This is a genomic window from Armatimonadia bacterium (genome assembly GCA_039679385.1).
In the GTDB taxonomy this organism is placed as follows: domain Bacteria; phylum Armatimonadota; class Zipacnadia; order Zipacnadales; family JABUFB01; genus JAJFTQ01.
Window position 1 is genome coordinate 57,672 of record JBDKVB010000073.1, and the last position, 57,671, is coordinate 115,342.

Below are 57,671 nucleotides of genomic sequence, written 5' to 3' on the forward strand. Positions count from 1 at the left end.
GAGCTGACCACCGACCTTGCCTGCTACGAGCCCGGAGAGACGCCCCGGGTGTCGGTGAAGCTCTCCAACTTCGGCAAGCGACCGGCGGAGCGCAAGCTCTGCATCGCAATCAGCGACGGGACCGTGCTCGAGAAGGAACTGACGATCCAGCCGGGCGAGACCCAGACCTTCACAGTCTCAGCATCGACGGCCGAACTGGCCCGTGATGGCGATCTGGTTCCGGTGAGTGCCTGGCTGGCCACAGGAGGTCGCCTCGCTGACCGACTGGAGACGGCGTACTGCGTGCGCAGCCCACAGGTTCTCGCCTCCGGACCTCGCGTCCGGTGGCAGGGCAACTACATGACCGTCGACGGTCGCGCAACCTTCCTCATCGGCAGCAACCAGACTGGGATGATGTACTACTCGCCCGATGAGAACCCGCGAACCTGGGACCGTGACTTCCGCAGCATGTCGGACAATGGCTACCACGTCCTCCGCATCCTGCACTTCTCCCCTTTCGCCAAGGGGAGCTATGAGAGCGGGTACCGTACCGAGCCACTTGACCTGCTGGAGCGGCCGCAGAAGCTCGTGCGTCAGATGGACGCCATCGTCCAACTCGCCCAGAAGCACCGCGTGGCCCTCTTCCTTGCCCTCCATGACTGGCAGCCTCTGGCGCTCAGCGACGAGGAACTCCGAGCACAGGCCGACTGGGACCACTTCTGGGCCGCCCGCTATCGCGACGTTCCGGGCCTCTTCTTCGACGTGCAGAACGAGCCGACGGTCGATGTGCCTGACCGGCCGGATATCAGGGCGCTGTGGAACAACTTCCTCAAGGACCGCTACGGGAGCGATGAGGCCTTACGGGCTGCCTGGAAGAAGCACCCGCCGGAGGCCGCGATGCCGGACGTCCCACTCAGTGCCATCACCGACGAATGGGACGATTGCCGCAGTGCCGACCGCAAGCGCTTTGAGGCCGAGATTCTCAACCGTTGGGTGAAGGCGAATGTGGATGGCCTGAAGTTGGGGAGCCCTGAAGCACCGACCACCGTCGGCTTCCTGCAGTCGATGCCCAACGCCGACAAGCTCCTGGGCACACGCCACACAGACTTCTCCAACATGCATTTCTACGGGTCGATCCAGAGCCTGGCGCCCCAACTCAAGTTCATCGACCGCCGCTTCGAGGGCAAGGGCTTCAGCCTCGGCGAGTTTGGCGCCCGGGATGCACACACGGCCCGCAATCAGGGCAGCACACGAGTTCCGGTCGCGGAGTGCACGGACTACTTCCGAAGTGTCGCGCACTACGTTACGGGCATGGGCGGGGCCTTCGCAGCAGTCTGGTCTTGGAAGGACTTCGACGAGATGGTCTTCCCGTGGGGACTGGTGCATCGCGAGTCCTGCGTCACCAAGCCCTGGCTCCATGCTTTGCTGCAGAGCTACCTGTTCGCCTCCTTCGCCCAGCCGGTCTATGAAGCGCCCGAGCTATATCTGCTGGTCCCAGACCAGAACCGCATCGGGCCGAGGTTCAACGAGATCCACCAGGCCCTGTTTCGCGCCGTCGACCTTCTCCTCGACCAGCGTGTCAACTTCGGCGTGCTCAACGAGGAAGACCTCAACAAGCTGCCGCCGCAGGCACGGGCGCTTCTGTGGCCTCTCCCCTACTGCCCGACCGATGCCACCTTCGCGCGCGTCAGAGACTGGGTCAAGGCCGGCGGCACCCTCTACCTGTCGGGAGATGTAGGCTTCGACCCGCAGCGGCAGCCTACCCGCGGTAGTCGCCGTGCTGAGCTCGGACTTGCAGATACCCCTGCTCTGTCTCCCTTCGACGTGCCCGCCGAAGCCTGGGGCCAGGCTCCTGTCGAGACGCAGGTGGGACAGGGCAAGGTCCTCGCCGTACCCTATCCACTGGAGCTGCGAGCCCACGAGGCGGACGCCAAGGTGTACACGCGCTTCCTGCGCATGGCCGGCATCGCCGCGATCGAGCTTGTCTGCGACGAGGCACAGGGGCCCTTCCGCGCCTTGAGCATCCCCACTGCCGGCGGCGGGCGACTGACGATGATAGCTCGCAACAGCAGCAAGCGTGATCTGGCCCAGGTCACCTTGCCGGCGGCAGGTGTGACTCTGGAGCTTGGCGCCGAGGGATGCGCCTTCGTCCTCCAGGGAGCACAGGGGCAAGTGATCGGTGCGGAGACCGACGGGCGCCTGGTCCTCGGCGACCAGAAGGAGGGCTTCGCCTCCGCCGCGGGGCATTTCGGTGTCTGTGCGCTGGACGGCAGAGACCTGCGTCAGTCGCAGCAGGTGATGGTGTTGCCGGGCGAGTGCGAGACTGTTCGTGTGCCCGGTCTTGCCGGCCTGAGAGGCGGGCAGGTTCGGCTTGGGGTGCCGGCACAACTGCAACCGGCGACGGTCTTCTCTGGGTCAGCCCTGTCCTTCGAGCCTGCGGGCACCGGACGCATCGCAGTGGTTGCTGCCGCTACTCAGATGCAGGCAGCCACCGACAAGGTCCTCGCGCATCTACACCTGCAGACCGCGAACTGGTAACAATCTGGCTCCTACCATCTCTGGCGGCATAGCCGTCGTGGCCCCGGGGTATGCTCAAGGATAGCTCAATAGGTCCGCCGCATGCCACGGACCACATATGCCAGGGATATGGGAGGTTCCAGTATGTCACACAAATTGGTCTTCGGAGCCGTGTGCCTGCTGCTCGCGGGGATCGCGCTGTTCATCGCGGGCTGCGGAGGTGGGAGCGGCGTCAGCACGGGTCAGCTACAGGTGGCGCTGACGGACGCTACAGGTACCTATGACAAGGTGGTGCTGTCGGTACAGGCGGTTCGCGTTGTGCCGGTCGGGCAGGGAGGTCAGAACACCGGCACCGGCCTGCCGCTGATCGTGCAGTACCCGACGCCACAGGTCCTGGATGTACTCACCCTCGCCTTCAGCCAGCAGGTGATGGGCTCGGCGGCCGTGCCTGCCGGTGAGTATGAGCAGGTACGTCTCGTGCTCGCACCGAACCCGACCACAGGAGACCCGGTCAACTACGTCACGCTCCCTGGCGACCCGAACACCAAGCTCGCCCTGGACACTCCCAGCGGCCAGCAGTCAGGTCTGAAGGTGCTCGGTCGGTTCGAGGTGAAACCTGGTGTCCTGAACGCCCTTGCCCTCGACTTTGACCCGGCGCGGGCGATTGTCGAGGCCGGCTCAAGCAACAAGCGGCTGCTCAAGCCCACCGGCATCCGCATTGTGCAGATGAACTCCGTGCTGCCCACCTATGGCAGCGTATCCGGCACGGTCCTGCCCGACACCACATGGTCCGACGCCGTTGTATCGGTCATCCCGCAGGGACAGGCCCTCCCGATCGCGATCGGATCGGTCGACCCGACAGACGGTCACTTCGTGGCCTTCCTGCCTGCAGGGACCTACTACCTGAGGATCACGGCGCCCGGCTTCCAGACCTACGATACCTCACAACTGCCGACGCCGGTGTTCTACACCGTGACACTTCAGCAGGATACGCCGGCCGGTGACCTCACACTGTCGCCCTAGCCGACGTTCACAAAGGGAGAGCCTTCGGCGATGATCGGGTGCTCGGAGTTCTGTGGCCACTACTGCTACACTTTCGAGTGGATCCGCGCCAGGGCCGGCGAGGAGGCGCTTCGGGAGTACTGGACGGAGGCCGTGGCGCGTGACTCACAACAACACGCTGCGGACCTCATCATCCCTCAGGGGATCGAGGGCATGGTGCAGTACTGGGGTCACACGCTGGCTGAGGAGGAGGCCGGGTATGTCTCAGCCTATGATGTGGGAGACGAGTCCGGTAAGCCCTACTACCGCATAGACATGTTCGCCTGCCCCTCCCTGGGCTACAACCTCGCTCACGGGTACTCCTACTATCATGACTACTGCAGCCATTGCATGGGCTGGATTCAGGACATCATGGACCGGGCGGGCTTCGTCATCCACCACGACCACGACCACCGAGGGCGCTGCTGGTGGGAGATGAGGCCCGCAGACAACGACCCCGGGCCCTCGGAGCCCGGCGAGCTGACGGGCCGAGACGACGTGCGACTTCTCCCAGACTACGCGGAGGGCACGCACCATTGCTGGCAGGCCGGACGTCCCGTTTGTTGGCCCGACAAATGACCCGATGCTCGCCGCATGACCTCTCAGAACCCCCGCAGGAGCCTGCGGGGGTTCTCGCCTTGTGGTCTCGGGGCACCGGAAGCTGAGGTCGACCAAGGGAAAGAGTACCTCGGACGCGAACACTGGTTCATCTGCCGGCAGGCTGCGTATCGCGATCCTGCCGTGTGACAGACCGCAGGGAGACCATGCACCAGCGCTACCGTCGCAAAAGGGCCGCCTTCATGCTCGCGCTCGTCGCCGGTGTAGTTGCCGCAGTCTGGAGCTACCTACCCGCGGGCGACGTATTGGAACGACTGGAGTTGCGGACGATCGATGCGCGGTTCCTTGCCCGAGGCCCCAAGGCGCCCTCCGGCCAAGTGGTGATCGTCGAAGTCGACGAGGCGAGCCTGGACAGGATCGGTGGCTGGCAATGGCCACGCCAGACCTTCGGCGAACTCGTCCGTCGTCTGGATGCGGCCGGCGCCAGGGCCATCGGGATGGACATCCTCTTTGCGGAGCCGGATGAGGAGCAGGGCGGCGAGGTCTCCGATGCAGTCTTCGCACACGACGTCCGCAAGTCGGGTAGGGTCTTCCAGGCGCTCGGCGGTCTCCATCAGGAGCCGGGGCTGACACAGGTCCCCGGAGATGCCGCGCGCTTCGCCTGGTCTTCGGTGCAGACCCGGCCGGGAACGGGCCTTAGCACCGGGGCGATCCTCCAGGAGGTTCTCGACGCCGCCAGCCCATATAAGGATCTTGCCGAGGCGAGCGCTGGTGCGGGGTTCGTTGACGTGGTGCCTTCGCTCGACGGCGTGTACCGGCAGGTGCTGCCTGTCGTGAAGATGCAGGGGCAGGTCTACCCCTCACTATCCCTGGCACTTGCGGATTTCGCCCTGGGCGTTAGCCCCAAGGACGTGGTAGTCACAGCCGGCGACAGCATCCGCCTGGGCAACACGCGACGCGTCCCCCTCCAGCGTGATGGGACCATGTTGATCGACTACGCAGGTCCCAGTCGCACCTTCGCCTACTACTCCGCTGCCGACGTGCTCGAGGCCCCGGAGAGGATCCCCGCAAACGCCTTCCGCGACAAGATCGTTCTTGTCGCCGTCACGGCACTGGGTCTCTACGACCTGCGCGCGTGTCCCTTCGGAGCGGTCTTCAACGGAGTAGAGGTGCAGGCTAACGCGCTGGACAATATCCTTACGGGGCACTTCGTCCAGCGGCTGGGTCCTGAGTGGTCAGCCGCCCTGGCCCTGCTCTGGGCCCTGATCGTCGGTCTGTGCCTGACGGTGGTATCGCCGCCGCTGTGGGTCCCGGCAACGGTGCTAGGCTTGGTCGTCCACAACCTGACGGCAACCTGGGTGTTCGCGCACAGTGGGCTCCTGGTTGATATGGTGGTGCCCAGTGTGGGGATTGCCCTTGCACTGGTGACGGTTCCCGCATACCAGTTGGTGGCCGAGGAGGAGCAGCGCCGGGGCTGGCAGGACACTCTGAGCCGGTTCGTTCCGCGCGAACTGGCCGACAACCTCATGGAGGATGTCGGAGCCCCGGCGGTTCAGGGCGAGATGCGGTCGATCACCGTTCTCTTCGCCGACCTGCGCGGGTTCACGGCGGCCAGTGCCAACATCGGTGCGGCGGAGACCGTCGAACTGCTGAACCGCTACTTCCGCCTCATGCACGAGGTGATCGAGCAGTTCGGGGGAACTCTGGACAAGTTCGTCGGGGACGGGCTCATGGCGCTCTTCAACGCCCCTCAGGCGCAGATCGACCATGCCGCTCTGGCGGTCGCGACAGCGCTGGAGATGCAGCGCCAGGTTGAGACGCGTAAGGACGAATGGGAGTTCTACCACATGCCCGAGTTGCGCGTCAGCATCGGGATCAGTACCGGCGATGCCGTCGTAGGCTATGTGGGGTCCGGCGAGAGGATGCAGTACACTGCCATCGGAGCCCATGTCAACCTCGCCAGCCGTCTCGAGGAACTTGCCAAGGACTTGGACGTCAAGATAGCCATTAGCCCGGCTACCCATGCCCTGGTTAAGGACGTCGTGGACTGTGCTGAACTGGGAGTATTCGAACTGCACAACGTGCCCGCTCCCGTGAAGGTCTATGAGGTCCGAGGATACGGCGCAGGATAGCCTTCGCCGGCTAGGGCTAACACGCCGGCGTTCCATCGACCTGTCACCTGTCGCGATCTCGCGGCAGAACAACTCAGTCAGAGGAGACGATCCGCGTCATGGTCGCACATCGTACCTGTTCCACCCTCCCACCGACAGCGATCTGCAGCCGCCCGCATCCAGCCCACTCCGCCGGGGCGAGCCATCTGATCGCCCTCAGCCTTCTCAGCCTGGCTGTGGTGGCGCTCTTGCCCTTGCTTCCGTCCCGCGCTTCCGCAGCGCCGGTGACCGCTCTCCTGGAGGATGCCGAGGGCAAGCTCAAGGGTTGGCCCGGCAACGCGGTTGTCGATCCCGACGCCTCCCAGGGCAAAGCCTCGGTGTGCTGGACGCCGGATGCGCACGCGAACGCCCAGTCCCTCAACTTCGACTTCGCCGGCCGCGGTGTCGAGTTGTCCGAGTGGGACCGCTTGGTCTTCGATTACAAGATGCCCAAGAGTGGCTGCATCTGGTGGGGTGTCAAGATCGTCGACTTCCCGCTCGGCGACGGCATGCAGGCAACCTGGCAGCTCACCGACCCCGACGCAACCAAGCCGGGGGTCTGGCACAAGGCCGTCATCGACCTGCAGCACCCGACCTGGCTGTGGGGCGACAAGCCCGACAAGACGTCTCAGCTCATCATGTTCCGCTGCCAGATGGCTGAGGGTAAGGTCACGCCCATCCTGCTGGACAACCTCCGTCTCGAGCGCGACCCCTTCCGGATCGAGAAGGTGGAACGACAGGAGCCGGTTCAGGAGGGCGACGTCCTCTACTCCAACTACGAGGTCCGGCTGCAGAACGCCACCGACGACCAGATCACGGTAGCTGTCGGTCTGCGACATACTGACGCGAACCTCACGGCCGAGGCCGGCCTTCAGGAAGTCGTGATACCCGCTCGGTCCGTGCGGTCCGTCAAGGCGCAGCTCATCGCTCAGCTCAAGGGGGAAAAGGCCGCTTCCCCACTCACTGCTCTCAGCACAGAGCTCTTCGCACAGGTGAAAGGCATGGCTGACACAGAAAAGACTGCCGCACTGACCCTTGCCGTCCCGCTGGGGAAACTGCAGCACCCCTTTGCTCTACTGACGAAGCAAGACGTACCTCGCATACTCGAAGCTGTGCAGAAGTCGCCTGAGGCCAAGGCAGTCTATGACGGCCTCAAGCAGCGTGCCGACTCCTGGCTGACCAAGGCGCCCCAGTATCCCGACCGCGGCGGCCAGTGGTGGCACTGGTACACCTGCAAGGCTTGCGGCGGCAAACTGGTCACGAAATCGCCGACGGAGCATGTCTGCGCTGACTGCGGTAAGGTATACACCGGCTGGCCCTACGATGATGTGGTCCTGGACCGCGATCATAGTGCTCTCGCCGGCGCCATTCGCGACTGTGGTCTGATGTTCACCCTCACCGGCAACAAGGCCTATGCGGCCAAGGCCCGCGAGATCCTCATGGGCTACGCCGAGCGGTATCTGAACTACCCACTCCACGACATCAACGGCAAGCCGAACAAGGGCGGCGGCCATGTGGGCCCGCAGACCCTGGACGAGTCGACGTGGCTCATTCCCGTGGTGCAGGGCTTCGACTGTATCTACGACACCCTCAGCGCCGACGACGTCAAGTACCTCGCCGACAAGATGCTGCTTCCGGCGGCCTGGCTCATTCACGACCACCAGTGGGGCATCCACAACATCTGCTGCTGGCATGACTCGGCCTACGGGCTGGTTGGCCTGGCCCTGGCGGAGCCGACGCTGGCCGCCGATGCGATCGCAGGGCCCAAGGGCTTCCACCAGCAGGTCGAGAAGGGCATCTCCGATGATGGTCTGTGGTATGAGGGCGCCTGGGGTTACCACTACTACACCATGATGGCGCTGAGCCCGCTTGCAGTCGCTGCCCACAACATCGGCATCGAGATGTACAGCGAACGATACAAGCGGATGTACGACGCGCCCCTGAAGTTCATGGCCCCCAAGGGTGAGCTGCCGGCCTTCCATGACAGCGGCACCTCCAACGCCCTCGGTTCGGGGAACCTCTACGAGATCGCCTATGCTCGCTGGCAGGATCCGATCCATCTGCTGCCTGTGATCCAGGCCGGGCGCAAGAGCCTGGAGACTCTGCTCTACGGAGTCCCGCTTGGTGCGGAACCCGAGTTCAAGCTGCAGTCCACAGTCTTCCCGGCCGCCGGCTGGGCCATCCTCCGCAGCGGTGACGTGGGCACCAGCCTTGCCGACAAGCACATCCCGCAGAACTACCTGGCCCTTGACTTCGGCCCCCATGGCGGCGGACACGGGCACCCGGACAAGCTCTCCTTCGTCTTCTATGGCAAGGACACACTCCTGGCCGAGGACCCCGGCTGCATCGCCTACGGCAACCCCGCCCACCAGGGCTGGTTCCGCCAGACCGTGAGTCACAACACCGTGGTCGTCAACGGCAAGAGCCAGCAGGCTTGCACCGGCGAGACGCAGTTCGCCTCCTTCGGAGACGGCATCGGCATCTTCAGCGCACGGGCCGACGGGGCCTATCCGGGAGTCCGCCTGCGCCGCACCGTGGCCCTCATCGGTGACCGCCTGATCGACGTTTTCCTGTGCCAGGCGACCGAGGGCGAGGCAACCTTCGACTGGTGCTACCACAACCGAGGCGCCTTCGAGAGCGTCCTGCCTCTGCAGGCGATGACCACAGGCCCCACCGGTGACGGCTACAGCTGGGCAAAGGAGTGGCGACAGGCTGAGGCGAATCAGGAGTGGACGGCAGTCTGGCGCGGCGACAAGGCACCCAGCGTTGCCTTCGCTCAAGCTGCCCCCGATGGCTCTCGCGAGGTTCTTGCCGCCATCGGCATGGGCAACCCGACGAAGATCAAGGTGCCCTTCGTCGTTTCCCGTCAGAAGGGCAAGAGCGCGCTGTTCTGTTCAGCTATGCAGGTCTTCGATGGACCTGACACACCGCAGTTGCAGGTGCGCGTGCTTCCCATCGGCTCCTTCAGCGGCAACGCCGAAGAGCAGCCCGTGGCAGTCGAGGTTACCGGCAACGGTATGCGTGACGTGCTGCTGGTCAACCCCGCTGGTGGCGTCCTGAAGGCCGGCGAGTTTGAGCTCGAGGGACAGGGCGCTGCCCTGCGGTACCGAGGTGAGGCCCTGGAGAGTCTGGTCGTCGCCGGAGAGGCCAAGGTCCGCGTCAACGGCCGCCTGACCGCACCGACTGCCGGCAAGTAGCCGCAGACACAGGCCAGTTGCTGCGCCCTGAGCACAGCCTTCCTACAGCCCGGCAGGGCCGCTCTTCCTGGCGGTCCTGCCGGCCATACCGGCATCTCCTGGGATACCGACATGGAGTTCCAGCTTACCGACCTCATCGATGGCCAGTACAAGGTTGTCGAGAAGCACCGCGGGGGAATGAGCCTCGTCTACATCGTCCTGGACGAGTTTTCCCAGAAGCGCTTCGCCATCAAGACCGTCAAAGAGGACTTCCTCGATGACCTCAGCGTCATCGACCGCTTCCACGAAGAAGCTCGCACGTGGATGAACATTGGCCGACACTTGCACGTGGTCGAGGCGATCATCTACCGCAACATCGGCGGGCAGCCCTTCCTCTGGCTCGAGTACGTCGACGGCAGCGACCTGCAGAAGCTCATCGAACAGGAACACCGCCTGCTTCCTACCCAGGTGGTCCTCTACGCCCTGCAGGTCTGCGAGGCCATGCAGTATGTCCACACCGCCCAGGTCCGCAGTCAACGTGGCGTGATCCACCGAGACCTCAAACCCGCCAACATCATGCTCGACCGGCGGCTGGGTGTGAAGATCACGGACTTTGGCCTGGCCAAGCTCTACGGCGGCACCCGGGGACTCACAGACGCCGGTGTCGGGTTGGGCACCTACCTGTACATGCCGCCCGAGCAGTTCCTCGACGCCGCGACGGCCGATGCCACCTCCGACATCTTCTCCTTTGGCGCGTGCATGTACGCCGCGCTGACCGGTAAGCCGCCCGTCACTGGCGACACCATCGGCGCGGTCATCAACAGCATCCTCAGCAAGACCGCGCCAAGCCCGGAGAAGGTCTGCGACGAAGTCCCGGCAGAGCTGGCGCAGATCGTCATGTGGTGCCTCGCCAAGCCCCGAGAGCGTCGGTTCCCGAGCTTCGAGGCACTGGGTGGCGCCCTCGAAGCGGTCCTGCCCATCTGCAACGAGTCCTCGGCCGACACCGTCGTGCACAAATGTCAGGGCTGCGGCCATCTCACTCTGCACGAGTACCGCGTCTGCCCCGTCTGCGCCAGTTACTTCGACGTCGGCAGTCTGCGGGACTTCCTGGCAAAGGGAGAGAGCCGCGAGACCCGCTCCGTGAGCGTACCCCAACCGACCGCAGCGCCACAGCCCGCTCAGGCGCCGGAAGCCGCACCGCCGCCGTCGTCCGAGCAAGCTCCCGCGGAGGCCGGTCCTACTGCCGCAGACCTGTACGCGCAGGCTCTCCAGCATCGGCAGGCTGGGCGGTCCCGTCAGGCACTCTCACTTCTGCGTGACGCGCTGACCCTCGATCCTTCCCACAAGGAGGCGCGCGCAGCCTTCGACGAGTTGGCGTTGCAGGTCGCTCGTGAGAAGACGCAGGCGGCCACCAAGGCCTACAACTGGGGGATGTTCCGCGGGAACGTGACCCGCAGCGGCTACACCCCGGAGGCCATCGCACCACCTCTGCGCAGGGCGTGGCAGACCCGCGTCGGCGAGTGGATCATCGGCTCACCGGCAGTGGTCAACGGTGTGGTCTACGTCGGCGCGTATGTCGACAAGCCGGGGAGACATGGGCGGATGGCGGCCCTGCGTGCCCAGGACGGCGAGGCGCTGTGGACTGCCGACTTCGCCTATGAGATCGTCAGCAGCCCCCTGGTGTTCGAGGGACGCACGCTCTACTTCGGCTGCCAGAACAACCTTGTCGCCCTGGACGCAAAGACCGGGCGCCGGGTGTGGGAGTTCACGACTGCCGGTGAAGTAGTCGGCGGCCCGGGTGCCTGGAAGCGTGTCGTTTTCTTCGGTAGCTGCGACAGCCGCCTCTACGGCATCCACCCGCAGAGCGGGCAACAGATGTGGGCCTTCTCCTCGCGCGGCGAGATCTTCTCCTCGCCTGCCTACTGGAACGGGGTAGTCTACGTCGGCTCCAGCGACCACCGGCTTTACGCCGTCAATGCAGCCTCCGGGCGCGGCGTGTGGGAGTTTGTCAGTGGAGGCGAGATCGCGGGCTCGCCGGCCTACGCCAACGAGCGCGTCTACTTCGGTTCGACCGATCGCCGCGTATACTGCCTCGATGCACAGACCGGCCAGAAGCTCTGGGAGTACCAGACCGAAGCCGAGATCCACAGCTCGCCTGCGGTGTGGGGCGAGTGCCTCTACGTGGGCTCGCGCGACCACTTCCTCTACGCTCTGGACTCGCGCACCGGCGAACTGCGCTGGCGTTTTGCTACCGGCGACTGGGTACATAGCTCCCCGGTCATCAGCGGCAACATCGTCTACTGCGGCTCGCACGACAAGAAGCTCTACGCGGTCGAAGCCGAGAGCGGCGTTCTGGTCTGGGAGTACCAAACTGCCGGCGAGGTCCAGGCCTCACCGGCAGTCTCAGCGGGAGCCGTCTACGCTGCTTCCAACGACGGCAACGTCTACTGCTTCACCGCACGCTAGCCTTCGCCTCACGGCCTGGCCTCACCATCAGGCTTCCTCCCGGCGCGTCTCCGGTAGCTGTCGCAAGGCCGCCTCTCTGACCTGCTGCTCAGCCCCCACACGCAACCCCAGAAAGAGCAAGGCGGTCAGCAGACTGCACGCCACAGCTATGAGCGTTGCTGGCCCGAAGTCGCTGGCTCCCTCTCCTGCAACTGCGGTGTACACTCCTACCGGTGCGCTGACACTCATTACCGCCAGTGCCAGATGCGTGTTCTCTAGCGTCAGCCCCGCCAGACTTCCCACCGGTACCGGCATCACCCACACGAGGAACAGAAACAGCGCGATGTAGGTCTGTCCCCCCTTCGGGAACCGCAGCAGGAAGTACTGGTGCGCACAGGCGAAGGTGCCCAGCGCGGCGACAGCCACCAGCACCCCAAGCAGAGCGCGTGTCGGCGCTGGCCCCTGCGGCGCCGGAAAGCAGGCCAGGACGAACACGCCACAGAGAGCCAGGATCACCGTGAAGGCCCACATGGGGGCCCAGTTCACAGAAAGGTCGCTCCACACAGGCACCGAGGAAAGCCCCAGCTTCCTGGCTCTGCGCACCCCATTTGCGGTCTGGCCAGCCGTCGGTGTCACTGCGACCGTGAGCATCAGTGCGGCCAGAAGGCCACCGTACAGGGCCCCGAGGAGTGGGAGCGTCTTCTCAAGGAGGTCCGTGCTCTCCAGCCCATGGCCGAACCCGTGGCCCAGGGCGAGGAAGGCGATGAACCCCACAAAGACCACTGCCGTTGGCTTGGAGTACACCATTGCGTACTCACTGCGCACCTTACGCACCGCAGCCACGAGCATCAGCAGCGCGAGAGGCACCTGGTGGATCAGGGAAAGGACCAGCGGGGGAATGCGCCCCCCGAAGAAGTACAGCTCGCGCACAAAGTGTGACTCGGGGTCGAAGGCTGCGGCTATCGACGGCACGGGCGTCAGGAGCCCCAGGGGCGTCTGAATGCCCACAAGAGCGAGAATCACCACGACCCCGACCGCCCAATTACTGGCACTCCGTGGCTTCTTCGACAGACACCCGGCCATCGCCGCCAGAGAGTGGTACAGAAGGGCACAGGAGGCCATCGCGACGAGGCTGACCACGAAGCCATCGATCCCCGGCTTCCCCGCCAGCGAGGCATAGAGTAGGAAGGGCAAGGTGCAGGCGAACAGCACCCACTCCCGCACCGAGGCGCCCAGGACGAAACCCACAGCCGTTGCCAGCGAGGTCTGGGGAGAGATGCGGTGCAGGTCGAGCATCCCGCTGTCGCGGGACTGGGCCACCGCCATCGCCACCTCATTCGTGCCGATCAGCAGAAGCAAGATCCCCTGCACGACCAGCAGCGCAGTGAACCCTCCACCGTCTTTCATCAGATCGGCCGCGTAGGACCACCACATCAGACAACCGCAGATCACCACCACGGCCAGGATCGCCGGCAGTGTCTGCTGCGAGCGAAGCCGTGAGCGTCGGAAACGCACGAACAGCGGGTTCTCCCAGAAGACGATCTCTTCAGCCATCTAGGACACCTCCCTCGCGCCGACCTTGAGGAACACAGCCTCCAGGTCTTCGTGTCGTCTGACGAAGGAGGAGACCCGAACCCCTCCCTGAACGAGCTCAGCCAGGACGCCACTCATCTCCTCCGGCCCACCATCCAGCAGGAACCGAAAGGTGTCGCCCTCGCGTGCAACCGCATGCACACCGGTCTGTGAGCTGAGGATGCCCTCGACCAGATCCGCGCCGCTGAAGACCTCCATCTCGATCTGGCCCTGCCCGAACACCCGGGTCGTGATGTCCTCGACTCGACCGCTCATCACTAGGCTTCCGCGCTCCATGATCCCCACGGAGGTGCAGAACTCAGACAGCTCCGGGAGAATGTGCGAGGAGATGATCACGATCTTGCCGTCAGAGCCCAACTGCCGGAGGATCTCCTTCAGCAGGGCGCGTCCATAGGGGTCTACCCCACTCGCCGGTTCGTCCAGCAGCAGAATCCGTGGCTCGGGGAGCAAGGTTCGAGCCAGCATCAGCCGCTGCTTCATCCCGCGCGAGAGCTGCCCGGTGTACTCACCGCGCTTGCCGGCCAGGTCCACGAGCTCCAGGTAGTGGGTGATCCTCTCGCCACGCTCGGTCTCGGGAACCAGGTAACTTGAGGCGAACAGATCGAGGTACTCCCAGACGGTGAGGTCCTCGTACACCGGAGCGGAATCGGGCATGAACCCGATCGCTTGCACCGCCTTCTCGCGATCATGGTCCATGTCGACGCCGTCGATGATGATGTCCCCGTAGGTCTTCTCCACCAGCCCCACCAGGGCACGCAAGGTCGAGGTCTTCCCCGCCCCGTTCGGACCGATCAGCCCATAGATCTCTCCCGGACCCAGCTCCAGACAGAGGTCTCTGACAGCACAGACTTCATCATAGTCTACTCTCAGATTGCGCACTTGTATCATTGATAAGGCCTCCACGCTCCACATCTCTGACAAGCCGACCTGAGTGTGGTGCTTTTCGCCAACTACGCGACGATGTCCTGCAAGGCCAGGGGGCATTCCCTACGCTTTCGCCCGCCTGCCAGACAGGACTCTGGGGAGTCGCACGGCCTCTGCGACTACAGAGCTCTTTCTGCTCGAAGCACTTGACTTGCCTCGTTGGAATCAGTATACTTGTCTCGATACAAGAAACTCGATAATTGTTGCTCGATTAACCAGAAAGCAACTCCAGAGGGCAAGTCCTTCCCAACCGAGATCTACCCGGACTTGACCGATGCCGAAGGCACAAGACGCCCACGCGAGGAGGGCACTCACATGCTCAAAGACCAGCTACAGACCGTTCCAGTGCCGACGCTGCGCAGACTGCCGTCCTATCTGCAGTTCCTGCGCAGGCTTCAGGCGACGGGTCGCGATGTGGTCTCCTGCACTCACATTGCCGACGACCTGCACCTCGATCCGACCCAGGTGCGTAAGGACTTGCAGACGACCGGCATCGTCGGCAAGCCCCGGGTCGGCTACTACCTGCCCGCACTCATCGAGGCCATTGAAAGCCTCTTGGGCTGGAACAACACCACGGAGGCCTTCCTGGTGGGCGTCGGCAGTCTCGGCACTGCCCTGATGGGCTACGGTGGGTTCAAAGAGTCCGGGCTCGAGGTCCTGGCCGGGTTCGACGTGGATCCTGCCAAAGTCGGCACCGAAGTCCACGGCAAGCAGATCCTCCACTTGGACAGGCTCCCCGATCTGGCCGCCCGGATGCACATCCATCTGGGCATCATCACTGCACCGGCCGAGTGTGCCCAGGATATTGCCCAGCTGATGGTGCTGAGCGGCATCCGTGCCATATGGAACTTCGCCCCGACGACCCTTGAGGTCCCCGAGGGAGTCATTCTCGAGAACGTAACACTCGCCGCAAGCCTGGCCGTGTTGTCCAGCAAGCTCACCGCCATGCTGCGTGCCGAAGAGCAGGGAGGCGTCACCAATGCGTCAACCACAGTCCGATAGCTCGCCGTTGGCGGCCCGTCAGTTCGCCAAGGTCTGCGAGATCCTCGACCGCCACGAGCGAGACGCAGCGAAGCTGATCCCCATCCTCCAGGAGGTGCAGGAAGAGTACCGGTACCTGCCTGAGGAGGTCCTGACCTACGTGGCCACGTCCCTCGGACTGCCGCCTGCCAAGGTCTACGGCGTCGCCACCTTCTATGCCCACTTCACGCTGGAGGCCAAGGGCAAGTACGTCATTCGCGTGTGTGACGGAACCGCCTGTCACGTGAAGCGCTCCATCCCGATCCTGGAAGCGGTTCGCAAGCGTCTGGGAATGGACGAGGAGCGCAAGACCACCAGCGACATGCTCTTCACCCTTGAGACGGTCTCTTGCCTGGGTGCCTGCGGTCTGGCTCCCGTCATGGTGATCAACGATGAGGTCCACGGTCAGATGACCCCTGACAAGGCCGTCGCCCTCGTGGAAGAGATCATTGCGAGAGAGGGAGACAGCAATGAGTAACAGTGCCATCCAGACTCTTGACCTCGACAAAACCGCCGAGCAGTTCGGCGAGATGATGGAGCAGACCGACAAGCGCGTGATCATCTGCGCAGGCACCGGCTGCATCGCCAATGGATCACTGAAGGTCTATGACGCCTTCCTCAAGGAGATCGAGCAGGAGGGCCTCAAGGCCGTTGTCCAGCTCAAGGAAGAGGAGGAGCAGGAGGGCATCTACGTCTCCAAGAGCGGATGCCAGGGCTTCTGCCAGATGGGTCCGCTCGTATGGGTGGAGCCGGCTGGTGTCCTGTACGTCAAGGTCACTCCCACCGATGTCCCCGACATTGTAGGAGCTACCCTCAAGCATGGCGTGGTCCTCGAGCACCTCCTGTACACAGAGCCGGCCTCCGGTGCGCGCGCCAAGAACGCCCAGGAGATCCACTTCTACCAGCGCCAGTCGCGCACGGTCCTCAAGGAATGCGGGCACATCGACCCAGAGGACATCCGCGAGTACATCTCTCACGGTGGCTACTTCGCAGCTCGCAAGGTCTTCACCGAGATGACACCGGAGACCGTCTGCGAGGAAATGCTCCACGCCGGTCTGCGTGGTCGTGGTGGTGGCGGGTTCCCCACCGGCAGGAAATGGGACCTCACGCGCATTGAGCCCGAGGGCAAGAAGTACGTCATCTGCAACGGCGACGAGGGTGACCCCGGGGCCTTCATGGACCGCAGCGTCATGGAGGGCAATCCCCACAGCGTGCTTGAGGGCATGGTGATCGCCGCCCGAGCCATCGGCGCTGACGAGGGTTTCCTCTACGTGCGCGCGGAGTACCCACTGGCTGTGAAGCGCCTGCGCAAGGCCGTGGCGGATGCGGAGAGCGTCGGCATACTCGGCGACAACGTCTTCGGGAGTGGGCTCTCGCTGCACCTGCATGTGATGGAGGGTGCCGGCGCCTTCGTCTGTGGCGAGGAGACCGCCATGATCGCCTCCATCGAGGGTAACCGAGGCATGCCTGCACCGAAGCCGCCCTACCCCGCTCAGAAGGGTCTGTGGGGCAAGCCGACGGTCATCAATAACGTAGAGACGCTTGCCACCGTCCCGCTGATCTTCCGCATGGGCGCCGCCAGGTTCCGCTCCATCGGCACCGAGGGATCGCCGGGCACGAAGACCTTCGCTCTCACCGGCCACGTCGCCAACACCGGCCTGATTGAGGTTCCCTTCGGCGCGTCCTTGCGCGAGATCGTCTACAACATCGGCGGCGGCGTCACCGACAACCAGGGCAACCTCACCGGCGACGGGTTCAAGGCCGTTCAGATCGGTGGCCCCTCCGGCGGTTGTCTGACGGAGGAGTTCCTTGACCTGCCCCTTGACTACGATTCCATCAAGACGGCCGGTGCCATGGTCGGCTCCGGCGGTCTGGTGGTCATGAACAAGCAGACCTGCATCGTTCGCATCGCTCGCTTCTTCATGCAGTTCACCCAGAACGAGTCCTGCGGCAAGTGCGTGCTGTGTCGTGAGGGCACCAAGCAGATGCTCGCCCTCCTGGACGACATCATCGAGGGCCGTGCCGACGAGGGAACCCTCGAGCTCCTCGAGACTCTGGCCAAGACTGTCCAGAAGGGTTCTCTCTGCGGGCTTGGCAAGACCGCGCCGAATCCTGTCCTGTCCACGCTGCGCTACTTCCGCCCCGAATACGAGGCGCATGTGTTCCAGAAGCGCTGCCCGACCGGCGAGTGCAAGGCCCTCACGCCGCCCAAGATCGACCCTGAGAAGTGCCGTGGCTGCGGTCTGTGCGCACGAGTCTGCCCGGCTGAGGCGATCTTCGGCGAGAAGAAGCAGGCGCATCACATCGATCCGGAGCTGTGCATCAAGTGCCGAGCCTGCGTGTCAACCTGCAAGTTCGGGGCGATCGCCTAGCACCACGGTTCGGGTCGGCTGAGGCTGCCGTGCACCGCGGCTCTCGCTTCCTAGGACGACGCAAGGTGCACGCCCAAACCTGAGAGCACGCGACACTGGGAGTGTAAAGGATGAACCAGGACAACTTTGTAATGATCGACGGGCGCGAAATCCCGATCGAGGGCGAGGCCAACTTGCTGGAGCTGTGCCGCAAGGCCAACATCGACATTCCCACCTTCTGCTACCACTCACACCTGAGCGTCTACGGCGCTTGCCGCCTGTGTCTGGTCGATGTGGAGGGGCGCGGCATCGTCACTTCCTGCTCCACCGCGCCGACGCCGGGGATGAAGCTGCGCACGAACACCGACGAGATCCGCCAGATGCGCAAGATCGCCATTGAGCTGCTCTTGGCCAACCATGACCAGAGCTGCCCGACCTGCCCCAAGAGCGCAACTTGCCGGCTCCAGGACTTGACCCGTCGGCTCGGGGTTACCGAGGTCCGCTTCAAGCGCACCCAGAAGGAGGCGCCCCGTGACCTCAGTTCGCCCTCCCTCGTGCGCGACCCCAACAAGTGCATCCTCTGCGGCGACTGCGTCCGCGTGTGTGCCGAGATCCAGGGCATCGGCGCCATCGACTTCGCCAACCGCGGAAGCCATGTCTGTGTTGTGCCCGCCTTTGGCAAGGATCTGGGTACGGTCGAGTGTGTGAACTGTGGCCAGTGTGCTGCCGTCTGTCCGACCGGAGCACTCACCCCGCGCTCAGAGATCGACGATGTCTGGAAGGACCTCAACAACCCGGACAAGCTGGTCGTGGCCCAGATCGCGCCGGCCGTACGTGTAGCGCTGGGCGAGTCCTTCGGCCTCGAGCCGGGAGCCCTGACCATCGGGCAGATCGTCGCAGCCTTGCGAGCCATGGGGTTCGACAAGGTCTATGACACCTGCTTCGCCGCCGACCTGACCGTGATGGAGGAAGGCAACGAGTTCCTGCAGCGCGCTGCCAAAGGCGAGAAGCTCCCGCAGTTCACCTCCTGCTGCCCGGGCTGGGTCAAGTTCGCCGAGCAATACTACCCGGAGCTGCTTCCGAACCTGTCCTCCTGTCGCTCGCCGCAGCAGATGTTCGGCTCGCTGGCCAAGGAAATGCTGCCTGTGGAGCTTGGCATTGACCGCTCCAAGATCGTCGTCGTCTCCATCATGCCCTGCACTGCAAAGAAGTTCGAGGCCCGACGCAGCGAGTTCCGCCATGAGGGCATCCCGGACGTCGACCATGTGCTGACCACCCAGGAACTGGCCCTGATGATCGAGGGCGCCGGTATCAGCTTCAACAAGCTGCAGCCCGAGTCGCTGGACCTCCCCCTGGGCTTCAAGACCGGAGCCGGCATCATCTTCGGAGTCACCGGCGGCGTCGCTGAGGCCGTCCTGCGACTTGCGGCCGAGAAGATCTCAGGCATCAAGCTCGACAATCCGGACTTCAAGATCGTCCGCGGTGAAGACGGGGTCCGCGAAGCCACCCTCAAGTTCGGTGACAAGGAGCTCAAGCTCGCCGTCGTCCATGGTCTTGCCAACGCCCGCAAGGTAGCTGAGAAGGTCCGTGCCGGGGAGACGGACTACGACCTTATCGAGGTCATGGCCTGCCCCGGTGGCTGTGTCGGCGGCGCCGGTCAGCCCGTAACGATCGACGCCAATGCCCGGACGCAGCGCGCTGCCGGGCTGTATGCGGCCGACAAGATGGTCCAGCTCCACAAGTCGCAGGAGAACCCCTACGTTGCCCAGGCCTACGACATGACCCTGGGCGAGGTCGGCGGGCCCAAGGCGCACCAGCTCCTGCACACCCACTACCACAGCCGCAAGCGTATCAGCGACGAGGATCTCACGCTCACCGGCGGTGAGGAGCCTGCACGCCTGAGCGTCAACGTGTGTGTGGGTACGAGCTGCTTCGTCCGTGGCGCTCAGAACCTGCTCCATCGCCTGCTGGACTACGTGCAGGACCAGGGGCTTAACGACACCGTTGAGGTCAACGCCACCTTCTGCTTCGAGCGCTGCGATCGCGGGCCGACCGTCGCCGTTGGCGACACGGTCATCGAGAAGTGCACCTTCGACAAGGCGACAGCGGCAATCCAGGAGGCCCTGGAGAAGATCGTAGCCTGATCCGCGTGGCCCAAGAGCCCGTCACTTTCCGAAAGGTCAACCATCGTTGGGAAGGTCGGGGAAGGGAGGGGTCGAATCTGACCGTCAGGGGTACAGTGGAGACACTGGATGCCGGTCAGCTCGGGCCCTCCCCCCACTTTTGACACGGACGGAGCCTTCCATGGACACTGAGCAGAGCAGGAGTCGCATCGTCTTCACCAACAAGGCGCGCTGCCGCGACTGCTACCGGTGCGTGCGGGTGTGCCCGGTGAAGGCCATTCGAATGGAGGACGGCCAGGCCCACGTGGAAGAGGACCGCTGCATCGCCTGCGGGACGTGCATCCGTGAGTGCCCGCAAGGCGCCAAGACCTTCCGCGATGACACCTCCCGGGCCAAGGAGATCATGGCAGGCGGAGGGCCCATCGCCGCCAGCGTTGCCCCTTCCTTCGCCGCCGTGTTCACCGAGTGGGAGCGCAAGCGTCTGCCCTCAGCCCTGCGCAAACTCGGCTTCTCCTACGTCGCCGAGACCGCGATCGGTGCGTACCACGTGGCCCACAAGACGGCCGAGCTAGTGGCCGCCGACCCCACGCATTCCCACGTCTGCACCGCCTGTCCTGCCGCCGTCACCTACATCGAGCGCTACCAGCCCGACCTTGTCGGCTACCTCACACCCGTGTGTTCCCCGATGGTCGCTCACGCCCGGCACATCAAGGCCAACCTCGGACCGGATACCCACGTTATCTTCATCGGTCCCTGCGTTGCCAAGAAGGCCGAAGCTGAGCGACCCGAGAACGAGGGTGCCGTGGACTGTGTCCTCACCTTCCGCGAGCTGGTGCAGTGGCTCGACCAGGAGAGCATTCTGCTAGCCGAGTGCGAGGAGAGCGGCTTCGATGAGCAGCCCGAGGGCGATGCCCGCTTCTTCCCCCTCGAAGGTGGAAGCCTGCGCACCGCCTGCCTCGACGCCAACCTGCTCGCCACCGACAACGTATCGGTCAGCGGCGCCGAAGCCGTCCATGAGGCGCTGGAGAGCCTGCGCAACGACCCCGCACCGGTTGTCATCGAGCCACTGTTCTGTCCGCACGGCTGTGTGGGTGGCCCCGCGATTCCGCGCGAAGCAAACCTCTACGACCGCCGTCGTGAGGTGCTCGGCTACGCGACACGGAATCCAGGTACCGAGCCCGGAGAGCCTGAGCCTGAGGAGGCCCTCAAGGCCGAGTTCACCGACAAGCCCCTGGTCGAGGAAGTCGAGATCACCGAAGAGAAGATCCGCGAGGTCCTGGCGCGCACCGGAAAGGTCACGCCCGAGGATGAGCTCAACTGCACCGCCTGCGGCTATCCGACTTGCCGCGACAAGGCGATCGCCGTCCTACGTGGCCTCGCCGAGCCCGAGATGTGCATCCCGCACATGCGACGACTCGCGGAGCAGCGCACCGATCGCATCATCGAGACCAGCCCCAACGGCATCGTGATCGTCGACGAGCACATGGACATCCTCAGCATGAGCCCGGCTTTCCGCCGCATGTTCATGTGCACCGAGGCCGTCCTGGGCAAGCGCATCTCCTACCTCATGGACCCCGACCCCTTCGAGCGTCTGGCCTCGACGGGTGAAGACCTCCTCGAGATGACCGTGACCCATGAGCGCTACGGGATTGTCTGCCACCAGATCCTCTACCCGCTGCGTGAGGAGCACCAGTACGTGGGCATCTTCGTCAACGTCACCCGAGGGGTCGCAGACCGACAGAAGCTTGACCAGCTCCGCGCTCAGACCGTGAATCAGGCCCAGCAACTGCTGCAGCACCAAATCACGATGGCCCAGCAGATCGGCAAGTTCCTTGGCGAGAGTGCGGCGCAGGGCGAGAAGCTCGTGCAGAATCTTATGCAGATGGCGGGCGAAGAGCACGAGCCAACCGGGAAGGAGGGAGACGACTGGCTGGCCGATACCTACACGTCGAAGTCCTAGCAGCTCAGCAGTCGAAGAAGCCCGGTGACCCCTGCGGAGACGTGTACGCCTTCGAGCGGACGGCCACTGCGACGACGCTGGTGTGCGCCGACGGGATCGGCTCGGGCATCAAGGCCAACGTGGCCGCCAACATGGCCGCCTCCCGTCTGCTGGAGCTGCTACGTCAGGGCTTCTCTCAGCGCGAGGCCTTCTCGCATGTCGTCCAGACCATGGAGGACGCCAAGCACGCGGACCTGCCCTACGTGGCCTTCAGCCTCGCACGGATCCTCAACGGCGGCGAGACGACGGTCCTGTCCTACGAGGCGCCGGGACCGCTTCTGGTCGGACGACGCCACACGGCGATCCTGCCTCAGCACAACGTGATGCTGGGCGCTGCTCTGACCCTGGAGTCCAACTGCCACCTGGAGCCGGGCGAGGGCATCCTGCTCATGACTGACGGCATCACGCAGGCCGGTCTCGGAGGCAGTACACGAGGCGGTTGGAAACTGGAGGGCGCCACCAGACACGCCACGGACCTGCTTGCCAATGGTGTGCCGCCGGATAGCCTGCCCGCACGCATGAACCAGCGGGCCGTTCAGCTAAGCGCTGGCACAGCCGGCGACGACTGCACAACCGTCCTGGCCCTCTGTCGGCTGGGGAAGGTCGTGACCGTCTTCACCGGGCCGCCGGTGGACGCGAAGAAGGACCGCGAGGTGGCTCGCAACTTCCTCGCCGCCGAGGGGACCAAGGTCATCTGCGGGGCCACCACGGCCGACATCATCGCCAGGTACCTCGGAACCAAGGTCACCATCGACCGAAGCAGCCAGAGCATGCTGGCGCCTCCCGGCTACCTACTCGACGGCATCGATCTGGTCACCGAGGGGTCCGTCACCCTCAACCAAGTCTACAACGTTCTGGATGTAGACCCCTCGCAGTTCGACGAAGACAGCGGCGTCACCAGCCTCTACGAACACTTGGTCCATGCGGACCGCGTGAACTTCATCCTGGGCACCGCGCAGAACCCCGCAAACTGGCACATCAGCTTCCAGCAGCGGGGCCTGCTGCCTCGCACCAAGATCGTGGAGCTCCTGGCCGAGAAGCTCCGCGAGGCAGGCAAGCTCGTCGTCATCCAGCGGGTCTAGGCCCCTGCACGAAGTCCCATGTGTGGCGCCGGTCCGCCTCAGCGCGCCACAAAGCTGAAGACCCGGAACTCCTCAGCGCCCCAGGTACTCTCAGGGCAGAACCGCAGCCCCTCCAGGACCTGGCTCAGCTTCACCTTGACCAGCCGCTGGTGGTTGTCGGCCTCCCGGTACAGCTCCTGCCACTGCCCCTTCACACAGCCCTCCACACGGAACCCGCGAACTAGCGTGCGAGGCATCACCAGAGCCGGTGCTCCAGTGTGCGTGCAGGTGATGCGGATGTTGGTGTTGAGGTCACTATCGAGGACCAGGAACACCTCCTCTATCCGTCGCGCCTCGGCGAAGGTGTACTCAACGGCCTCGCCGACATGGCCCACCCACGCATGGGACTCGTCGCCCACGGGCCTGCTGAACCCATCGCGAAGCGCCTCGGGGTTGCCCGGCCCGGACAGCTTGGCCGAGCCTATCGGCTCTGGAATCTGCATCGGCGTCCAGGGCAGGTAGCAGTCATCCCACAGGAGCCGCTGTTGCAGTTCCCCCATGTGTGCGTTGATATCCCGCGGCAGGACACCGCGGGCAATCGCCATGGCCGCCGCTGTACCGACCGCTTCACCCATGATCGCGCAGGTGGCCATCACCCGCGTCGAGCTCATCGCCGAATGGGTGGCGCTGATGTTGCGGCCTGCGAACACCAGGTTCGCGATGTTGCGCGAGTACAGGCAGCGATAGGGGATCCCATAGGGCGCCGGAGCCGGGTGGAAGATACTAGGGGGCTCGCCCAGTTTGACCGCCCTGAAGCCTGCCGGATGGTGGTCGTCCATGGACCACCCGCCGTAGGCGACGATGTCCTCGAACTTACCCTCTGCCTGCACGTCGTTCTGCGTGAGGATGTGATCCCCCACGTAGCGGCGGCTTTCCCGCTTGCCGGGGAGGAATTGGAGCCAGTCAAGGGCCCAGTTCGCTGCCCCGCAGTCCGCACGGTTCCTGATGTAGTCCCACACGCCCAGGGTGATCCGCAGGAGCTCGTGGCGCAGGACCTCTGTGTCACGGATGCTGTCTTGCTCGCCGCCCAGCTCCACCCACCAGTAGCCGCCGGTGACGGGTGTCGGCAACCCCGAGAAGCGGAAGCGCCCGCCATAGGGGAGCTCGTCGCCCGTCTCGAAGTGCTGCACCCAGTCGGGCGCAGTGTAAGGCTGCACAGTGTCATACTCTCGGGCGACGAACATGCAGGTCATGCCCATCGTCTTGCGGTCGGCTTGCTCGGGAGCGACGGACTCGCCGAACTCGCTCCGCGCTTCTCTGCCCACTCGGAACTGGGCCCCGGTCAGCGGCGCCAGCACCGAATCACCGGAGGCGTCAACGAACAGGTGAGCCTTGACCTTCTGGTAGGTCTGCGTGGTCGTCTGCCAGCCGGTGACACTGGCAATCCGGTCGCCCTCCATGGCCGCATCGAGGCACGAGCAGTTGAGGATCGTGGTCAGCCCCGGCTGGAGCATTGCCTTCTCGTATAGCACCAGGTCCCAGACCGAGTAGTTGTGATCCGGATTGCGGAAGAGGTTCTCCATCTGGATCTCCTCCAGGATCCCCGTCTCCCGCATGTCCTTGTTCGCCGCTCCACGATCGGCGCCGCAGATGTGCATCCGGCACTCGCTCGAAGCGTTGCCTCCGAGCACCGGCCGATCGTGCATAAGGGCAACCGTGGCGCCATGGCGAGCGGCGGCCAGGGCGGCCACCAGCCCCGACATTCCGCCTCCGACCACGCAGACATCGACCTCGTGCTCAACCGTCTCAAAGGGTCGGTTCGCGTCCTTCATCTCTATCAGACTCCCCTTGGTTCAGTGCGCAAACTCTTGCAGTCCAAGGCGTAGAAGCTGCTCCGGCGGCGCTGCGAGGTCTTGCAGCTTCGCCGCTAGGGCCGCCTGCATCTCATGCAGCTTCTCGGGCCGACTCCCCACCAGGTTCTCCAACTCACAGGGGTCGCTCTTCTTGTTGCTAAGCCAGGTCGGTTGCTCGAACCGGCAGTCCGTCACCTTTCGACGCCCGTTCTCGTAGGGCCCAAGGTTGTAGTGTAGGAACTTCGCGAGGCAGTGCCCATACCAGTTCAGCGGCTGGTTTCCCGCCACCGGCGATTGGTGCAGAATCCACTCCCCGTCTGTGAAGGTGACGCTCTGGCCGAACATCCCTGTCACCGCAGACTCTCGCGTCCTTGCCGCCGGGTCTGCCATCACGGGCAGCAGGTCAACACCATCGAGGTCCGGCGGACAGGGCCTCCCGAGCGCACTCAGCACGGTCGGGTACACGTCCACCAACTGCACAAGCTGCTCTCGCCGCTCGCCATGGCCGAGGGTCGGGTGGCAGACGATGAAGGGTGTGTGGCTGATCGGCTCGTGCATGTGGGTCTGCATCTTGCCGATGCGTCCGTAATCGCCGTTGAAGGTGCCGTGGTCGGTCGTCAGAATCAGCAGCGTGTTGCTCCACAGGTCCAGCTCATCCATCGCACCCAGCAGCGGCCCAAGCCAGCGATCTACCAGCACCACGTTCGCCGCATAGCGCGCTTGGATGTTGCGCAACTGCCGCTCTGTGTAGTGATTGCGCCACTTGTCATAGCGCACCGCGCCGGTCCATCCCTCAAGGTACCCCTCGGGGTCGAAGAGCTTGATCAGCTCCTCCGGCGGATCCCAGGGCTCATGAGGAGGGAAGCAATCCAGATGCAGGTAGAAGCTGTCGTGGGTGTGGTTGCGCCGTAGCCAATCGGCTGCATGGGTCATCAGACGGGCTACCGTGTAGTCCTCTTCGGAGTGCCGCGTCAGGAACATGTTCCGGTAGTGCCGCTCGTTCTTCGAGAGCAACTCGGCCGTCGGACACGGGAACTGCACCGGATCGGTCTTCCAGGCATCAGCCTCCAGGCCCCGGATGAACTCAAACCCCGAATAGCCATGATGGTAGTTGCCCGCCCCCTGCTCCCACAGGTGGAAGTGGTCGGTCGCAAGGTAGCTGATCGGCCTGCCTTCCTGTCGCTGCTTGGTCAGAGACTGGTTCGGCGGTCCGGACACCTGTCTTGGGAGGTCGAGGTCGTCCTCTTCCAGCGGACCCCAGCCACGCCGCAGGAACTCATACCGGCCCGTGTAGATGTCCCGCCGGGCAGGCATGCACGGATAACTCCCGCTGTAGCAGTTGTCGAACACGGTGCCCCGTGCGGCCAGCCGGTCCAGATTCGGTGTCGGCACCACCCAGTCCGGTTGCTCTGCACTCCAGCGCTGGTTCAGCGGCAGCCCACCATGGTAGGGACCACAGTGGTCACGTCGGAGCGTATCACACAGGACGAAAATGACATTCATGGCCCTATCCCCAGGGCGTTGCAGCTCCTCTGCGCCGTAGCACCGAAAACTACACCGCAACACCACCGCGCAAGGTTCTCCAAGTGAGCCCGGCTATCCTGCCTTCTGGCGCAACGGGATTGCTGCACGGCCACGAGGGGGAAGGGACCGGGAAGGAGGGGATCGGCCACTGCAAGGCGAAGAAAGCGTTCTCACGCTCTCTGGGGGCCTGTCCCAGGTCGGGACAAGCTACATACACGCGGGAGGCCGGCTGTGCTGTTCGCTGCCTGTACGGACACAGGATTGGTGCGCACGCTGAATCAGGACGGGTTCATCGTCCTTGACCTGCGGACAGGCGCCCGCTTCGCGGGGGAGCAAGTCGTGGGGTGCACCTCTGGGTTCACGGTGTGGGCCGTGGCAGACGGCATGGGCGGCGCGGCTGCAGGCGATCTGGCGAGCAGAATCTGCCTTGATACCTTCGCCGACGAACTAGGCGGGGCTCTGGCCACCGGAGCGCCGGAGTCCGACCAGATCTCCGACCTCCTTCTCGACGCCCTGGAGGCCGCCAACACCGCCGTCTACCGTGCCGCTTCCGAGGACCTTGCGCGGTACGGGATGGGAACCACCTTCACCGCTGGTCTTCTGCACGCAGGCACCGTGTACGTCGTCCACGTCGGAGACTCCAGGCTCTACCGTCTCCGCGGCGATAGCCTGGATTGTCTCACCACTGACCACTCCGTGGTGAACCGTCTCGTCGAGCTCGGCGAGATCACCCGTGACGAGGCACGCACGCATCCCCTGAAGCATCAGATCACCCGTGCCGTCGGGCCTCACCTCTCAGTCCCCATCGACCTTGAGGCGCATCCCGCCCAGCCGGGCGACCTCTATCTCTGCTGCTCTGACGGACTGTGGGAGATGGTTGCGGAGGAGGTCCTGATGCAAACCCTCCTCACCTCCCGGGATCTCCTGACACGCGGCCCGGAGGTGGTGCTGCAGGATGCCTGTCGCCAGTTGTTGCTGCTTGCTTGTGAAGCGGGCGGCCTCGACAACGTGACGGTGCTGCTCACCCTCCTCGGCGAGTCCGAAGCGCCCTCAGGCCCTTCACCTGACACCGCGAACTGACGGCCGCTCGCTGATTCCTGGGCGACCCGATCACATCGGAGCCGGGCCACAGGATCGACCCGCCATACACGAGACGGGCACGGTCCGCGGTTCCAGTGCCTCCTCTGGAGCCTCGATCTTCGCCAGGATCATCCCCGCCGCCTCCTCCCCCAACTGAGCCCAGGGAAGCATCATTGTCGTGACGGGCAAGCCGGCGGCAGTACAGAACTCGTGACCGATCGTCACGAGCGACAGGTCTTCCGGGACCCGTAGACCAAGCTGCCCGGCCGCCAGAAGTAGCGGGATAACGTGGTCCTCCCCGTTGGCAATCACGGCGGTCGGCCTGTCCGGCAGAGACAGGTACTCACGGGCGAGCCCGAGACGTTCCCCTCGATGGACCTGCCGTTCGCATAGACGAACATCCAGCTCCAGGCCCTCCTTCTCCAGCGCCTGACGGCAGCCGGCCCGCCGATCACTGAAACTGTAGTGCCTCGGACCACTCCACCAGAGGGGCTTGAAGGCAGCAAAGGCAATCCGCCGGTGGCCGAGCGCGATCAGGCTCTCCGCTGCTTCGCGTCCGCAGCCCAGATCATCGGGATGGATGCAGTCGGCCTCCTGCTTCACATTCATCCACACCGCGGGCACGTGGTACTTGTCTACCAGTTGCTGCATGACCTCGGGCACCTGGCTGTGGTAGTTGACCAGCAGGCCATCCACCATGGACTCTCGCAGGAAGTTGAGGACCACGCGGCGTTCCGTGAGCCGCTCATCGGGCTCCTGGTTGATCACCAGCCGCATCCTGTGGCCTGCCAGTGCTCTCTGGATGCCCGGGATTAGGCTCGGGAACAGCGGGCTGCGCCAGGCCTGGTCGCTGAGTACGAGCCCAACGCTGTTGAAGCGCCCAGTGCGGATCGCCTGCGCGGAGGGGTTCGGACGGTAGCCAAGCTCTTCAGCGATCTCCCACACCCGTTTGGCGGTCTCGGGGCTGATGGCCACCGGGCTCGCAGACCCATTGAGGACTCGCGAGACCGTCATGGCGGATACGCCGGCCCTCTGGGCGATGTCGCGCAGCGTGACCCGTCCATTGTGGGACATCGATGACCATGCCTTCCTGTTACCGCAGGACTGAGATAACGGTTTATGGTTAAACAACCACATGAGCTCCTGTTTGTCAACCCATACCCTCCACCGGGCACGAAGGACGGCACCTCGTCCCTGTCGAACTAAGCGCCTCGGTAGCGCCCCAACACAGCAGCCGCAAAGGACGCCTGAAGGAGTCCTCAGGATGCCCGTCGTGTCCCTCCCTGAGATCGTGGCCATACCTGGTCTGCCCGAGCCTTTCTCCCTCGACTTGCCGCCGAGCCTGGTAGCTCTTCGTGAGGAGGCCCTTCAGGTTCAGCAAGCACCTTGCCCGGGGCAGCCCGAACTGCGCCTCTCCGACGCTGTCGAGTGGGCCGCGCACACCCCGGAGGAGGACTGGCTCCTATGGCGCGCCCGGCGGTGTGCGGGGCGACTGCGGTGCATGCGCTTGAAGGTCGAGCCCGGCGAGTTGATCGTCGGCAAGCCTGACTTTCGCCCTCCCACGCCTGAGGAACTCGAGCCGCTTCGGGCTGCCGATGAGGTACTCAAGGACGTGCCGCCCTTCCCTGGTGGCGACCCCGGGCATTTCCACCCGAACTTCGAGAAGCTCTTCCGCGTCGGAATTGGTGGTCTGCTCGCGGAAATCGACCAGCTTCGGGCCGCGCTGCCGTCCCACGATGAGCGCCAGACGTTCTACGCGGCCTGCCAGGTCGTGACCGAGGCTCTCTCCGACTTCGTGCTCCGAGCCGCCGAGGCCTGTGCGCAACTGGCGCAGGAGGACCCCTCGGACGCCAGCCGCTGGCACGAACTCGAGTCGATCTGCCACCACATCGCCACCGAACCACCCGCAACCTTCCACGAGGCGATCCAGCTCATGTTCCTGACGCAGATCGCCCTGTGGTTCGCCGAGGACCATCACCTCACCACACCGGGGCGAATGGACCAGACGCTGCGCCGGTTCTACGAGGCCGATGTCGCGGCCGGACGCCTCCATGCTCGCCGGGCCTTCGAGCTCATCAGTTGCCTCTACATCCACATGAACCGCATTCTGTGGCCCGGGTCAGCGGTCTCCGTCCTGGTTGGCGGTCTCGACACCGAGGGCAGGGACGTCACCAACACACTGACTTACCTGTGTCTGGCCGCCCGGCAGGCGACCCATCTCGTCTACCCGACCGTGGGCCTGGTGTGGCATCCCGGGAGTCCGGACGAGTTGCTGGACTATGCCGTGAGGATGATCGCCACCGGTGTCGGCGACCCGGCGATCTTCAACGACGAGGTCATCTCCGCCGGACTGAGAGACCACGGCGTTGCACCCGAGGACTGCCGCAACTATATGAACTCGACCTGCGTCGAGATCAAGGTCTGCGGAGCCTCGAACATGTGGGTCACGCAGCCCTACTTCAACTGCGCACAGGCGCTGCTTGAGGTGATGCAGGAGGCCTCGCTGGGCGTCACGCCGCAGCCGGAGTCCTTCGAGGCACTGTGCAAATTGGTGAGGACACGCCTGGCCCAGCGTATCAAGGATGCGGGCGACCATCTCGACCGCGTCTGGCACGAACGTGAGACCAAGGGCTGCTTCCCACTCGCAAGCTGCCTCGTCGACGACTGCCTGGCGCGAGGTATGGACTTCGACCGCGGAGGCGCCCGCTACAACTGGGTGGAGAACTCCTTCGTGGGGTTAGCGAACCTGGTGGACGGTCTCGGGGCGATCCGCGAACTGGTCTACAACACCGGAGAGCTCACGATAGCCGACCTCACCCGGATTCTGGAGGCCGACTGGGAGGGGCACGAGGTCCTGCGCCAGCGCATCCTCAACACGTTGCCCAAGTATGGCAACGACGATTCCCAGGCCGACGAGTTGGCTGCGGAATGGACCCAGTTCCTGGTGCAGGCCACTGAGGCATGCCACGTAGGTCTGCACCGATACGTTCCTGGCTTTTTCTGCTGGATCCAGCACGAACGGATGGGCTCGCAGACCAAAGCGACGCCGGATGGTCGCCATGCCGGGTTCCCGCTCGCCGATGGTGCCGGAGCCGCCCAGGGACGCGAGAAGGCCGGCCCGACGGCCTCCGCTCTTTCGACGACCTGCTGGTCGCATCGGCCCATTCTCGGCGGACTGGTTCACAATGCCAAGTTCTCTCGCAGCCTGCTGCGGTCAGCCGAGGCGCAGAAGGCCCTCCGTGGTGTGATCGAAACCTACATGCAACGCGGCGGCTTTGAGATCCAGGTCAACGTGGTCGGCCGCGAGACCTTGCTGGAGGCCCAGGAGCATCCTGAACTCCATCCTGACCTGCTGGTGCGCGTCGCCGGGTACTCAGACTACTTCGTACACCTCAATCGCAGCATGCAAGACGAAGTCATCGCGCGGACGGAACACGAGCTGGCCTAGCCGGCGTTGACGATCTGAGGGTTCCCATCCCTGTGGAGGCAAGCCGTTGCACGCTCTGTCACTGGCACAGACTGAACCCGACGAAGCACCCAGGGCACCCTCGCCCACGTACCAGGAGGCGGAGCGTTGGCGGCTGCGGCGTGCCTCGTGGATGCTGGCCCTGATACTGGTCTTCGCGACCTGCTACCAGTTCCATGTCGGCGGCGGGTGGAACGTGATGACCCGCATCGCGTTGATCCGCGCCATCTTCCACGACCACACACTTTCCATCAACCGCAGCCAGGAGCGCACGGGCGACAAAGCCGAGTACCCACCCGGCAGTGGCATCTACTACTGCGACAAACCCGTGGGCGCTCAGATCCTCGGTTTCATCGGCTATGTGATCGGCCATGACGCGGCGTGGTGGACCCTCAACAGCCACTACTTCGCCCTTCTCAGCGGCGCGGTCGTCGCCACCTTCTTCGCCTCGGCACTGCCGGCAGTCGTCCTCGGTCTGCTCATGTTGCGACTCCTGGTGGCGATGGGACAGCCGGTGCGCCGGAGCGCCTTCGCCGTTCTCCTGGGCATTCTGGGCACGCTGCTGTGGACCTACGCCACGGTATTCTACGGTCACGAGGCAGCAGCAAGCCTCGGTATGATCTCCTTCCTCTGCGCCTTCTTCGTGCTGCACGGCGGTCGTCGTCCCTGGCTGCTGGCGTTCCTCGCGGGGATGTGCGGGGCCTGGGCGACGATATCGGAGTTCCCTGCGGCCTTCACCTGCGCCGTCGTCCTGATCTACCTGCTCCGCGCCGGTCTGCGCTATCTGGTGCCCTTCGTTCTGGGAACAGTCTGGCCGGTGGCGGTCCAGCTCCTGTATAACCAGGCCTGTTTCGGCAGCCCCTTCCGCTTCGGCTACATGTACGAGGCCAACAAGGACTTCGCGAACCCGTCTGGATGGGTCTCCTATCCTCGTCTGAAGCCGCTGCTGGCCGTCTGCTTCTCCACCGACAAGGGCATCTTCTTCCTCTCACCGGTCCTGATCTTCGCCTGCTGGGGCCTGTACCTCCTGGTACGCAACCCCCGCTGGCGCCGGGAAGGAATCGTCGCTGCCACGATGGTTGTCGGCTTCCTGCTGTACAACGCCGGTCACTACATGTGGCAGGGCGGCGTGTGCTTCGGACCCCGACACCTCGTGAGCATGCTTCCCTTCCTGATGCTGGGGCTGCCCTTCGCGTGGGAGGGGCTCAGTTCGCTAGGGCGAGCCGTCTATGTCGCCTTCGCAGCCTGGTCGCTGCTGGTGTCCTTCGCCGCAGTGACGACCATCGCTGAGCCCGCCATGCGGCTGCTCACTGGTGAACCGGGAGCCGTCGAGGCCCTGGTGCGCCTGAGTGTGGGCATGCTGGACTGGCCGAACCTGGGGATGTGCCTGGGCCTGCCGGGATGGGCCTCGATTCTGGCCCATGCGCTCCTGCTGAGTCTCCTGACCTGGTGGATGGCCTACACGCTGAGGCCCCGGCCGGACGAACCGACCGGGGCCCCTGAGGCTCTGCAGAAGGTTGTCTAGACCAGTCCGGCCTTACTAAGCCACGCCCGGTACTGCTCAAGCTCGAAGGGTGGATTCCCGGCAAGGTAGTGGCTGAGGCTCTTGCCGCTCTCCGTCTCCCACTCAATCACGTACATCCTCTTCCACGAGGCCGAGAAGGGCACGCGACCCAGATTAGTGGTAGCATCCGCCGGGGCCACTCCCTCGCCCTGGGCCATTACCTCGTCAGTATCCACATCGCGCACTCGCCACTTCAGCCGCAGGTCTTCCCGGCCGTCATTGCAGGCGACGACGTCCTGTCCCCAGTTGCCAGGTTCCCGCAGGGCCACCAACAGCGGCTCCTGTGCCCGCTTGATGAACCCGTAGGCGAGCTTCTTCACGAAGTAGTAGTCGACGATGGCATCGGAGAACTGCGGCCACCCGTCGATCAGGTTCCACCACAAGATGCCCGTGCGGCGCCACTTGGCACAGCGGAACATCTCGATGAAGAACTTCTTCGCCTCAGCTTGCGAGGCCTGACTGGCGAAGGCGAAGTCGTCGAGGTTGTCCGGCACCGTCCCGAACAGCTCGCGAATCTGCTTGGCCATGAGCTCGATCCGGTATTCGTACTGGTTGACGCCAGGGACTGGGTTGCTGGCGTGCAGCAGCCATTCCTCGTTGTTCTGATAGGGCCACACCTTCTCCGGCGAGATGAAGCGGCGAAGGGACTCCGGCGCGGGGCAGCCGTGATAGCCCATCTCGCTGGCGAAGTGACACAGCGACCGCGTGTAGAAGTTGCTCTTGTAGTAGTCCCGGGGCCCCCAGAGATGGTTCTCGGACAGGTACTCGGAGGGCTGCTTGACGGCCTCCTCGTCGATGTAGGGCGAGCTCCCCAGATAGGGCCGCGTTCCATCCTCCTCAGCCACCACCTGGGGCAGCACCTTCCGCGTGAGGACGTTCGTGTTCGGGTCAATCCCCAGGCCCTTGTAGAAGGCGTCGCACTCGTTATCGCCCGACCACAGCGCAATGCAGGGGTGCTGGCGCAGCCGCTGCACGACCTTCCGGGCCTCCTGCTCCAGTCGCTTCTGAAACTCGGCGTCCTGCGGGTACAGAGTGCAGGCAAGGGCGAAGTCCTGCCAGATCAGAATCCCCTTGCGATCGCAGATCTCGTAGAACAGGTCATCCTCATACACGTTGCCACCCCAGCAACGGATCATGTTGCAGCGCAGGTCCTCGGCCATCTCCAGCATCTGCGGGATACGCTGCGCATCGCGGGAGTGGTAGGCATCCGCAGGCACCCAGTTGCTGCCTTTGGCGAAGAGCTTCTCACCGTTCACGCGGAAGCAGAACTCACCGCGCCCGAGTTCATCCGTGGTGCTGGTGCGATCCAGCGCCACCTTCCGTAGCCCGTGCTCGAACTGCATCTGGTCGATCTGCACACCGTTCTTGTACATCGTCGCGGTAACGGTATACAGGTTCGCCTCTCCCCGACCGGCGGGCCACCACAGCTTCGCCTTGCTGACATGGGCATGCATCCGGCCGGCCTGGAACAGCATTCGCGACCGCGCCTGGAACTCCGAATCCCCACAAACGCCCTGGAGGGCGATCTCGTACACGTCCTCCGGCTTCCCGATGGTCTTCGCGTCATAGCACAGCAGCAGGTCGGCACTGCTGTGGGCCGTCGATACGGACTGCGTCTGGAGGTACACGCGCTCTAGCCTCTCAACCGGACGCAACTGCAGCCGCACCGGACGCCACAGCCCCGCTGAGATCGCCCGGGGCATGATGTCCCAACCATACATATGCGGGGCCTTGCGCACATACAGCGAGTCGTAGTTGCTGCCCAGAGCGCGCAGATGCGGAGGATAGTCGTACTTGCGTGCCTCCTCGAGGGCCGGACGCAGATGCACGAAGACCTCGTTGTCCTCCTTGAGCTTGCCGCCAACCGGGAACACATGCTCAACCAGCATGTTGTCGCACTCGCCGATCAGCTCGCCATTGAGGTAGATCTCGGCGAAGCAGTCGACGCCCTCGAAGACCAGTTCGGCGTCCATACCCTCCACCTCGGACGCCTTGAAGCGACGCCAGTACCACACGTGAGCCGTCTCATAGCGAAACAGCTTCGCCATGTTCATCCCATAGAAGGGTTCTTCGATGATGCCGTTGGCCTGTAGGTCCAGCTCGAAGTTGCCGGGCACCTGAGCGCGAAGCTCCTGGAGACCGGCGGCCTGCAGCTCCTCCTGGCATCGATACTGGCCCTGGGGTTCTCCTTCGACGTAGGCAAAGGACCACTCACCGCACAAGTCCACCTCGGGTTGCTCTCTGCGGAAACGCATACTGATGACTCCTTCGCTGTACCGGGCTGCTCCACGCAGCTTTGCCTGTGCCGCGTGTCCGGGCTGTGCATCCTCACATGCCCGCGCCACTTCCCGTCTCAAGGTCAACAGACCTTCGCTAGTTGCGCTCGCTGCGAGGTACAAGCCCTTTGGAAGGCGAACCGGTCCCGAGTGAGCGGCAGACATCGACGGAAGGTCTGCAGGCCCACGCAGGAGGTCACCATATGCCAACACAGCGCTTCGACAGTTTCCGACCCGGAGCAATCTGGCCCGATACCGACGGCGCTCACATCAATGCCCACGGCGGCGGACTGCTCTGGGATCAGGGCACCTACTACTGGTTCGGCGAGCACAAGATCGCGGGCCCGGAGGGCAACCGGGCCATGGTCGGCGTGTCCTGCTACTCCTCGCAGGACCTGTACAACTGGGACAACCGTGGGATCGTCCTGCCGGTGGTCGAGGACGATGAGGATCATGACCTCGTGCGAGGCTGCGTGATTGAGCGGCCCAAGGTCGTCCACAATGCGCGCACGGGCAAGTACGTTCTCTGGTTTCACCTTGAGCTGCGAGGACAGGGCTACAGCGCAGCTCGCACCGGTGTGGCGGTCGCCGATAGCCCTCTGGGACCCTACGAATACCAGGGGAGCTTCCGGCCCGATGACCACATGTCCCGCGACATGACCCTCTTCGTCGATGACGACCAGACCGCCTATCTGCTCTGCGCCTCCGAGGACAACCAGACCCTCCATATCTCGCAGCTTACCGACGACTACCAGCGTCCTGCCGGGCACTTCGAGCGCGTCTTCGTCGGTCGGTACATGGAGGCCCCGGCGATCTGTAAGTGTGAGGGGCGCTACTGGTTCATCGGCTCGGGCTGCACGGGCTGGAAGCCAAACACGGCTCGCTCGGCAGTCGCGTCCTCAATCTGGGGGCCCTGGGAAGAGCAGGGCAACCCTTGCGTAGGTCCTGACGCCGACCTGACCTTCCTGGCGCAGAGCACCTACCTGCTGCCCGTGCATGACCGCCCAGGCTGCTTCCTGTTCCTGGCCGATCAGTGGCATCCTGAGAACCCCATCGACGGCCGCTACGTCTGGCTGCCGCTGGAGTTCATCGACGGCCGCCTGGTCGTGCGCTGGCGCGACCAATGGGACCTGAGCTTCTTCGATCAGCAGTAGCGTCTCGATACAGAACGACCTCCGCTCTCACAAGGGAGCGGAGGTCGTAGGGTCTCCTCCGTATTGCCAGTCGCCTCGATCCCCGCCTAGTCGCCAGGCTCCAGACCAAGACGTTCGTACTGTTCCGCCGGTGCATCGTTCTCGCGCATCAGCCGCGCCATGTGCTCACACATCCTCGCTTCCACCTCGGGGTCGTCGATCGGCGTCTCCTGCAACGGGTCCTTCTCCAGGTCGAACAGCATCGTGCCGAACTGGTGCGAGTTGAGCCAGGACCGCGCTTTGATCTTCATCGTGCGGCAGCCCTTCGTGAACTCGAAGGGCTCCTGAAGCCCGATGTCCTGCAACTCGTCCACGCCGAAGCAGGTACGCATGTGCGTCGGCATCAGCGTGTACTCGTACAGGGGCTGGTTCCCCGGATCGGCCGCAGCCCGCATGTACACGTACCGGCCGTCGGTGCAGTTCACATGCCCACCGAAGAGGCCATATAGCCCGGCTTCGCGGACGGGGGTATCCCTGGCAACGGTATCCGCAAGGCACTTGCCCTGCATGTCCGCCGGAATCTCCTGCCCGAGGAACTCCAGCACTGTCGGAGCCAGGTCAATGGTCTGCACGAGGCTCTGTCGACGCTCGTCCTTCACCCGGCAACGTGGATCCCAGATGAACAGCGGCGTATGGGCCACCTCATTGTAGAAGGGCTGCGAGCACTTCGCCCACCAGTCGTGCTCGCCCAGCAGGAACCCGTGGTCGGTGTTTACGATCAGCAGCGTGTCGTCCCACAGGTTCATCTCGTCCATCATGTCCAGAACGCGTCCCAGGTAGTAGTCACACATGCTGTGCAGCGCGGCGCTCTGATAGCGCATGTGCTGGACTGCCTCGGGGCTCTGGTTGACACGCTGGTAGGGCGGCCAGTCCCAATGCGGGCCCTTGTAGTCGTGCGGGTAGAGGTCCTTGAACCGCTGCGGGCTGAAGTAAGGCTCGTGGGGATCGAAGGTCTCCAGGTGCAGGAACCAGTTGTCCTCCCCGTGGTTTGTCCGCAGGAACTCCTCTCCCATGCGGAAGGTCGTCGGCTGCGGCTGGTTCTCCTCCTGCTCCATATAGGACCGGTTCACCCAGTCCTGACGCATCCACGGGCCCTTGCGGTGGAGGTTGTTGTCACTCTCCGGAAGCTCCTTGAGCCGCAGGTCGCACTTCCAGGGGTCGCCCTCCTGTCCGCGAGAGTTCTCCCAACTGCTGTACTTGGTGTGGTAGTCGCAGCCGCCCTCCTCGAAGTAGTGGTAGTGGTCGGTGATGAGGTGGCTGCAGACCCCCTTCGCGCGCAGGATCGCGGGCATCGAGTCATCGAAAGGCTCCAGGGGACCCCAACTGCGGTGCAGGAAGTTCAGACGTCCGGTGTGCAGCTCCCTTCGCGCCGGCATGCAGGGCATGCTGCCCACATAGCTGCGGTCAAAGGTGACCGTGTGCTCGGCCAGCCGCTGGAAGTTGGGCGTATGGACCCAGTCGCAACCGTAGGGCGACAACATACGGCGATTGAGCGAATCGAACATCAGCATGATGGCTCGCATTGGGTACCCCCTGAGTTCCTTTTCGGATGGTGCCGTCTGGACACGAGGCCCTTGGGCCTGAACCTCAATCCTTGGCGAAACGCAGCGTCCAGCGCATATCGCCGTCGGCCTGCGGCACGACCTCGACCGTCAGCAGTTCTCCCTGCGTGGCCACCTTCGTGTTCAGGCCGCCAACCTGGGCATCGGCCAGGCGGTACGCCGGTGGCAGGTACACCCGAAGCTGGTACGGATCGCCTTCGACGACCTTCGAGGTCCCACTCAAAGCCTTCGCAGCCGGGTCCCAGCGCAAGTCGAGGATATCGTAGGCCATCTGGCGTAAGTGGCGGCTGGTGGAGACCAGCACCGGGCGGTCCTCCCGCGGTACGATCGAGTACACTTCGCAGTCCGGTGCCTGAAGCGTGCGAGTGAAGCCGCCCTTCACAGTGCCGAGGAAGCGCTGACCCCAGAACTCATAGACGAGGTACTCGCGGTCCGGCTGCAGTCCCAGGTCAGCGAACCTCACTTCCTGCGTCACAGGTGTTCCCGAGTGGTCCATGTCCACGTTGAACAGTCCCACCACGTTCCACGTACCGAAGGGCCGCTCGACTCTCAGGTTCCACAATCGCGCCGGGCAGTGCTCGAAGACATCCACCGCGGTCGCTGTGTCGGCCGTTGTCGGTGAGACCCGTCGGATCATGTCCAGCCGGTCCTGCGGGATCTCCTCGTCGGTGAAGGGCTCGGCCAGGTGCACGAGGTTGCCCGCGATGGAGCAAAAGGACGCATGGACCTTCGCCTGGTTGTAGCTGTACAGGCCGCCCACATACACGTGGTAGGAGTCCGGGCTGTTCCACCACACCCGACCGTTGTAGAAGTACCGGCCGCTGATCTGGCGCGGCAGTCCCTGGATGAAGGTGCAGGAGCCGCCGTAGTACCCCTGATCGCTGTCCGCACCGATATGGATGACGTCGACCCGATCGTAGTTGATCCCGACCACGTTCATCCAGATGAAGGCGTAGCCACCCCCAGGGTGCTTCCGTACCAGGTCTCGCCAGATGCCCGTCCCGGTTCGATAGGTGTCGGCAGAGGTCATGGAGGGGTCATACTGGCCCGGTAGCTTTCGCCACTGGTCGGTGAAGTCCCAACTGTACTGCACGATGCTCTGGGGATCGGCGAAGGCCGGTTCGGCCCGCTGTCGCTCCAGGGCCTGCGTCGCCGGGTTCGAGAAATCCACGCGCCCATCTGCAAAGCACTCAGGATGGTCCTTCGCGATGGCCTGCGCCTCTGGGAAGAAGGCGTCCGGTGCACCATAGCGGCGCACGAGCGGAGTCCGGGCTCCCTTCAGCCGTAGGCCGGCCGGGCGCACATACCCGTACTTGCCAAGCCCCAGCTCCGAAACCTTGCGCTGATTGGCCTGCCGCCACGCCGGGTCCCACAGCGGCAGGTCATACTTGTCGCGGTCGAACTTGTACGGGAACCCCTTCACGACCGAGGAGCCCCAGCTATTCCAGGTGGTGAACAACGACAGATACTCGGGCACGTAAGGATCGATCGGGTGCTGCCTCCGCAGGTCAATGCCGTTGGCGCGGGCGATCAGGTCGCCGAAGCGCTCCAGGCAGTCGGTCCCGCGTCGTCCGAAGGCCAGCAGCGTCCGCTCACCCTCGATGCGGCCCTCGGGCGGCAAGACGATCCCTTCATAGTCGCTGTAGGCCGCCAAACGGATCGAGGCATCGCTCCTCGGGGTGACCAGGAACCTGCCCAGGCCCTTGTTGTTCGTGAGGCTGCCCGCGACGACGGCCCTCCCTGCTTCGGCGCTTCGAGCCGCTGTGTACCACCAGCAGTTGAACTCGCTCAGGTCGGCCCCACTCAGACTCGTATACGGCTGCCCGTTGGATTTCGCATCGCCGATGATGCGCCAATCGGCCACACGCCCCCCGAGCGTGACTGACGGTGACACGAAGGGTGCGATACGATACACCGTCAAGGGCTTGCCGGAGCGGTTCACCAGGTCCACTCGCACCACAACTTCCTCCCGATCACGCCCGAAGAGTAGGGTGTAGTCGAGATCGAGCTCGCCCGCCTTGCGGTACTTCAGGACCACGCCGGTGAAGTCCCCCAGGGCATCCGAGACCTGCTCCCTCACCTCGCACGTCACGGCGTACTGCGACAAGTCGACCGGCAGCCCACCGAGACCAAACACGGGCGACAGGCTCTCTGCCCGGCAGGCGCCATCAGCCGTCTCCACCGTCCAGTGTCCGCTCGCGGGATCCACGCCGGCCTTCAGGGAAGCGGTCTCGACGCGTGTGTGAGCTCCAGTAGACGGGCCTTGTGGCGTCTCGCGCTCAGGGTCACCGAACAGCGCATAGGCGACTTGCGTGTAGGGCGCACGCCGAGCACCCTCGACCTGCATCTTCTGAACGAGGAGGTGTCGCAGTAGGCCCGCCTTCTCATCCACGACGCGGTTCAGGTGCCGCAGACGCAGGCCGAATACTCCCGGACGGACGGGCAGCTCCACGCGGTACTGCGCGAAACCAGAGGAAACGATCGCCACCGTCGCGACCTGCCGCGACTCACCTTCCGGCCCAATCACCTCCACCGCCAACTGCGGCGGGATGTCCAGCAAGGTCTTGCCTTGTGCGGTCAGGACCAGCGTCACCTGCGGCCCGGTCGCAAGGAACCAGTCGCCAAGGACACCTTCGGTCCAGAAGCTGAAGGAACCCGCAGTGGTGATGTTGCCCAGCTCGCGGACGCGAGCTTCCTGTGGGGTCACCGTCACAGTCTCGGCGGCCGGCTCTTGCGCCCATAGGGGGAGACCGAACAGAACCACCAACACGCAGACGAGACAGGGGCAACGGTATCTGAAGGAGCTCATGGGCCTACCTCACGCGTCCCTAGTGTTATGGATAGCACAGGTGTGGGACGATTTCGTCACCCGTCCTCGGCTCTCCTCTGACCGCCGAACCGACCGGCACAACCGCGCCCCGTCAGAACGAACACGGGCAGCCCGTTACTGGGCTGCCCGCGTTACTCACCTGTGCGTTGTCCTGAGACGAGCCTAGCGAGGCAGCGCCAGCCCGCGGTCGATGACCTGGTTCTGCTTCGAGAGCAGAGGTCGGTACTCGACGACGCTCGGGGGCACTGCGCTCAGCTTCGCCGTCATCTGGTTGACCTGAGTGCCGCTGAACTGCTTGCTGGGCGCATCGAAGAGCGGGTCCTGCCCCAGCTTCTGCAGCGCCGAGGCCAGGGCTCCGCGCAGCTTGTCTGCCTGGGCACTGATCGCTGCCATCCGGCCCTCGCCCTGGGCGATGGACTGACGCAGCGCTTGCAGTTCAGAGCGCTGGTCATCATCCAACGACTTCGCACCCAGTGCGGTGCCCCCGATCGTCTTGTCCAGAAAGGTCGTACTGGGCAGCTTGAGGATGCCCGTCGACGTCATCATGTCGGGTCGGAACAGCTTCCCACTGGCGGCTAGCGCAGCAGAGGGAATCGGCCGTGCAATGGGAGCACCGAAAGGCTGGCGCACGGTGGGCCTCGTCATGCCCGTTCCCATCGTCATCCCCATCCCTGTGCCTGTCGTAGGAGGTCCGGCAGCTCCCAGCTTGGCCTCGAGCTCCTGCGACGCCTCAAGTGTCCGCGCCTGCAGCCGCGCGTACTCATCCATCAACTGCGACGACCGCGAGAGCAGCACGGTTGGCGTCTCCTGGCCGGTCAGTTCCGACGTCGAAACCATCGCTGTCTGCGCCGCACCGAGCGCCAGTCGCGGGCTCACCTTGGAAGGACGCGCCACCGCGGAGATTGGCAGCGGCAGGATGTCCTTCAGCAGCACGGCCACGATCGGGATGAAGGTTGCGGTCTGTACGGGCCGGATCTGATACACAACATCCACCGTCGTCCGGCACTCCACAGAGAAGAAGAGCATCCAGGTGCGATGCTCAACGCGAGTCAGCAGGTTCCTCTGGTGCGTCCCAAGGCCGAAGTTGCCGCTGCGCAGGTACCGGTCGGTAACGGTCTGGTTCAGCGATGTCGATCCATCCCGGCCCGTGGTAGTGAAGGACACCTCGACCCAGTCCCGCAGGTTGTTGGTGCTCAGCACCTGCGTGGTCTGGTCGAAGCGTAGCTCACCCTCACCGCCCGGCAGTGCCCAGCCTCCGGCCTGCGGCATGCGGGTCGATGTCTGATTGGTCCCATCGCGTCCGACCACGTTCAGCACCACGTCCTGCAAAGTGCCGAAGCCCAGTGCAAGCGCGCTAGCCAGAGGAGGTACCACCTCGCGTCGGATCGCCACAGACAGCACCTCGGCCACCACACCCGAGACCGATGCACCGGCTGGCGGCTTCAGCGTCCGGGTCACGTAGCTGGTCTGCATGTCGTCATGCACCGCGACGATCACCTGCGGCTGCGGATCGCCCGTGCGCCACACAATCGACTGGTCAACCGTGCGGCTGTTCGTGGCTCCCGACCATCCCGAGGACAGCCACTGGGAGTAGACCTTGCCACCGTTCACAAACAGCTCCAGCCTCACGCGCGTCCGGTCCTCCGAGTCATTCTCCGTGGCGACGACGGGGATGTGGGCCGTTGACCCGGTCCACGTCACCGTTCCCACACTCAGGGTCGGTCGCGACTGCGGCATCTCGGGCACCGTAAAGCCGCGGTTGAACAGGATCGCCTTCAGCTCATGCTTGAGCCCATAGCTACGGTGCTCGAGCCAGTAATGGACGATGTTGTCCGGCGAGCCAAGGTAGGACTCATGGCTGAAAGCGTGAGGGTGGTACTCGGAGAAGATGCTCCAGATCTTGTCCAGGTTGAGGTCGGAGATCCCGTCGTAGAACATCTCATCGCCGGGGAGGGCGCTGACCTGTTCATAGCGTTTCTCCCAGCCGGTGGGATCGTAGATGTCCCACATGCAACTGGCAACTTCGCCCTCCACCTTGGAGCGGTCGGCCCCGGCGGGAATGCCCGCTCGCCAGCTGGCATCCTGGGTTTCGAAGTCGTAGTAGTTACCCCAGCGCGGTTGCTCTGTGACCTCGGCCATGAACTCCGCCCAGGCCTCAGACCAGGCATACTCGCGGTAATCGGACACCTTGTCGAGGGTGTGACTACCCGCATTGCCGTGCATCCAGCCCGGCCAGGTGAAGAACTCGTCGGCCATGATTCCATGGCTCAGCTCGTGCCGGGCGGCGTTGGAAGCCCAGGGGAGGTTCCCGGAGCCGAAGTACAGGTCTGGGTACTTGATGTAGTCGAGGATGCCCACGTAACTGGCGACATTCGTGTCTTCGGGGAAGCTGACTTCCTTCTCCTCGAAGTTGCCCTCCGACAGAGCGTCAGACACCAACTGCAAGCGATGGTCGGTCAGCTCGCGGCAGAGGAAGAACGCCCGCCAGCCGTGAGTAGCGTCTGTCCGGTCGGAGTTGTCCAGCGCCGCTACTCCGCCGACCTGGAAGTGGTCGGTGTTGGCGCTTGGGCCGCCAATGTTGAGGTTCTTGGTTGTCGTCGCGCTGTCGTGGGAGAAGTAGCTACCGGACACCGCCTGGTAGCCGTCGATCTGCATATAGTGGCTCTGGACTTCGAGCTTGTTGTTGACCTCGGCGAACACAATCAGGTACGTGTCATAGCCATCGCGCCACCAGGCGTTCCCTTTGGTCACCCGGTACGTGCCGGAAGCGTCGGTGCTGCCCTCCACGTCGAAGGTGTCCCAGTCGTTGTACTCGCCTATCACCAGTCGAACGCGGGCGTTCTTGAGCGGCTCGTAGATGTTCTTGGTCGAGTTCCAGACCTTCACGTCCCCCGTCATCGTGACTGTGGCTCGAGCCGGCAGGACACCGGCAACGAAGGTCAGCGTAAGGACAGCAGCTACTGCCATCATCGTCATCGGCCTGGGCATGGCAACACCCCTCCTCGTCAGGATAACGGTCGAGTTGCGCCCTCTACGAGTGAGTAGCCACCTCCCTGGAGGACTTCAGGACACAAATGCTCTACGGACCGACCTCGATTGCCCCCCCGGTTGCGCTGATGACGGCAATCCGACCGTTGATGGCCGTCTCGCCCAGCATGAGCTTGGCGGTGGCCGACCTGGGAGTCGCACTGGCGAAGCTGACGGCAAGCAGACCGCCACGAACCGGCAGCGCCTTGGCCCCACTGAGGGTGACCAGTGCACCGTCAGCCCTTGGTGTCACCTGGAGGTTCCAGCCCAGTGACGCGAGCGGAGTACCGGCCAGGCTGAATCCTGAGACCTTCAGCAGGGCAGGGCTGTACTTGAGCACGAACTTAACGCCGTTGACCGTGGCGCCACCCTTCACTTCGTAGCTGATCACTACCGGCCTTCCTGCTGTGAGGCTGCCGGAGGGCAAGGTGAGCGCAAGTGGCGTCGCTAGCGTCATGGTCGCTGCACCACCGGGCAGTGTGGTCCCTGTCCTCCCGGCGATTGTGCCGGCCGTGGCGCCGATTGTCGGCCCGGCAGTTGTCCCGGTCGTGGGCGTCGGCAGCGTAATCGGCGCCCGCACTGTACCAGTGGTCGGGGTCGGCGTGAGTGTGCCTGCTGCCGTGCCCGTCGTCGCACCGGTCGTTGCGCCTGGCTTGATCGTTGGCGTCGTCGTGATTGGGCCCGGGAGCGTGAGGCCTGTCCGACCTGTTGGCGACGTGATGGCGCCCGTCGTCGGCGTGCCGGTCGTCGCCCCAGCCGTGGTCCCCGGCTTGACCGTTGGTGTCGTCGTAATCGTACCCGGAAGCGTGAGGCCCGTCCGGCCGGTCGTCGTCGCAGCAGTCGTGCCCGTTACCGGCGGCGCCGTCGTGCCGCCCGGCGTCGTGCGGCCTATTGTGGGCAGGCCACCCGGCAAGGTCAGCACCGGTTTGGTCCCCATGGTGCCGGTCGTGGTCGCACCGGTCACCGGAGGCTTTGTCGTGGCCGTCGTCCCAGTGAGGGTGCCCGGGGTCGTTCGACCTGGCAGGATCACGCGCGTACCTGTTGCGATCGGCGTCGTTCCTGTGCCGGTCGTCGGTGTGGTACCAGTGCCGGTCAGGGGCGGTGTTACGGTGCCGGTGCTCGCAGTGGTGCGCGTGCCGGCGGTTCCCACCGTCGAGGGCAGCCTGGTGCCCGTCGTTGCCAGTGTCCCAATCGTGGCACGTGGCGGTAGGGTCCCCAAGGTCGGAGTGACTGCTTTCGCCGCCTGTGTCGCAGCCGACGTGATGGCTGTAGATAGCGACGAGGCTACAGGGATCAGCCGGCCCGTCGGGGTCACAGTCGAGGTAGCGAGACCTGCCGCGCCCTTCGAGAGCGCGCTGGCCACTTCAGGCGTGCGCAGCACGCCGGGGAGACGCTGCAATCCAGTGCCCGCCTCCTCGACGGTCAGCGACTTGGTGACCACTTGCTGGTTGAGGCCGCCGCCAACGACCTCAAGTACATGCGCACCCGGTGTCGTCGGTGTCCACAGGAACAGCGCCTTGGTCGCCTCCCCGCCGGTGGTGGAGCCTAGCATCGTGCTGGCAACCTCGTTGCCATCCACACGAAGGGTGACGGGACCGCGGAGCAGTTTGACGGCATCCTGCGTCAGCTCAACGCCCACTTCGACCTGCGAGCCCACCTTCGGCTTCGGCGGCTTGGGGATGAGAACCAGGCCCTTAGGCAGCTTCAGCAAAGGACCAGGGATACGCCCCGGCCTGATGACAGAGCCGCCGGAACCAGTCCCAGTACCCGTCCCCGTTCCCGTTCCTGTGCCTGTCCCCGTTCCAGTGCCAGTGCCAGCGCCCGTCCCTGTGCCAGTTCCTGTCCCGGTACCAGTCCCCGTTCCAGTGCCGGTGCCAGTACCAGTACCAGTACCAGTACCAGTACCAGTACCAGTTCCTGTGCCTGTGCCCGTGCCTCCGCCGACAAGCGACGAGGCATCGGCCACCATCTTGTTGTTGTCCTCGTTGGGGTCGCTACCGGTAGTGCGACCGGCCACTACACCGAGGGAGGCAAGGTTGGCAGGCACCGTCCACGGCGGCGTGACCGCGTCAGCATTCCCGCTTGCCGGGACCGATGCCGCGACCGCTGCGTCGTGCGTGAACTGCCACTCGGTGCCGCCCGCCAGGAGATAGCTGAAGTCCACCAGCAAGTCATTGACCGCACCCTCGGCAGAGGGGTTGTGCAGCGATGCCGCGATCGTGACTTGCTGGCCCTCCTGAAGCTGGCCGGAGGCGATCTTCAGTGCGGTCACGGACACGTCGGAGCTTGCGGCAACCGCCGGCGTCGTCCCACCGGTGGTCGTTGTGGTTCCGGTCCCTTCCCCCGTCGTGCCGGTGGTCGTTGTGCCGGTACCACCCGTCGTGGTACCCGTTGTCCCGCCGGTCGTGGTTCCGGTTCCGCCTGTGGTCGTGCCCGTGCCGGTGGTAGTCTCACCCGTGGTACCGGTCGTCGTGCCACCGGCCGCCGCGGTCGAGACGCCACCACCCGCGAGATCAGCAGCGGTCACCGCCAGCGCATCGTTCGAGGCGTTCGCATCGGCCCCCGTCGACAGGGCCACGGTGACGCCAACCTGCTGCACACCTGCCGGGACCGTCCACGCCGGACAGGGCACAGTCACCTGTGCGCTTCGTGCCACTGCCGTCAGCAGCGGCTCCGCAGTGATAAACTGCCAGTTAGCGCCATCCACTGTGTAGCTGAAGTCAACCTGCACCTGCGGCAGGTCCGTAGCCAGTGCCGAGTTGGCCACCGTCGCCGCGATCACGACGGACTGCCCTGCCGCGAAGGTTCCCGAGCTCAGTGCAAGCTGGGTGACCCCGACATCGACGACGTCGCCCGCAGTACCTGTCGTTCCTGTCGTCCCCCCGGTGCCGGTCGTTGTGGTTCCACCAGTGTAGTAGCCGCCCGATTCCGTCGAAGCCGTCGCGCCCGGAATCGTGGTGCCGGGCGCCATTCCGAGTTGCTCACCAAAGACGCTCTGCAGGATTCCGCCGGCAGGACCACCGACCTGCGAGATCAGGTACTGCCCAACGGCGCTCACCAGCTTCTCAACGATGCCCGGCTTGTCTTCTTCCGTGGCCACATACCCGCCAGTGCCCTCGGGCGTCGTTCCAGCCGGCTGACCTTCCCCGGTCACAGGTTGACCCTCGGTCGAGGCCACCACGGGCGCACCACCGGCCAGAGATTCCGGCGTCGCGCTGAGCAGGTTGTTCTGCTCGTTGGCCTCTGTGACGCCTTCGCGAGAGACCCATGCCCCGACCTCGACCACACCTTCAGGCACGACCCAGGCAGGAGCCTCGACCTCCACCTGTCCGCCTGCCGGGATCGTCGTCATGACTGGCGTGGCATTCGCCAACTGCCAGTCCTGCGTGCCCGCCGTGCCATAGACGAAGCTCACCGCAGCGTTAGGCACTTCGGCCGCCGAGGGGTTCGAGATCGTGGCCTTGAGGACGACCTCCTGGTTGGGCTGGATCGTCCCTCGCACCAGCGCCAATCCCGTGACGGCCAGATCCGCAGGCCCTTCGGCGGGAGCTGTGCCCGGAGCCTCGGTCGCCGTCCCTGTCGGGGCCTCTGTGGGAGTTGTCGTCGGGGTCTCGGTAGTGGCTGCCGGTGGTAGCTGGGCAATGCCTACGCCCTTGGCCGCCAGGTCCTGTAGGGCGGTCGCCACCGGTTTTGGCGCCGGTGCGCCGGCCGCATCGAGGGCGTTGATGCCCATCGCAGCCTCCACGCGGCCTACCCACCAGCGGGCATCGGCGTCGGCCTCCGGATTCCACAGCGCTGCCGCGACCTTCGGCCCGGCGTCCTGACCGGTCCATGCCGCTACCCGGTCCGCAACGTCAGCGTCTGGAGGCTCGGGCGCTGCACTGTCCACATCACAGCTCCAGGAGAAACCGGCGAAGTTGGTCGTCTGCGCCAATCCGGAGGCCACACTGGCCAGCAGCGACAGACCCCACTCGCTCTGCTGGGTATGAGTGTTGAAGGCCGTGGAGTACCCGGTATCGAGCAGAATCTGGTTCGCCGGGTAGTCGGTTGCCAGGCGCTGCAAGGTCTGGGTCATCTGGTCGGGGGTGCCCGGCGAGAGTGACCCGGCGTGCCACTGCAACACGACGCAATCCACTGCCCGGCCCGCGATGGTCGCATCGATAGTCGGCCGCAGGTCACCGTAGGCCGCGTCAAGATCCTCGGCAGCGAGGTCACCAGGCGCGATCTTGCCCCGCGACAGGAGCGCGTAGTCCATCGAGACGGCGGCCTGAACCGGCGTCGGAGTGAAGGCGGCGCCCAGTACCGAACGCTCCGCAGCGCCAATCGCAGCCCGGACCATCAGTGCCAAGGACATCGGATCTGCAACCGCGCCACCCTTGGCGGCAAGCAGGTTCAGCGCCGGTCCGAGACGGTACGCAGCGATACGCCGATACGTCGTCGCCTCGGCCCCTTCTGCGGGTTTCAACTTCGTAGCCAGGGCCTTGACCAGCGCCTCGATCGTCCCCGCCACCTGCGTCAGGCTCTCGGCCTTGTCGAGGTCTGTTAGGTTCACAATCAGATGCGGAGCTGGGGCTCCAACACCTGCCGCCCACGAACCTAGGTTAGCGAGCTTCGTGGCCGTGGCTTCAGCATCGTCCCAGGGCGAAACGGCCACCACAAGCGAGTTGTACCCGGCGCCCGCGATGCTCGTCCGGTAGAAGGTGTCAAAGGCCTCGCTTACCCCCTGTCGCGCGAAGGCCGGGTCGACACTGGGGAAGGCGGCCCCATCCACATTCGAAGTCCAGGTCCGGCTTTCCAGCGCCACCACTTGGAAGAGCCCCTGCGCATGGCAAAGCGTCAGGCTACCCGAAAGGAGCAGTGCCAGCGCGAGAGAAGCAAACCACCCTGTGCGGCCCATTCTTCTCACCATCCTCGAGGACTGGAGACAGACACCCTCCCACGGAGGAACGGCTCTCGCCAGGACACCGGTACACCGTCGCCGGCACCCACGGTACTCGCTGACGCCCGGGCGCCAGAATACACCCGTGGCCGCCGCCGGCCATACCCGGCGAGGCCACGCCCATCTTCCGTCGTCTTACCACTGATAGTATGATACCACCTTGCGGCTACCAACCTTCTCCAGATTTGCTGTAGCTTGGACACCCCGAAACACGTCCTTGTCCAGTCTGCGCCGGTCATCCGGTCACCGGGCGCCGTCAGCTCAGCTCCAGCACCGCATATCCCGGGAAACGCCGCACCCCGACGATATCGTGCCTCACAGGCCGGCGAAACAAGGGCCCGTCCAGGACAAGGGTGTGGAACTCGCCACCTTCGCCGGCCACATCCACCCCTACAGACCTCAGCCTGGCGAGGAATCGCCGGGTATACCGCTCACCCAGGAATTCCTCCGGCAGGGCATCCGTGCGGACCGTCACCACGATCGCCTCATACCCGGCCGCAAGAAACTCCTCCGCGAGCGCTTCGTGGGCCTCATGCCACAGGGGAAGCTCTGCCTGCATCCCGGCCCGCGAACAGACCATCTCCTCCCACGCCCGGTGCTCGTCAAGGTCAAGGTCCCCGAAGACGCCGGTGGAGACGCCCTCCGATGCCATGCCCTGCAGCGCCTCGACGAAGACCCGTTCGTAGTCGTCCCACGAGGCCACTCCATAGCGCAGGACCGTCTCCAGAGCCTCAGCCTGGTCCTCGAGGATCCGGCGAGGGATCCCATGGGACCGTGAGTGCGTACCCTCCTCTGCCAGCATGCTCAGCAGGTACTGCGGCTTACCCCACTCCTCAACGGCCCTGTGCAGCGCAAGACAGCTATCCTTACCCCCACTCCACGAGCACACATACTGCATCGGTTCTCTCCGTTCTCACTGTCACAGACAGATTCGGTACGCTCGGTGCGGGTCCTGCTACCCGTTACACTGCTCTGTACGCCCTGAAGCAGGCAGGTGTTCGGCCACCTCCGTCGAATCACTCCCAGAGACCTCCCAGGCAGGCTCTGCCCGCACGCCTGGTACCCAGCGATCAGGTGACCAGATGAGGGATCCGCGGCCGGACACCAAGATACTTGAGCAGCTTGGTGAGTTCTTCGCAGCAGGCTACTTCGAGAACCCCGCCGCAGGACCCATGGAGCGCTGGTCGCGAGCTCTGCGCCGACGTCTCGAGGCACGTACACCGATGGCCTACGACGGAGGGCTGCTCTACCCGTGCGGTGTGAACAGGCCTCCAGCCCGGGTTGTGCAGGACCGTTTCGTGTCGTTCTCCTACAGCTTCACTTGGTCCTTCAATGATCAGGCGCTGGCGCAGGCCTTGACCGAGGAACCCGATCCCGCGACGCAAGAGACCCTCGAGGCCCTGCGCGACGCAATGGTCGAGGAACGCCGGCGCCTTCGCTTCCTTCCTCCTCCCCACACTGTCGGCGGGAACGGCTACACTCACAGCATCCCCAACTACGGCCGTGTGCTGCGGGAGGGACTCAACGAGCATGCCCGGCGCGTGGCGGAGGGTCTGGAGGAGGCGCTGGAGCGCGAGGACGAGGAGAGGATCGCCTTCTACCGGGGGCTTCAGGACGTGCTCGCGGGCATCCAGGCCTGGCACCGATCCGTCTGCGGGTATCTCGAGTCCTGGGCGCCCACGGACCAGGCTGCTGCAATACGCCGTGACGAGCTTGCAGCCGCTCTTCACCAGGTCCCCTTCTCACCTGCCAGGACCTTCCTCGAGGCCGTCGTCGCCTACAACTTCGTCTACTACCTCGACGACTGCGACAACCCGGGGCGTCTCGACCAGGAGCTGCAGCCCTTCTACGAGGCCGACCGCAAGGCAGGCCGCATCGACCGGGAGAAGGCAGCCGCGCTCATCGCTGCCTTCGCCGACAACGTTCGCACCGTCGCGGGATGGAGTGCGGCAATCGGCGGCACCACCCCGGACGGCGCCCCCGCCTACAACGATGTGACGCTGATGCTGCTGGAGGCTGCTCACGGTCGCTACCGCCCAAGTCTCGAGCTTCGCGTTCGCAAGGACATGCCCGACGAAGTCTGGGACGCCGCCCTGGAGGCCGTCACCACCGGTTCCGGCAACCCGGCCTTCTACAACGAGGAGGCCTACCTGCAGAGCCTCCACGATGCCGATCTCGGCCTCAGCGCGGAGGATGCGACCCGCTGGAATGGCGGCGGCTGCACGGAGACCATGATCCACGGCTGCTCGAACGTCGGGTCACTCGAGGCCGGCCTCAATCTGGGCGTCGTGCTCGACCAGTCCCTCCACCGCCACTTACCGGCGGCGACCTCCTTCGACGAACTCCTTGGGACGGTCAAACAGGACATCGCCACCGAGACTGAGCGACTGGTGGCGCAGATGAATGAGCATCTGGCCGCCAAGGCTACCTGGCTTCCGCAGCCCATGCGCAGCCTGCTCATCGATGACTGCATCGACCGCGGCATCGACTTCAACTCCGGCGGCGCTCGCTACAACTGGAGCGTCGTGAACCTTGCAGGCATGACGAACCTGATCGACTCCCTGGCTGCGGTGCGTGAGGTGGTCTTTGATCAGGAGGAGCTCTCGGGGGCTGAGCTGCTCTCGGCGCTCGAAGCCAACTTCGCGGACCGCGAGGGCCTGCGCCGGCGGCTGGCGCACTGCGCCGCCTTTGGCAACGACATCGAAGCAGTGGATACGCTTGCAGCCGACGTGGCGGGCTTCGTCTACGAGCAGTTCCGCCGTCACAAGCAGTTCCGTGGCGGGCGTTTCCTGCCGTCCTGCATCATGTTCGTAACCTACGCCGATGCGGGTGCCCGAGTGGGTGCCACGCCTGATGGTCGCCGGGCGGGCGAGCCACTGGCTGACTCCATCGGTCCCAGTCGCGGACGCGACACTCACGGACCGACGGCCATGCTGCGCAGCGTAACGCATCTTCCCCTCCACCTGGCAACGGGCACACCGGTCCTGAACCTGCGCTTCTCACGGCACTTCCTCACTCGGCCGGAGGAACGCCCGAAGGTACGCGCCCTGCTGGAGACCTACTTCGCCCTCGGCGGGATGCAGGTCCAGCTCTCGGTAGTCGATCGCGCCGAGTTGGAGGACGCGCTGATCCATCCCGAGCTTCACCGCGACCTGATCGTCCGCATCGGCGGCTACAGCGACTACTTCGTCCGCCTGTCACCCGCCCTGCAGCAGACGGTAGTGGAGCGCACTGAGTACGCCCTGTGACGCCGCGCCCACCCGCGACTCACACAACGGCCGCCGGCAGTTCCCGGCGGCCGTCTTGCGAATCTGCTCGGCGCATCAGCCGGACTACGAGAGCCACTCGACGACCACGTAGTAGGCTCCGCACTCGTCACCGTCTTCCTCCACAAACCATGCTTCCAGTTGCGTCTCCCCGGTGCGGTCCAGATGCAACTCGAAGCGGACCTCCTGCGCACCGGGCTCGACCCGCGCCCACTGCTCCTCGTCGAAGATCCGCAGCCGTGCCTTCACCGGATGCAGTGCTCGACACTCGGGGATCTGCCGCGCATACCCCAGCTTGTCGGCTTCATCCCGAGATAGAGCCTCCTCAATTGGCAACGGCAACTCCTCGGGCCAGCGCCGAAGGCTGAAGCGGTACCTTCCGGCCCGCTCCACCTCAACCGCCCATTTCCCGGTAGCCTTCTGCGCTGCCACAATGTGCCCCTGATGCCAGGCCACGTCGCCAAGCACATCCATCGCATTCAGCCGAGTCGGGGTCTCTTGCGCGCTCCCCAGGCAGATCGGGCAGTAGCGGGCAAAGAGCGGCGAGATCTCTTCCCACCACTCCTCATGGGCGGCGCGAAGCCGGGCGACGACTTCGGGGTGAGCTGTGGCGACGTCCCTGCGCTGTTGAGGGTCGGCCTTGATGTCGTACAGCTCCGCTCCCCGCACCAGCCGCCAGCGCCGTGTCATCACCGCGTTCTCCCACTTGTCGGGGGGCTCGGTGTTCTGCCGATACTGCACGAAGGTGGTGCGGTCGCCGGGGAGACTTGCCTCCTCCCCCCGCAGCAGAGGCGCGAGACTGGTTCCATCCCACTCGATGCCCTGCGGAGCCTGTAGCCCACACAGGTCCACGAAGGTCGGCAGCAGGTCCACGTGCAACGCCATCTCCTGCACCTCTCGGCCACCACTCATCTCCGCCTCAGGCCAACGCAGGTAGAAGGGCACACGGTGCCCGCCATCGTAGTACGACGCTTTCATCCCACGCAGGCCGGCACTGTAGCCCTGGGTCGTGAAGCCCTGCCGGTCCTGCCGAGAGCCACCGGAGCTACCGTTGTCGGTCATGAAGATCAGGATCGTTCGGTCTTCCAGGCCTCTCTGCTGCAGGTGCGCACGGAGCCGCCCGAAGTTCTCGTCGATGTTGGTGATCATCCCGTAGAAGGCCGGCTCCAGAATGTCCGGGTTGCCCCGGTACAGGTCCGTATAGCGGTCGGCCACCAGGTATGGGCTGTGCGGCGCATTCGTCGCGAGGTAGCAAAAGAACGGTTCCTGGCCGCACTCGTCGATGAACCCCAGGGCTTCCTTGAACCACACGTCGGTGCAGTAACCCTCGTGGGCCACGGCTTCGCCGTTATGAAAGTACGTGTCATCGAAGTAGCTGTTGCCCCAGAAGTCCGGGGTCTGCCCCACTCCGCCGCCCTTGTGCGCGACCACCTTCTGGAAGCCTCGGTCCTGTGGCCGGTAGGGGTAGTTGTCGCCCAGGTGCCACTTGCCGAACATGCCGGTGCGGTACCCACTGGCCGCAAACACGTCCGCCATCGTCACCTCGTCACGCCGCAGCAGCGACCGTCCCCAGCAGGTTGCCCAGGCACCGTTGCGGACCGGCAGGTGCCCGGTCATGATCGCCCCGCGCGTCGGCGTGCATAGGGGCGACACGTGGAAGTCCTGGCAGCGCACCGCATCGCGACTGAAGCTATCGATGTTCGGCGTCTGGATCCACGGGTTCCCCGTGCAGCCAAGATCGCCATATCCCTGGTCGTCCGTCAGGACCAGGATCACGTTGGGCCGGCTGCAGGTTGCCCTTTCTGACTCTCCTGTGCCTTGCTTGCTCATCGCTGATGGATCGCTCCAGTCGGACTTCGTCCGGGTCTTCGTACGTGCCGTGCGCTTCAGGCAAACTCGGCGGTGACCTCGTCGGCCAGGCGAGCCCATTCCCAGAGCCGCTGAGGCTCCCAGCGTACGGTGCTGATGTCTTTGAGGTGGATCTCCATCACGCAGCCTCCGCCGAGCGCTTGTTCCAGGTGCTCATGCAGGTAGCGTCGCACTTCCTCCGGCTGCCAGGTCTCACTGGCCAACCACGCCGGATTCGGCTTCCACGCAAAGATGAGGTCCGAGCCCACCTTCGGCACCGCGACCGAGAAGTCGACCCACGGACTCATCGAGATCTTCTTCAGGTTCGGGAAGGCCTCACGGATGATGTCCACCTTGTTGTGCAGCGGTTCACAGCACCCGTAGTAGGTCCAGCCGAAGCGCGAGTACCAGCGGGCCTCGTGCTGAAGCGCAAACTCCCTGTGCATCGCCGGCGAGACCTCCGAGAAGATCTGCGCCGCACCAACTCCCCACATCTCCTTGCAGGGCACGGTCAGCAGTCCCTGCTCCTCGTACTGGTCCAGCCGACAGATCCACGCGCTGACCAGGCGATCGACGATCTTGTGCACGTAGTCGGGGCGCAGCGCCATGTCCATCAGCACCTCCTGCACTCCCGTCCAGCGCACCAAATCATCCCAGGGGTTGAACCAGAAGCTGCCCACGCCCTGCTTCACGACCGGCATGATGCCCTCGAAGATCTGGCTGCGTGCCTCGAACTGTTCCTCCGTCTTCGCCACGTCGTGATGCACCCGGGGGAACTGGATCTTCTCAGCGTCGCTCTCCTCTTTGATCTGGATATGGAAATGGCGCGACACCACGTCGCTGCTCTCACTCGTCTTCCGGATGTCGACGTCCTCGCGGATGCCGAAACCGGTGTCCACGATGCACAGCGGCTGGACCATCGCTTCACCGACGATCATGTCGCCCTGGTAGTGCCGCCACTTGTAGAGGGTTCGGCGCAGGTTCTGCTCGATGCCTCGACAGAAGTTCTCCTGGCAATGCAGGTCCAGCTCGCCTTCGACGTTCAGCTCATTCCACGGCTCCTGGTAGATATGAACCGGCGGCTTGGCCTGTTCGAGTCGGTCGATTCGCGCCTTCAGCTCACGACGCTCCTGCTGAATCGGCAGCGACGCGATCTCGGCCACCTGCTCACCCAATCCGCGTAGGATGTCCACGTCTCCCGGTGGTATCTGCATGGGGACCTCCCTGCCACCAAGCGCTTGCACGGGTCGCGCCGACCGGCACTACACAATCTCGACCGCTTTCCCCGTGGCCGCCGACTCGTAGATGCCGTCCGTGATCTGTTGCATGACCAGCGCACGCTCCAGGCTCGTGGTGGGCTGTCCGCCTTCACGAATGGCCCGCGCGAAGTCCTCCAGCAGCACGAGGTTCGAGCTGCCGACGTCGTCGCCTTCCCAGATCGTCTGGGTGGAGACGCCTTCCTTAGCATCGGAAGTGTCGAGCAGTATCTTCTTGTTCTTGGGCTCGCGCATATGCATCCGCAGCGAACCCTTGGAGCCGAGGATCTGCCAGGCCTCATCGTTGGCTGCGGAGACGAACTCGCCGCGCTCGAAGCTGATGACCGTCCCGCCCTCGCACACGATCAGGGTTGCGAAGTGGTTCTCGGCGTCGGAGGCCGGGTCGACACGCGCCTTCAGATGCGACGCCAGCGGCCAGGCCTGCGCCAGAACCGTCCGCGGCTTCAGTTGCCAGCCGGTGAGTCCCAGCAGATAGTCGAGGTCATAGCAGCCCCAGTTCACGAGGATGCCGCCGCCGTTGAGTCCCTTGTTCACGCGCCAGGGCGGCGGCGGGTTGGTCGGCTCCGGACCAGCCGCGATGATCGCTCGCGCCCTGATGACACGCAGGTCACCCAGCACACCACTGGCCACACACTCCTGGGCCGCACGTGCCGACGGTGTCAGACGAAACCGCGGCGAGCAGCAGCCGATCACACGGTCACCCCGAGCCGCCATCATGTCCTTGACCTGCTGCACGCTCATCGCCACGGGCTTCTCCACCAGCACGTGTTTGCCTTTGGCCAGGGCCCGCATCGCCAGAGGCGACCTGACCCCGGTGGGCATCGCCAGCACGACCGCCTCGACGTTGTCGTCCTCGAGTAGTTCGTCACCGCTGCTGTAGGCTACCGGGATGTTGTACTTCTCCTTAGCCGCCTGCACGCGCTCCTCGATCAGGTCGGCGACGGCTACCACGTCGATCAGCGATGACTGCGCCGTGCTGGGAAGGTGGGCTCCATTGCCGATCACGCCGCAGCCGATGATGCCGAGTCGCAGGGGTTCCATGGGTCCTTCTCCTTGTCCCGTCAGGCAGGGCTCTTGCCGGGGAGCCTGCCTCTCACGGGTCTGGTTTCACAATCCGGTGTCGTCGCAGGACGGCACGGCTGCCCACTTCTCTCCTCACAAGGCTCTGACCTGCGGCACTGGAGCAGGTGGCCGAGGCCACAGGGTCGAACCGTCCTGCCGCAACAGACGCCGGCAATACCGACGCACATGACACGATAGCAGGGAGCGCTTCACCATGCGCACCGGAAGACTGCACGAACCCATGGGACACTTCACGGCAAAGCTCTGGTGGGCTGCAGCGACGGCACTCGCGGTTCTAGGTACAGCCGTCGCCTTCGGTCAGGGCGCGCCACAACAGGAGGCACCAATGCAGAGCCCAGTTATCCGCGAGCAGTACGAGTGGTCGAATATCTGGTGGGACTGCGCCAATGACGCGAAGCTACCCCGGGTCCTGCTCATCGGCGACTCGATCTCCGTCGGCTACAGCCCGGTTGCCACGAAGCTGCTCAAGGACAAGGTGCACGTCGACCGCCTCGGCACCTCGCGCAGCATCAATGACCCGATGTTGCTCAAAGAGACCGCCATCGTGCTGGAGGGAACCCCCTACCTGGTCATCCACGTTAACAACGGCCTGCACGGCTTCCACCTCACGGGACCCCAGTACGCCGAGGGTCTGCGCAAGTACCTCTCCATGCTGCGTGGTCTGTGTCCACAGGCGAAGGTGATCTGGGCCACCTCCACACCCATCACCGCTCGCGACGACACCAAGACCCTCGACGCCAAGAACGAGGTCGTTCTCACCCGCAATGAAGTCGCCGCGCCCGTGGCGGCCGAGTTCGGTCTCCCCACCGACAACCTGTACCAGGTAGTCGTGGGCAAGCCTGAGCTGCGGGCCGGGGATGGCTACCACTACAATGCCGCCGGTTACGACCTACTGGGTGCTGCCGTCGCCGAGTCGATCCGCAAGGCCCTTCCTTAGCCCCGGCAACGCAGTCCGCGAGCACACACAATGGAAAAGGCCGGAGAGGGCATGAGCCCCTCCGGCCTTCACTGTTCCCGATAGACGACACCAGTCCGTTCCCTAAGCGAAGGTGTCGACGAGACTGCGCACCTTCAGTTGTGCCTCGAACTGCTCGCGCGTCAGCTTCCCCTGCGGCCGCACCTCAATCGTCACCGGCCTCCCCGGCAGCAGCGTCACGAAGTTGTCCGAGTACCGTGCGTCTGCCTGGGCAAGCTCCAGCCACACCCACAGGGCGGGAGCGTGAGTCTCCAGCTCCACCGCAAACACACCGGGCGCGCTCTCGGTCACTTGCGTGCTGATCTTCGGATCGAGCAGCTCCAGGTGCTTGGGCCGCGCGAAGTTCACCAGGTTCGACGACACGGTCTCTCCCCCACTCTCCAGCTCAACCCACAGCAGCAAGTCTCGCACGCCGTAGGCCTGCACTTGCGAGGACAGGTCAAGCGTGGTGACCTTGCTGTTGGCTCCGGGAGGCGCCGTCACCGGCATCTGCCCCTCCTCAACAACCGTCCCGTCTACCTTCACCAGCCACCACTTGAGCGTCGCCTCTGCCTCCTCGCGCAGGTCGCTGGTCACGTGCAGCTCGACCGTGCCGGCCTGAAGGTCCTCGAAGGCCGATACCAGCAGCGGCGCATTGAACCGTCGCGCCATATAATGCAGGGCCTTCCAGCGCCCGAAGTAGTCGATCGACGCCCAGCTTGCCACGGGCCAGCAGTCGTTGAGCTGCCAGTACAACGTGCCCATGCCTCGGGGCATCGCCCGCCGCCAGTGTTCCACCGCATACTTCATCGCCATTCCCTGCAGCACCTGACTCAGCCAGAGGGTCATATCGAAGCTGGTCGGCAGGCGGAACCAGTCGAGCATGTACTGCATGATCACCGCGTTGCCGATCCCGCTGCGCTGATGGTGCTCCATCACATAGGTCGTCACGTTCCGGTCCTTCGGTTCGGTGTAGCCGTACACCGTCCGC

Annotated in this window: 33 protein-coding genes (2 of these 33 cut by a window edge); 18 read left to right on the top strand and 15 right to left on the bottom strand. The window is 64.5% G+C overall.

Going from position 1 to position 57,671, the window contains the following annotated elements; genetic code table 11:
* From ABFE16_08515 to ABFE16_08540, 6 genes are all read left to right on the top strand, one after another.
* Positions 1-2,517 carry the 3' portion of a hypothetical protein gene (locus ABFE16_08515; protein MEN6345339.1) on the top strand. 1,455 nt of this gene lie to the left of the window's left edge, so 2,517 of the gene's 3,972 nt are visible here — the last part of the coding sequence; the start codon falls outside the window, past its left edge; the stop codon is at positions 2,515-2,517.
* 123 nt (positions 2,518-2,640) lie between these two features.
* Positions 2,641-3,519 (top strand): DUF4382 domain-containing protein, encoded by an 879-nt coding sequence (locus ABFE16_08520; GenBank protein MEN6345340.1) that lies wholly within the window; start codon positions 2,641-2,643, stop codon positions 3,517-3,519.
* A gap of 30 nt (positions 3,520-3,549) precedes the next feature.
* Positions 3,550-4,116: a hypothetical protein gene (locus tag ABFE16_08525; GenBank protein MEN6345341.1), complete on the top strand. Its 567-nt coding sequence runs from the start codon at positions 3,550-3,552 to the stop codon at positions 4,114-4,116.
* Between the two features lie 185 nt (positions 4,117-4,301).
* A complete protein-coding gene (locus ABFE16_08530; GenBank protein ID MEN6345342.1) occupies positions 4,302-6,227 on the top strand; it encodes an adenylate/guanylate cyclase domain-containing protein in 1,926 nt (641 codons plus the stop codon).
* Between the two features lie 98 nt (positions 6,228-6,325).
* Positions 6,326-9,442 (top strand): alginate lyase family protein, encoded by a 3,117-nt coding sequence (locus ABFE16_08535; GenBank protein MEN6345343.1) that lies wholly within the window; start codon positions 6,326-6,328, stop codon positions 9,440-9,442.
* Positions 9,443-9,553: 111 nt separating this feature from the next.
* The gene (locus ABFE16_08540; protein ID MEN6345344.1) at positions 9,554-11,887 is read left to right on the top strand and encodes a PQQ-binding-like beta-propeller repeat protein; all 2,334 of its coding nucleotides are present in this window, start codon (positions 9,554-9,556) and stop codon (positions 11,885-11,887) included.
* A gap of 27 nt (positions 11,888-11,914) precedes the next feature.
* On the opposite strand, the gene ABFE16_08545 is transcribed toward ABFE16_08540, so the two are convergent.
* Both ABFE16_08545 and ABFE16_08550 read right to left on the bottom strand, forming a co-directional pair.
* Positions 11,915-13,420 carry a hypothetical protein gene (locus ABFE16_08545; GenBank protein MEN6345345.1) on the bottom strand — a complete coding sequence of 502 codons (1,506 nt, stop codon included), beginning with the start codon at positions 13,418-13,420 and terminating at the stop codon, positions 11,915-11,917.
* Complete coding sequence (locus ABFE16_08550; GenBank protein ID MEN6345346.1) at positions 13,421-14,347, bottom strand: ABC transporter ATP-binding protein; 927 nt, start codon at positions 14,345-14,347, stop codon at positions 13,421-13,423.
* A 351-nt stretch (positions 14,348-14,698) separates the two neighbouring features.
* Between ABFE16_08550 and ABFE16_08555 the strand changes: the two genes are divergently transcribed.
* From ABFE16_08555 to ABFE16_08580, 6 genes are all read left to right on the top strand, one after another.
* A complete protein-coding gene (locus tag ABFE16_08555) occupies positions 14,699-15,385 on the top strand; it encodes a redox-sensing transcriptional repressor Rex (protein MEN6345347.1) in 687 nt (228 codons plus the stop codon).
* Complete coding sequence (locus tag ABFE16_08560) at positions 15,363-15,881, top strand: NAD(P)H-dependent oxidoreductase subunit E (GenBank protein MEN6345348.1); 519 nt, start codon at positions 15,363-15,365, stop codon at positions 15,879-15,881. The genes ABFE16_08555 and ABFE16_08560 overlap by 23 nt, the downstream gene beginning before the upstream one ends.
* A gap of 52 nt (positions 15,882-15,933) precedes the next feature.
* Positions 15,934-17,775: an NADH-ubiquinone oxidoreductase-F iron-sulfur binding region domain-containing protein gene (locus ABFE16_08565; GenBank protein ID MEN6345349.1), complete on the top strand. Its 1,842-nt coding sequence runs from the start codon at positions 15,934-15,936 to the stop codon at positions 17,773-17,775.
* 110 nt (positions 17,776-17,885) lie between these two features.
* Positions 17,886-19,898 carry a [FeFe] hydrogenase, group A gene (locus ABFE16_08570; protein ID MEN6345350.1) on the top strand — a complete coding sequence of 671 codons (2,013 nt, stop codon included), beginning with the start codon at positions 17,886-17,888 and terminating at the stop codon, positions 19,896-19,898.
* A gap of 160 nt (positions 19,899-20,058) precedes the next feature.
* Positions 20,059-21,837 carry a [Fe-Fe] hydrogenase large subunit C-terminal domain-containing protein gene (locus tag ABFE16_08575; protein MEN6345351.1) on the top strand — a complete coding sequence of 593 codons (1,779 nt, stop codon included), beginning with the start codon at positions 20,059-20,061 and terminating at the stop codon, positions 21,835-21,837.
* Positions 21,838-21,878: 41 nt separating this feature from the next.
* A complete protein-coding gene (locus tag ABFE16_08580; GenBank protein ID MEN6345352.1) occupies positions 21,879-22,958 on the top strand; it encodes a SpoIIE family protein phosphatase in 1,080 nt (359 codons plus the stop codon).
* A gap of 38 nt (positions 22,959-22,996) precedes the next feature.
* Here ABFE16_08580 and ABFE16_08585 read toward each other — a convergent pair whose 3' ends face one another.
* Both ABFE16_08585 and ABFE16_08590 read right to left on the bottom strand, forming a co-directional pair.
* Positions 22,997-24,769: an FAD-dependent oxidoreductase gene (locus tag ABFE16_08585; protein MEN6345353.1), complete on the bottom strand. Its 1,773-nt coding sequence runs from the start codon at positions 24,767-24,769 to the stop codon at positions 22,997-22,999.
* Positions 24,770-24,790: 21 nt separating this feature from the next.
* A complete protein-coding gene (locus tag ABFE16_08590; protein MEN6345354.1) occupies positions 24,791-26,293 on the bottom strand; it encodes a sulfatase in 1,503 nt (500 codons plus the stop codon).
* Between the two features lie 252 nt (positions 26,294-26,545).
* Between ABFE16_08590 and ABFE16_08595 the strand changes: the two genes are divergently transcribed.
* Complete coding sequence (locus ABFE16_08595; protein MEN6345355.1) at positions 26,546-27,394, top strand: protein phosphatase 2C domain-containing protein; 849 nt, start codon at positions 26,546-26,548, stop codon at positions 27,392-27,394.
* Positions 27,395-27,424: 30 nt separating this feature from the next.
* Here ABFE16_08595 and ABFE16_08600 read toward each other — a convergent pair whose 3' ends face one another.
* Positions 27,425-28,468, bottom strand: coding sequence for a LacI family DNA-binding transcriptional regulator (locus tag ABFE16_08600; GenBank protein ID MEN6345356.1), 1,044 nt, complete (start codon positions 28,466-28,468; stop codon positions 27,425-27,427).
* A gap of 190 nt (positions 28,469-28,658) precedes the next feature.
* Here ABFE16_08600 and ABFE16_08605 point away from each other — a divergent pair, with 190 nt between their 5' ends.
* Together ABFE16_08605 and ABFE16_08610 are read left to right on the top strand one after the other, a co-directional pair.
* On the top strand, positions 28,659-30,842 hold the full coding sequence (locus ABFE16_08605) for a pyruvate formate lyase family protein (GenBank protein MEN6345357.1): 2,184 nt from the start codon (positions 28,659-28,661) through the stop codon (positions 30,840-30,842).
* 46 nt (positions 30,843-30,888) lie between these two features.
* Positions 30,889-32,385 carry a hypothetical protein gene (locus tag ABFE16_08610; protein MEN6345358.1) on the top strand — a complete coding sequence of 499 codons (1,497 nt, stop codon included), beginning with the start codon at positions 30,889-30,891 and terminating at the stop codon, positions 32,383-32,385.
* Here the strand turns inward: ABFE16_08610 and ABFE16_08615 are convergent.
* Positions 32,382-34,679 (bottom strand): sugar-binding domain-containing protein, encoded by a 2,298-nt coding sequence (locus ABFE16_08615; protein MEN6345359.1) that lies wholly within the window; start codon positions 34,677-34,679, stop codon positions 32,382-32,384. The genes ABFE16_08610 and ABFE16_08615 overlap by 4 nt on opposite strands.
* Before the next feature lie 224 nt (positions 34,680-34,903).
* Between ABFE16_08615 and ABFE16_08620 the strand changes: the two genes are divergently transcribed.
* Positions 34,904-35,854 (top strand): glycoside hydrolase family 43 protein, encoded by a 951-nt coding sequence (locus ABFE16_08620; protein ID MEN6345360.1) that lies wholly within the window; start codon positions 34,904-34,906, stop codon positions 35,852-35,854.
* 86 nt (positions 35,855-35,940) lie between these two features.
* Here the strand turns inward: ABFE16_08620 and ABFE16_08625 are convergent, their stop codons facing one another.
* From ABFE16_08625 to ABFE16_08645, 5 genes are all read right to left on the bottom strand, one after another.
* Positions 35,941-37,416 carry a sulfatase gene (locus tag ABFE16_08625; GenBank protein MEN6345361.1) on the bottom strand — a complete coding sequence of 492 codons (1,476 nt, stop codon included), beginning with the start codon at positions 37,414-37,416 and terminating at the stop codon, positions 35,941-35,943.
* Between the two features lie 64 nt (positions 37,417-37,480).
* The gene (locus ABFE16_08630; GenBank protein ID MEN6345362.1) at positions 37,481-40,264 is read right to left on the bottom strand and encodes a hypothetical protein; all 2,784 of its coding nucleotides are present in this window, start codon (positions 40,262-40,264) and stop codon (positions 37,481-37,483) included.
* Between the two features lie 183 nt (positions 40,265-40,447).
* Positions 40,448-43,273 carry a hypothetical protein gene (locus ABFE16_08635; protein MEN6345363.1) on the bottom strand — a complete coding sequence of 942 codons (2,826 nt, stop codon included), beginning with the start codon at positions 43,271-43,273 and terminating at the stop codon, positions 40,448-40,450.
* 91 nt (positions 43,274-43,364) lie between these two features.
* A complete protein-coding gene (locus ABFE16_08640) occupies positions 43,365-48,209 on the bottom strand; it encodes a hypothetical protein (GenBank protein ID MEN6345364.1) in 4,845 nt (1,614 codons plus the stop codon).
* A 298-nt stretch (positions 48,210-48,507) separates the two neighbouring features.
* On the bottom strand, positions 48,508-49,149 hold the full coding sequence (locus ABFE16_08645; protein MEN6345365.1) for a diphthine--ammonia ligase: 642 nt from the start codon (positions 49,147-49,149) through the stop codon (positions 48,508-48,510).
* Between the two features lie 184 nt (positions 49,150-49,333).
* On the opposite strand from ABFE16_08645, the gene ABFE16_08650 reads away from it, so the two are divergent.
* On the top strand, positions 49,334-51,499 hold the full coding sequence (locus ABFE16_08650) for a pyruvate formate lyase family protein (protein ID MEN6345366.1): 2,166 nt from the start codon (positions 49,334-49,336) through the stop codon (positions 51,497-51,499).
* An 84-nt stretch (positions 51,500-51,583) separates the two neighbouring features.
* Here the strand turns inward: ABFE16_08650 and ABFE16_08655 are convergent, their stop codons facing one another.
* From ABFE16_08655 to ABFE16_08665, 3 genes are read right to left on the bottom strand one after another with little or no spacing between them, the layout of a single operon-like run.
* Positions 51,584-53,347, bottom strand: coding sequence for an arylsulfatase (locus tag ABFE16_08655; GenBank protein MEN6345367.1), 1,764 nt, complete (start codon positions 53,345-53,347; stop codon positions 51,584-51,586).
* Between the two features lie 56 nt (positions 53,348-53,403).
* The gene (locus ABFE16_08660) at positions 53,404-54,579 is read right to left on the bottom strand and encodes a hypothetical protein (protein ID MEN6345368.1); all 1,176 of its coding nucleotides are present in this window, start codon (positions 54,577-54,579) and stop codon (positions 53,404-53,406) included.
* Between the two features lie 48 nt (positions 54,580-54,627).
* The gene (locus tag ABFE16_08665; protein MEN6345369.1) at positions 54,628-55,683 is read right to left on the bottom strand and encodes a Gfo/Idh/MocA family oxidoreductase; all 1,056 of its coding nucleotides are present in this window, start codon (positions 55,681-55,683) and stop codon (positions 54,628-54,630) included.
* Positions 55,684-56,050: 367 nt separating this feature from the next.
* Here ABFE16_08665 and ABFE16_08670 point away from each other — a divergent pair, with 367 nt between their 5' ends.
* Complete coding sequence (locus ABFE16_08670) at positions 56,051-56,662, top strand: GDSL-type esterase/lipase family protein (protein ID MEN6345370.1); 612 nt, start codon at positions 56,051-56,053, stop codon at positions 56,660-56,662.
* A gap of 102 nt (positions 56,663-56,764) precedes the next feature.
* On the opposite strand, the gene ABFE16_08675 is transcribed toward ABFE16_08670, so the two are convergent.
* A protein-coding gene (locus ABFE16_08675; protein ID MEN6345371.1) for a glycoside hydrolase family 2 protein crosses the window boundary here: on the bottom strand, positions 56,765-57,671 show its 3' portion. Its footprint extends 1,571 nt past the window's final position; 907 of the gene's 2,478 nt are visible here — the last part of the coding sequence; its start codon lies beyond the right edge, outside the window; the stop codon is at positions 56,765-56,767.

Bases quoted from the DNA above. Each gene is read 5' to 3' on its own strand.
- ABFE16_08550 (MEN6345346.1), bottom strand. From the start codon at position 14,347: ATGATACAAGTGCGCAATCTGAGAGTAGACTATGATGAAGTCTGTGCT.
- ABFE16_08530 (MEN6345342.1), top strand. From the start codon at position 4,302: ATGCACCAGCGCTACCGTCGCAAAAGGGCCGCCTTCATGCTCGCGCTC.
- ABFE16_08540 (MEN6345344.1), top strand. From the start codon at position 9,554: ATGGAGTTCCAGCTTACCGACCTCATCGATGGCCAGTACAAGGTTGTC.
- ABFE16_08590 (MEN6345354.1), bottom strand. From the start codon at position 26,293: ATGAATGTCATTTTCGTCCTGTGTGATACGCTCCGACGTGACCACTGT.
- ABFE16_08525 (MEN6345341.1), top strand. From the start codon at position 3,550: ATGATCGGGTGCTCGGAGTTCTGTGGCCACTACTGCTACACTTTCGAG.
- ABFE16_08570 (MEN6345350.1), top strand. From the start codon at position 17,886: ATGAACCAGGACAACTTTGTAATGATCGACGGGCGCGAAATCCCGATC.
- ABFE16_08575 (MEN6345351.1), top strand. From the start codon at position 20,059: ATGGACACTGAGCAGAGCAGGAGTCGCATCGTCTTCACCAACAAGGCG.
- ABFE16_08670 (MEN6345370.1), top strand. From the start codon at position 56,051: ATGCAGAGCCCAGTTATCCGCGAGCAGTACGAGTGGTCGAATATCTGG.
- ABFE16_08560 (MEN6345348.1), top strand. From the start codon at position 15,363: ATGCGTCAACCACAGTCCGATAGCTCGCCGTTGGCGGCCCGTCAGTTC.
- ABFE16_08660 (MEN6345368.1), bottom strand. From the start codon at position 54,579: ATGCAGATACCACCGGGAGACGTGGACATCCTACGCGGATTGGGTGAG.
- ABFE16_08545 (MEN6345345.1), bottom strand. From the start codon at position 13,420: ATGGCTGAAGAGATCGTCTTCTGGGAGAACCCGCTGTTCGTGCGTTTC.
- ABFE16_08655 (MEN6345367.1), bottom strand. From the start codon at position 53,347: ATGAGCAAGCAAGGCACAGGAGAGTCAGAAAGGGCAACCTGCAGCCGG.
- ABFE16_08535 (MEN6345343.1), top strand. From the start codon at position 6,326: ATGGTCGCACATCGTACCTGTTCCACCCTCCCACCGACAGCGATCTGC.
- ABFE16_08615 (MEN6345359.1), bottom strand. From the start codon at position 34,679: ATGCGTTTCCGCAGAGAGCAACCCGAGGTGGACTTGTGCGGTGAGTGG.
- ABFE16_08620 (MEN6345360.1), top strand. From the start codon at position 34,904: ATGCCAACACAGCGCTTCGACAGTTTCCGACCCGGAGCAATCTGGCCC.
- ABFE16_08625 (MEN6345361.1), bottom strand. From the start codon at position 37,416: ATGCGAGCCATCATGCTGATGTTCGATTCGCTCAATCGCCGTATGTTG.
- ABFE16_08555 (MEN6345347.1), top strand. From the start codon at position 14,699: ATGCTCAAAGACCAGCTACAGACCGTTCCAGTGCCGACGCTGCGCAGA.
- ABFE16_08520 (MEN6345340.1), top strand. From the start codon at position 2,641: ATGTCACACAAATTGGTCTTCGGAGCCGTGTGCCTGCTGCTCGCGGGG.
- ABFE16_08585 (MEN6345353.1), bottom strand. From the start codon at position 24,769: ATGAAGGACGCGAACCGACCCTTTGAGACGGTTGAGCACGAGGTCGAT.
- ABFE16_08645 (MEN6345365.1), bottom strand. From the start codon at position 49,149: ATGCAGTATGTGTGCTCGTGGAGTGGGGGTAAGGATAGCTGTCTTGCG.
- ABFE16_08600 (MEN6345356.1), bottom strand. From the start codon at position 28,468: ATGTCCCACAATGGACGGGTCACGCTGCGCGACATCGCCCAGAGGGCC.
- ABFE16_08630 (MEN6345362.1), bottom strand. From the start codon at position 40,264: ATGAGCTCCTTCAGATACCGTTGCCCCTGTCTCGTCTGCGTGTTGGTG.
- ABFE16_08635 (MEN6345363.1), bottom strand. From the start codon at position 43,273: ATGCCCAGGCCGATGACGATGATGGCAGTAGCTGCTGTCCTTACGCTG.
- ABFE16_08650 (MEN6345366.1), top strand. From the start codon at position 49,334: ATGAGGGATCCGCGGCCGGACACCAAGATACTTGAGCAGCTTGGTGAG.
- ABFE16_08640 (MEN6345364.1), bottom strand. From the start codon at position 48,209: ATGGGCCGCACAGGGTGGTTTGCTTCTCTCGCGCTGGCACTGCTCCTT.
- ABFE16_08665 (MEN6345369.1), bottom strand. From the start codon at position 55,683: ATGGAACCCCTGCGACTCGGCATCATCGGCTGCGGCGTGATCGGCAAT.
- ABFE16_08565 (MEN6345349.1), top strand. From the start codon at position 15,934: ATGATGGAGCAGACCGACAAGCGCGTGATCATCTGCGCAGGCACCGGC.
- ABFE16_08605 (MEN6345357.1), top strand. From the start codon at position 28,659: ATGCCCGTCGTGTCCCTCCCTGAGATCGTGGCCATACCTGGTCTGCCC.